We start from the raw sequence: 55,591 nt of genomic DNA, 5'->3' as shown, positions 1-55,591 counted from the left end.
GAGTGGCTTGGCAAAGCGGGAGCGCGGTCGCGCCCCGCCGGGCGTCAGGCCAGGGTGACGCGCGCGAACTTGCGCTTGCCGACCTGCACCACGTAGCTGCCCGCTTCCAGCTTCAGGCCCTTGTCGCTGACCACGCCGCCGTCCACGCGCACGCCGCCGCCGTCGATGAGGCGGTTGGCCTCGCTGGTCGAGGGCGCAAGGTTGGCCTGCTTGAGCAGCGCACCGATGCCCAGGGGCGCGCCCGCCAGGCGGACTTCGGGAATGTCGTCGGGGATGCCGCCCTTGCTGCGGTTGACGAAATCCTGCTCGGCCGCGTCGGCCAGCGCGGCGCTGTGAAAGCGCGCGGTGATCTCCTTGGCCAGCATCACCTTGGCATCCTTGGGATTGCGGCCTGCCGCCACCTCGGCCTTGAGCGCGGCGATTTCGTCCAGGCTCTTGAACGACAGCAGCGTGTACCAGTCCCACATCAGGGTGTCCGAGATGGAGAGCACCTTGGCGAACATGGAGTTGGCGTCCTCCGTGATGCCGATGTAGTTGTTCTTGGACTTGGACATCTTGTCCACGCCATCCAGCCCCACCAGCAGCGGCATGGTGAGCACACACTGCGGCTCCTGCCCCCATTCTTGCTGCAGATGGCGTCCCATGAGCAGGTTGAACTTCTGGTCGGTGCCGCCCAGCTCCAGGTCGCTCCTGAGCGCTACCGAGTCATAGCCCTGTAGCAGTGGGTAGAGGAACTCGTGCAGGCTGATAGAGCTGCCGTCGGTGAAGCGCTGGTGGAAATCGTTGCGCTCCATCATGCGTGCCACGGTGTACTTGGCCGACAGCTGAATCATGCCGCGCGCGCCCAACTGGTCGCACCACTCGCTGTTGTAGCGGATCTCGGTGCGTGCAGGGTCCAGCACCTTGGCCGCTTGGGTGTAGTAGGTTTCGGCGTTGACCTTGATCTGCTCGGCCGTCAGGGGCGGGCGCGTGCTGTTGCGGCCCGATGGGTCGCCGATCAGCGTGGTGAAGTCGCCGATCAGGAAGATGACCTGGTGGCCCAGGTCCTGCAATTGGCGCATCTTGTTGAGCACCACCGTATGGCCCAGGTGGATGTCCGGCGCCGTGGGGTCCAGCCCGAGCTTGATGCGCAGCGGCTGGCCCGTGGCCTCCGAACGCGCCAGTTTCTGGGTCCATTCTTCTTGGGGCAGAAGCTCGTCGACCCCGCGCAGGGAGACTTCAAGCGCCCGTCCTACACCATCGGTCACCGGGAATGTTGTAACAGCAGATTGATTCATAAGGGTTTTTTGGGGTGCCGCCAGGGCCCCAACGACTATACTTCCGGGCACTTTCCAGCCGTGGATTCTAGTGGGCCACCCGTACGCCCGGCGTTCGCTCCCTTCCACAGCACTACGACATTGACAGTGCCTCCCGCCCTTTAAGACCCCTGGCCCGGGGCCTGGAAGCACACAGACGCCTGGGGTAAGACTCTTGAACAACGGCTTGACGACCGCCTGCCTGGTATTGCTCAACCAACTGAAGCAGTCCGTTCAGAAACATCCAAAACGCATCACTGCCGCCGTGGCCACCCTGCTGCTCACCGGCGGCGGCGGTGCCTTCGCAGTGGCTTCGTTCGCTCCCGACCCGGCCGACCTGCCCGTGCGCACCGTCACCCAGGCTGTGCAGTCGCTGGCGGCAGACGAACCGCTATCGTCGCTGGTGGACATCCCGCAGTACGCGCTGTACCGCTCCGACGTCACCCGCAGCGCCGATACCGCCGAGAGCATCCTGCAGCGTCTGGGCGTGGCAGACCCCGCGGCTTCGGCCTTCCTGCGCAGTGACGCCAACGTGCGGCAGAACCTGCTGGGACGCACCGGCCGCTCGATGTCCGCCGAGACCACCGACGACCACCGCCTCACCCGCCTGACGGCGCGCTGGGCCCCCGACGACAGCGGGAGCTTCAAGCGCCTGGTGGTCGAGCGCCAGCAGGACGGCAGCTTCGCCTCGCGCATCGAGACGGCGCCGCTGACGGTGGGCAGCCGCCTGGCGGGCGGCGTCATCCGCAGCTCGCTGTTTGCGGCAACGGATGCCGCCAACATTCCCGACGCCGTCGCCGTGCAGCTGGCAGAGGTGTTCTCCGGTGACATCGACTTCCGCCGCGCCCTGCGCAAGGAAGACCGCTTCTCGGTGGTGTATGAAACCCTGGAGGCAGATGGCGAGCCCCTGCGCAGCGGCCGCGTGCTGAGCGCCGAGTTCCACAATGGCGACAAGACCCACAGCGCCGTCTGGTTCCAGGAGCCGGGAGCCACCAAGGGCTCGTACTACACGCTGGACGGCGAGAGCATGCGCCGCGCCTACCTGTCGTCGCCGGTCGAGTTCTCCCGCGTCTCCAGCGGCTTTGCGATGCGGTTCCACCCCATCCACAAGACCTGGCGCGCGCACCTGGGTACCGATTTCGCGGCACCGACCGGTACTTCCGTACGCACGGTAGGCGACGGCGTGGTGGATTTCGCCGGCGTGCAGAACGGCTACGGCAACGTGGTGTACATCAAGCACCGCAACCAGCACGTCACCGTCTACGCGCACCTGAGCCGCATCGACGTGCGCAAGGGCGAAAGCGTAGAGCAGGGCCAGAAGATTGGCGCCGTGGGCTCCACCGGCTGGGCCACGGGGCCGCACCTGCACTTCGAATTCCGCGTCGCGGGCGAGCACAAGGACCCGATGGTTATTGCGCGCCAGAGCGAGGCAGCCCAGCCGGTCTCGGCCGCCGCACGTCCGGCATTCGACCGCCTGGCCGGCAACATGCGCGTGCAGCTGTCCTCCGCCGCACAGATTCTGCAAGCCAGCGCCGAGTAACGCCCTTCGCCCATGGATACGCCGCCACGGTGGTTCATCGGGCTGATGTCGGGCACGTCGCTGGACGGCGTGGATGGTGTGCTCGCGAATTTTTCAGGCCAAAAATGCGCTGTAGCCCAGCATGCATCAGCGCCACTAGCTCCTGATTTAAGAGCAGAACTCCTCGCTCTCAACACCACCGGCCACGACGAACTGCACCGCGCGGCGCTCGCCGCGAATGCGCTGGCGCGTACCTATGCGAAGGTAGTCCACCGTCTGCTGGACCAAGCGGGCCTCACGGCGGCCGCAGTGCAGGCCCTGGGCGCGCATGGGCAGACGGTGCGCCACCGGCCGCAGGCGTTCGATGGCACGGGCTACACGCTGCAACTCAACCAGCCCGCCTTGCTCGCTGAAATCACCGGCATCACCGTCGTGGCCGACTTCCGCAGCCGGGACGTGGCGGCGGGCGGCCAGGGCGCGCCGCTGGTGCCCGCCTTCCACCGCGGCGTGTTCGGCCAAGCCGGACGCACCGTGGCGGTGCTGAACCTGGGGGGCATTTCCAACCTGAGTATCCTGCGGGCCGACGGGACCACCGTGGGGTTTGACTGCGGCCCGGCCAACGCCCTTATGGATCACTGGTGCGAGCGGCAAACGGGGCAGCCCTACGACCACGAAGGCGCCTGGGCACGCAGCGGCCATGTCCTGCCCGCCCTGCTGGAGGCGATGCTGGACGAGCCATTCCTCGCCCTTGCGCCCCCCAAGAGCACGGGGCGTGACCTGTTCCATCCGCAATGGCTGGCCACACGTCTTGCGGCCAGCGCTGTGGGCGCCGCGCCCCAGGATGTCCAGGCCACCCTTGCCGAATACACGGCCCTTACGTGCGTCCAGGCGCTGTCACGGCACGCACGGGACTGCGGGCTGTTGATCGTCTGCGGCGGCGGGGCACTGAACCGCTATCTGATGGAGCGCCTACAGCAATTGGCGCCGACGGTTCGCGTCGAAAGCTCGGATCACCACGGGCTGCCTCCCCTGCAGGTCGAAGCGGCTGCCTTCGCGTGGCTGGCGCATCAATGCGTCAGCGGCCAGACAGCCAGCTTGCCCGCGGTCACGGGCGCCCGCGGGGAGCGCATCCTCGGCGCCATCTACCCCGCCTGAGCAACCTACCACGCAGCCATAAAAAAGCCGCCCGTAGGCGGCGGATTCTCATGGGCTGTGCGTCAGTGGTCTTCCACGGAGAAGCTGGAGCCGCAGCCGCATGTCGAAGCGGCATTCGGGTTCTTGATGACGAACTGCGCACCCTGCAGGTCTTCCTTGTAGTCGATCTCTGCACCTACCAGGTATTGGTAGCTCATGGCATCGATGAGCAGTGACACACCGTTCTTGGTCATGGTGGTGTCGTCTTCGTTCGTGATTTCATCAAATGTGAAACCATACTGGAAGCCCGAGCATCCCCCGCCCTGCACGAAGACCCGCAGCTTGAGGTCAGGATTGCCTTCTTCGGCAATCAACTCGGCCACCTTGGCGGCGGCGCTGTCGGTGAAAAGGATGGGGGCGGGCATCTCGGTCGTGGTGTTCTCGGCAACGGCGCTCATGAAGGGCTCCTTGGGTCAGTCTTTGTTTCGATGGTAAGGCATAGCCCCCCAGCGCTCCGTTCACTGTGCGTTTGACGCCAGTTTCAGTGTGGGCTTTTCTTCCAGCAGCAGCGGCGCGGCCGGGCAGAGCTGCCCGGCAATCACCGCGCCCTGGTGCATTTCAAGGGCCTTGTAATGCACGTTACCGGTGATCCGCGCCTTGGGTTGTACCTCCAGCAGCTCCGTGGCATGTACGGGCCCCTCCACCGTTCCGTTGACGATGACATGGGCGGCATGCACCGCACCTTCCACCTTTGCCGATTCGGACACCACCACAATGCTGGGTTCAGCCGAAGACCGCAGGTCGCCGATCACTTCGCCATCCACCCGCAATCCGTCAGCGAACAGCACATCGCCCTGCACGCGCGTTCCTTGCGCAATCAGGCTCTTGATCGGGGGTGGCTTCTTGCGCGAAAACATGTGGTATTCCCTCGGGGTGTAGTAGTCATTGCCATGCGGGTCCGCAGCCGGGCCCTATGGCTCTAGTGAAAAAGTCTGGGCCGCGCGCAACGAGGTTCCATCCATCAAGCGCGCGGTCACGGTTTTTACCATGGCGCCCGGCGGCAGGGCCGCCACGCCCTGAACCCGCCGGTACTGCCGGAACTGAAGCGGCTGGATGACCGCTGGAGACGTGGAGGACCACTCCGCCCCGTTCAGCGTGCCCGCCAGCAGCAGTTCCAGCCGGCCCTTGAATTCCGGCGCATTGCGCATGGGCTGCATGGCCAGCACCTGCCAGCGCAACTGCCCACCTCCCTCCAAGGTCTCAGCATGCAGCCCGCGGATGGTCAGGTTGCCAGGCTTGCCGGTGGGGGTCAGCTTCTCGAAGAAGCCCAGGTCCTCCCGCAGGCTACGGTTGTCGGCTTCGAGTTGCCGCAGTTGCTCCAGCAGACGATCCATGGCCGCCTGCTCGGCTATGCGCAGGCTGCCCGCGGCTTCCTGCTTTTCGTGCTGGAGACGGTTGTGCTCGCGCAACTGCGACACCTCTGCACGAAGGCGCTGCAATTCCTCCCGGCTGCCCGCGTCCAGCCCGGCGATCCGTTTGCCCAGGTCGAAGGCCCACAGCGTCATGGCCGCGCACAGGCCCAGGACGATGGCCACGGCCGCCCAGCGCAGCGGCCACGGAAGCGCGCTGCGCACGGTGACGCGCGGAGCGGAGATCGTGAGGCGGCGGCGCAGCAGTCGGTAACGCATGGGCAGTGCACGTTTCTTTCAGTGGGATGGTCGCCGCCGCCCGCGGCAACGCCAAAAAACAAAAAACCGCCCCGAAGGGCGGTTTCTGCAGTCTGCAGCACGCCGAGGGGCGCTGCAGCATAACGCAAGGCAGTGGCCGAGGCTTAGCGCTTCGAGAACTGCTTGGCGCGGCGTGCGGAGTGCAGACCGACCTTCTTACGTTCAACTTCACGGGCATCACGCGTCACGAAGCCGGCTTGGCTCAGTGCGGGCTTCAGCGTCGCGTCGTAGTCGATCAGAGCGCGGGTGATGCCGTGGCGGGCAGCGCCAGCCTGGCCGGATTCACCACCGCCGTGCACGTTGATCTGGATGTCGAAGGTTTCGACATGGTTGGTCAACGCCAGGGGTTGCTTGGCAATCATGATCGAGGTTTCGCGGCCGAAGTACTGCTGAATGTCTTTGCCATTCACAGTGATCTTGCCGGAACCCTTCTTCAGAAACACGCGGGCGACGCTGGACTTGCGACGGCCGGTGCCATTGTTCCATTCACCAATCATTCAAGGCTCCTTAGATTTCCAGCGCTTTAGGCTGCTGAGCGGTGTGCGGATGTTCCGCGCCGCCGTACACCTTGAGCTTCTTGATCATGGCGTAGCCGAGCGGGCCCTTGGGCAGCATGCCCTTGACGGCCTTTTCCAGCGCGCGGCCGGGGTGCTTGGCTTGCAGATCGCGGAAGTTCGTGGCCGTGATACCGCCGGGATAACCCGAGTGGCGGTAGTACACCTTGTCCAGGGACTTGGTGCCGGTGACCTTGAGCTTGGAGGCGTTGATGATGACGATGTAGTCGCCGGTATCAACGTGAGGCGTGTAAATGGCTTTGTGTTTGCCGCGCAGACGGAGGGCAACTTCGCTGGCTACCCGGCCGAGCACCTTGTCGGTGGCGTCAATCACAAACCACTCGTGCACGACCTCAGCGGGCTTTGCGCTGAATGTGGACATGAGTTTCTCTTTTCTAGAGGTGGTTTGGCGGTCCTTTTCCACGGTCGGTGCTTTTCTGATGAAAGCCTCTTAGGTGGGATGTCGCGCTTCGCCGCGGGACCTAAAAATCGCTGCGAAGCCGGCCATTATACAAAATCGACCGCTGCGCAGTGCCCTACTGCGAGTAAAGCTGTCGCCTGCGCTCCTCGGCTTCCTGCCGGCGGCGGTTTTCCACGCAAACGGGATGGTTGGCCAGCCCCGGCTTCTGGCATTGCTCGTGAATGCACAAGGGGCGTGCAAAGAAACTGGATGCCTCGCAGGCCTCGTCAGGCCCGGGCACCCTTGCGGGCACCGCAGGGCGTGACGGCGCAGGGGGAGGCGGCGCTGGCTCGGGAGCCGGAACCACAGGGGCGGGCAATGGGGCAGGCGCGGTCGCCTCGGCAGCCTTGCGCACAAGCCGGGGTTTGGAAACGGCCGCAGGCCGGGCCTCAGCCACCGACGCAGCCTCTTGCTGCACTGCCATTGCCGCCGACGCGGGGTCCGCCGCCTCATGCGACACCATCACCACCTCTGCCGGCTCCGGTGCTGGCGCTGGTGACGCAAGTTCCGTGATGATCTCGTTTTCGGGTGTATACCGCGGCGAGCTCTCCCGGCCTCCCCACCACGGACTGCTGGCGATGACCAGCAGCGCCAGAGAGGCAGCCATACCCCACACCAGCCGCGCCCGTCCGCCATGGCCTGCTGTGGCAACACGGGGGGCTGATGCATGGCGTGCAGCCTTCTGGGGGCGGGGTGTGCGCGCGTGCGTCGGGTGGCGTGAACCGGTCGGCGCGTCATGTTGCGGCATCTCGCGCGTATCTGCGAAGGCCTGCGTGTCGCCCGCATCGGCAACGGTTTCCGCAAACACGGTCGCAGGCTCCACGGGTGACACCATGAGGTCTGCCGGCGCGCTAGCCGGCGCCGCCACAACGGTGGCGGCCTGCGGCCGGGAATCCTGCGGCTGCGACATCGCCGTGAGGTCGATCATCGGGATTGCCACGCCCTGCGCATCCTTGCTCGAGGGCTCTACCCAGATGGAGCCCAGTTCGGCACGGAAGTCGAACCCGTCCAGTCCCGCGGGCGCCGCCGTCATGCCCATCGTCTGCAGGAACGCGTCGATCGATTGCGGACGGTCTTGCGGCTGCAGCGCCAGGCATTGCGACACCGCATCGACGAACGGACGCGAGTATTCCACGCCGAACTGCTTGCGCACCGTGCGTGCTACGCGGGAGAACGACACCATGCGGTCACGTATGGCACGCAGAGTAGCGGGCAGCGGCGTGTCGTTGCACAGGCAGCCATGCACGACGGCGCCCAGCGAATACAGGTCGCTCCACGGCCCTTGGTGCAGGTGCGATGCCGCGTCCGTGTACTGCTCTATGGGCGCGTAGTTGACTTTGAGCACGGCCGTGTGCTTCTGGTCCCGGTCGCTGATCGCATGCCGCGCGGCGCCGAGGTCCAGCAGCACTGGTGGGCCATGGTCCTGCAGGAAGATGTTGTCCGGCGAGATGTCGCGGTGCAGCGTCTGTCCTTCGTGCAGCACCCGCAACGCGCTGGTGACGGACCACAACACCTTGCGCAGCCATTCCTCGGGGGGCGGCGTGCGCATGTGCGCGCGCGCCTGCTTGAGGGTCAAGCCGCTGTACAGGGGCATGACCATGTAGGCCGTGTGATTGGCTTCCCAGAACCGGAAGACCTTCACCAGCGAGGGATGGTCGAACTGCGCCAGCAGGCGCGCCTCGTCCACGAACGAGGCCAGGCCTGCCTGGAAGGACTGCTCGTCCGACGAGGAACGCACCCAGAGCGAATGCCCGTCCGCGCGCCCCGCCAAGGCGGCGGGCATGTATTCCTTGATCGCGACGAAACGCAGCAGGGAATGGTCGAACGCCTGGTACACCATGCCGAAGCCACCCACGCCCAGCAGCGCCACGATCTCGAACTCTCCCAACCGGGTGCCCGCCGGGAGGGCGTCGACGTGGTGCGCGACGCTGGCGGGCGTGAAGCGGGGGGGGAGCGAAGACATGGAGGGCGTTGCGGACAAGGGATGCGGATCAGCGAGGGCAGCGAAGTCTAACGAGGAAGCGGAGGAAGCGCCGCGGCACGCCGCAGCGGACGCCATGATGCGCCAGGCAGCCAGGCCGACGCGCAACAAAGCGCATCCTGTCTGCCAAAAACATCACTTCCCGTACCAGGCGGACCCGCATTGTGCCCGCGATGGCGCTGGTTACCATTGAGTGCATGTTCAGTTACCGCCACGCCTTCCACGCAGGCAACCACGCCGATGTGCTCAAGCACACGGTGCTCATTGCCACCTTGCAACACCTTCTACAGAAAGACGCGGCCCTGACCGTCCTGGACACCCACGCTGGCGCGGGCCTGTACCGGCTGGACGGAGACTATGCCTCCACCAGCGCCGAATCCGCGGGCGGCATCTTGCGCCTTGTGCCGCCAGCGGCTCCTCCCGCCCTGGCACCCGCGCTGCAGGACTACGTGGACATGGTGCGCGCCTTCAACCAGGGCGATGCCACCCGCGTCTACCCCGGCTCGCCCTTCATCACGCAGCGCCTCTTGCGCGCCCAGGACAAGCTCAAACTGTTCGAGCTGCACCCCACCGACGCCCGCTCCCTCGCAGGCAACATAGCCCAGCTTGAAGCAGGCAGGCAGGTGGCCGTGCTGCAGGAGGACGGTTTTGAGGGCGTCAAGAAGTTCATCCCCCCACCGGCCCGCCGCGCGCTTGTACTGTGCGATCCCAGCTATGAAATCAAGAGCGACTACCTGCGCGTGCAGGCGCTGCTGCAAGATGCGCTGAAGCGCTTTGCGACTGGGGTGTATGCCGTCTGGTACCCCATCATTCCGCGGGCGGAGGCGCACGATCTGCCGCGCCGGCTCAAGACGCTGGCCCAGAAGGCGGGCAAGCCCTGGCTGCATGCGACGCTGACCGTGAAATCCAGCAAACTGGCCTCCCCTGCGGCCGGCGAAGGCGCGCGCCGGCCCGGCCTGCCGGCCAGCGGCATGTTCGTGGTCAACCCTCCCTTCACGCTGCAGGGCGTGCTGCGCGAGGCGTTGCCGCAGATGGCGCAATTGCTGGCCCAGGACCGCAACGCGTCCCACACGCTGGAGGTGGGTTAAGCCCCCGGGGGCAGCGGCGCCCGCACGATCTCTGGGATGCCGTGGTTTAGCGCCGCCGGGCCTGGCTCTTGCGGGGAGTAGTGCGCGCAGCGCCCTGATTTGTGCGCGCTTGCGCGGCGCCCGCTGGAGCAGCGGCCGGCGAGGCTGCGGGCGTGGACGACGGGTCCAGCTCCGGTAGATCTTCGGGGCAGCTGTCGTCGTCCGGCCCCATGTGCCAGATCTCCACGGGCTTGATACCCAGGCCCACCATGCCCAGTTCCTGCGCCGCGGCCTGGCTCAGGTCGATGACCCGGCCTGGCGCGAACGGTCCGCGATCATTGACGCGCACCACCACCACCTTGCCGTTGACCAGGCTGCGCACGCATACCCGCGCCCCGAAAGGCAACGTGCGGTGTGCGGCGGTGAGTTCCCCACGGTCAAAACGCTCGCCGCTGGCCGTGCGCCGGCCATGCAGGCTGCCGCCGTACCAGGAGGCCAGCCCGCGCCCGAGCAGCACGCCGCTTTCTTCCTCGTCTTCGCGGCCGCGCTCGATGGCGGTATCGGCTTCACGCGGAGAAGACGGTGCCGAGCGCACCCTGCCCTCCTTGCGAGCCCGCGGCGGGGCCGATACGCCGGAGTCGGGTGGGCTGTCCGCCTGCGCGCCCGCCGGTCCCGGCAACGCCTGCGACGGGCCAGGTGCTACTACAGGGGGCGCATCGGCGGGTGGCGCTGCGCAACCCGCCAGCACGGCCGCCAACAGCACGCCGGCCAACCACCGTCCCATGCGGCCGGGGTGCAAAGGGTCAGAAGTCGCCGCAGCGGGTGATGACGTTGGTCTCAAAACGGCGCAGATCATTGCGTTCACCCGGTGTCAGGTCGGTGCGCGCCCTCTTGACGGCCAGGATGCGCTTGGACTCCGCGCATTGCAGCGCCTTGCGGCTTTCCTGCTCCTCCTGCGCCAGTTGGGCTTGTTCCTCGCGCTCGCGCTCTGTGCGGCGCTGGCTGCGTGCCTCGCGGCGCTCGCGGTAGTAGCGCGAGGCGGCATCGCTCTCCTCGTCGCTGCAGTCGCGCCGGTATTCGCGCTGCATGCCCGCGATGACGTCGTAGCTGGAGCCGTTGGCCGATGCCCCGCGGATGCTGTTTTGCAGCGTGCGGCAGCGCCCGCTCATGTAGCTCTCGTATTCCGGCACCTCGCGCATCACACTGCTGCGCCGGGACGGAGCGGGCGCATAGCTGCGGGGCTCTGCACGCGGCTCCACCGGCCCCGCCGAGACGGCGGTGGTCACCATGCCCTTGGGGCACGGGCGCGCCAGGGTGTAGACGGCGCCCTGCTCGTCGCGGCAGGAATAGCGCGTCTGGGCCGACGCGGGCGATGCCATCGCAAGCGACAGCGTGGTGAACAGCAGGAAGGCAATGACGGGACTCATACCGCAAACGCGCAGGGGATAGGAGGAAGAGGACGGGAAAAAGCTGCCGATATTACCCATCCCCGCCGCTTCAGAGCCCCAGGCGGTCGCAGATTTCCAACGTGGCCGCGCTCTGGTTCATGGTGTAGAAGTGCAGGCCCGGCACGCCCTCGCGGCGCAGTTGCTCGCACAGGTGCGTGACGACATCCAGGCCGAAGGCGCGAATGCTCGCCACATCGTCACCATAGCCCTGCAGGCGCAGGCGGATCCAGCGCGGGATCTCGGCGCCACAGGCGTCCGAAAAGCGCAGCAGCTGCGACGCGCCCATGATCGGCATGATGCCCGGCACCACGGGCACGTCCAGCCCCAGGCGGCGCACGTCCTGCACGAAGCGCAGGTAGGCGTCGGCATTGAAGAAGTACTGTGTGATGGCCGAGTCGGCGCCCGCGCGCACCTTGGTGGCAAAGGCCTGCAGGTCGGCATCAGACGAACGTGCCTGGGGATGGACCTCGGGGTAGGCCGCCACCTCGATGTGGAAGTCGCGCCCCGTCTCCGCGCGGATGAACGCCACCAGATCGCTCGCGTAATGGAACTCGCCCCCGATACCGTAGCCACTGGGCAGGTCGCCGCGCAGCGCAACCAGGCGCTTCACGCCCATGGCTTTCAGCTCGGCGAGCTGCGCGCGCACGCCGTCCTTGGTGGCGCCGATGCACGAGAAGTGCGAGGCCGCACTCACGCCCTCGGCGAGGATCTCGCGCACCGTGCCGAAGGTGCCCGCCTGCGTGGAGCCCCCCGCGCCGTAGGTGACGGAGCAGAACTCGGGCCGGCGCGCATACAGCTGCTGTCGCACGGCGCGCAGTTTGTCGGCGCCCTCGGGCGTCTTGGGCGGGAAGAATTCAAAGCTGACCGGAAAGGCCGTGGAAAGGCTCATGCCTTCCTCCTTGCATGGATGAAGAACTCGCGGTTGCCGTCGCCCCCCTCGATGGGGCTATCGATCCAGGCCACCACGTGCAGCCCCAGCTCCGTGCAGCAGTCACGGATGCGCTGCTCCACCTGCGGATACAGCTGCGCATCGCGCACGATGCCGCCCTTGCCCACTTGGCCGGGTTGCAACTCAAACTGCGGCTTGACCAGCATCAACAGCTGGCCCCGCTCTTTCAACAGCGGCACCAGCGCAGGCAGCACCAGCGTGAGCGAGATGAAGGACAGGTCGCCGGTGACGAGATCGAACGCTGGCGTGATGTCCACGTCCTCGCACCCGGGACGGCGGCGGCGCTGCACGGGCAATGAGCCCTCGGCGCGCGCCTTGGCCTTGGCGGCGCGCTCGGCCTTGAAGCTCTCGATCTCATGCTCCTTGGCGTCGTCGCTGTCGTCGTACTCATCGTCCACCATGCCGCCGTTGCGCATCCAGGCGTAGGGGGCCTGGGGCTGGGTGTCGTTGTCTTCCGCGTCCTCGATGACTTCGGACAGCGCCACGTCGCAGGCGTCCTGCAACGCCTCGGGCGTGAGGGCCCGGGCATTCACGCCTTCCACGCAGACCACCCGCGGGTCGGCGCGCAGCCGCTCGTGCAACTGGCCGTGGCCCACGTCCACGCCAATCACCTGGGCAGCGCCATGTGCCAGCAGGCAGTCGGTGAAACCGCCGGTGCTCTGCCCCACGTCCAGGCAGCGCAGGCCAGCCACTTGCAGGCCCGTGGCCGCCAGTGCACCTTCAAGCTTGAGGCCGCCCCGCGAGAGGTACTTGGCCTCCGCAGCGTCCAGCAGCTGTACCTCGACCCCCGCGGGAATGTCGTCGCCGTTCTTGGCCACCTTCTGCCACGGCAGCGTGGGCGCCAGGCGCCACTGCACGCCGGCGGCAATCAACCGCTGGGCCTGCGACCGGGTGGCCGCGTAGCCGCCCTCCACCAGAAATACGTCCGCGCGCATCGCGCTGTCCTCTCATATCGATAGCTGGCAGCGCTTGCAGCGAGCCATTTTCAGCAGTATTTCATGCTGAAAACGACTACTGGCAAGCGCAAGCAGCTATGCTTTTTGACAATCAATAGCGGTAGGTGTCGGGCTTGTAGGGGCCCTGCTTCGGCACGCCGATGTAGGCGGCCTGCTCGTCGCTCAGCTCGGTCAGCATGGCGCCCACCTTCTTCAGGTGCAGGCGCGCCACCTTCTCGTCGAGGTGCTTGGGCAGCACGTAGACCTTGCCCACGTCGTAGCCCTCGGGGTGGGTGAACAACTCGATCTGCGCGATGGTCTGGTTGGCGAACGAGTTGGACATCACAAAGCTGGGGTGGCCCGTGCCGCAGCCCAGGTTCACCAGGCGGCCCTTGGCCAGCAGGATGATGCGCTTGCCGTCCGGGAAGATCACATGGTCCACCTGGGGCTTGATCTCTTCCCACTGGCAGTGCTCTTCCAGCTTGGCGACCTGGATCTCGTTGTCAAAGTGGCCGATGTTGCACACGATGGCCTGGTCCTTCATGGCCTTCATGTGCTCGAAGGTGATGACGTCGCGGTTGCCGGTGGTGGTCACGAAGATGTCGGCCTTGTCGGCGGCCCACTCCATGGTCACGACCTTGAAGCCTTCCATGGCAGCCTGCAGGGCGTTGATGGGGTCGATCTCGGTCACCCACACCTGGGCGCTGAGGGCGCGCAGCGCCTGGGCCGAGCCCTTGCCCACGTCGCCATAGCCCGCCACCACGGCCACCTTGCCGGCGATCATCACGTCGGTGGCACGCTTGATGCCGTCCACCAGCGACTCGCGGCAGCCGTACAGGTTGTCGAACTTGCTCTTGGTCACCGAATCGTTCACGTTGATCGCACGGAACAGTAGCGTGCCCTTGGCCGACATTTCCTTCAGGCTGTGCACGCCGGTGGTGGTCTCTTCGGTCACGCCGATGATCTGGGCGCTCTTGCGGCTGTACCAGGTGCTGTCCTCGGCCAGCTTGGCCTTGATGGCGGCGAACAGGATGCGCTCTTCCTCGCTGCCGGGGTGGGCCAGCACGGAAGCGTCCTTTTCAGCGCGCTTGCCCAGGTGCATCAGCAGCGTGGCGTCGCCGCCGTCGTCCAGGATCATGTTCGGGCCTTCGCCCTCGCTGCCCTTGGGACCGAAGTCGAAGATGCGGTGGGTGTAGTCCCAGTAGTCCACCAGGGTCTCGCCCTTGATGGCGAACACCGGCGTGCCGGTGGCGGCAATCGCGGCGGCGGCGTGGTCCTGGGTGGAGAAGATGTTGCACGAGGCCCAGCGCACGTCGGCGCCCAGGGCCTTGAGGGTCTCGATCAGCACGGCCGTCTGGATGGTCATGTGCAGCGAGCCTGTGATGCGCGCGCCCTTCAGGGGCTGCTTGGCCGCGAATTCCTCGCGGATGGCCATCAGGCCGGGCATTTCAGTTTCGGCGATGCGGATTTCCTTGCGGCCCCAGTCGGCCAGGGAGATATCGGCAATCGCGGAGTCGGCTGGGGACTTGAGAACAGCGCTCATGGTGGTTTCCTTCATGGAGATCTGAAAAAACCGCGCCTGGGGGATGGGACTCACCGCACCGCAAGGCGTGGGTGAGCGTCGTTGCTGGGTATGACTTCCGAGCCTCGCGCCCCGCCGTGCTGGGGACGCTGCAACGCTCCTCGGAAAGTGCAAGATTATACCGGTGCCCCCGCGCCACGCGCCGCGCCGTAGAATCCCCGCCCAATGCCAGGGCGCTCCCGCAGGGTGCGCCCGCCTCTTCTCGCACCGGCCGTCGCGCACCGCACGGCCCTCACCCAGAATCACTGTGTCGTACGCCCCAGAAACCCGGCGCCGCCGGACTTTTGCCATCATCTCCCACCCCGACGCCGGCAAGACCACGCTGACGGAAAAGCTGTTGCTGTTCTCCGGCGCCATCCAGATCGCCGGCGCCGTGAAGGGCCGCAAGGCCAGCCGCCACGCCACCTCCGACTGGATGGAGATCGAGAAGCAGCGCGGTATTTCGGTGGCATCGAGCGTGATGCAGATGAGCTACCGCAACCATGTGATCAACCTGCTGGACACACCGGGCCACAAGGACTTCTCGGAAGACACCTACCGCGTGCTCACGGCCGTCGATTCGGCGCTGATGGTGATCGACGCGGCCAACGGCGTGGAGGCGCAGACGCGCCGCCTGATCGAGGTCTGCCGCCAGCGCGACACGCCCATCATCACCTTCGTCAACAAGATGGACCGCGAGGTGCGCGACCCGCTCGACATCCTCGACGAGGTCGAGCGCGAGCTGGGCATGCCCTGCTGCCCCATCACCTGGCCCGTGGGCCAGGGCAAGAGCTTCGGCGGCATCATCAACCTGCGCACGCAAAGCATGACGGTCTTCCAGCCCGGCAGCGAAAAGCGCCCGCAGGACTTCGAGGTCATTCCGCTGGCCGATGCCGACAAGCTGCGCGCGCGCTTCGGTCAGGCCTTTGACGACGCACTGGAAAGCATGGAGCTGGCGCAAGGCGCCTCGGCGCCCTGGGACCATGAAGCCTTCCTGGCTGGCAAGCTCACACCGGTGTTCTTCGGCTCGGGCGTGAACAACTTCGGTGTGATGGAAGTGCTGGACGCGGTGGTGGACATGTCGCCCCCGCCCGGCCCGCGCAAGAGCTCGCTCGTCGTCAACAAGCAGACCGTCGAGAAAACCATCCTGCCCGAAGACGAAGGCTTTTCGGGCGTGGTGTTCAAGGTGCAGGCCAACATGGACGCCAACCACCGCGACCGCATCGCCTTCGTGCGCGTGGCCAGCGGCAAGTACACGCCCGGCATGAAGCTCAAGGTGCAGCGCACCGCCAAGGAGCTGCGCCCCACCAGCGTGGTCACCTTCATGAGCCAGCGCCGCGAGGCGGTGGAAGAGGCCTACGCCGGCGACATCATCGGCTTCACCACGCACGGCGGCGTGCAGCTGGGCGACACCATCACCGACGGCGCCAACCTGCAGTTCACCGGCCTGCCCTTCTTTGCCCCCGAAATGTTCATGACCGTGGTGCTGAAGAACCCGCTGCGCACCAAGCAACTGCAGCAGGGCCTGATGCAACTGGGCGAGGAAGGCGCCATCCAGGTCTTTAAGCCCGAAGCCGGCGGCAACATGCTGCTGGGGGCCGTGGGACAACTGCAGTTCGAAGTGGTGCAGCATCGCTTGAATACCGAATACGACTGCGACGTCCGCTTGGAGGCCTGCCAGTACACCGGGGCCCGCTGGATTACTGCCGACACGCCAGCCGAACTGCGCGAGTTCGAGAACGCCTATCCGATGCGCATGGCGCGCGATGCGGCGGACACGCTGGCCTATCTGTGCACGAGCCCATATGACGTACGGCTGGCGCAGGAGCGGTTCCCGAAGATTCATTTCCATCCGCTGCGAGAGCATGCGGGGTTGGCGTTGCAGGCCAGCGCTTGACCATTGCCCATGACCACCACAACAACACCTGCGCAGACCCATCCGGGGAACAACTTCGACGCCATTCGTATCGGTGCAGCCACCATGGTGCTGGTGAGCCACCACTTCGCGCTGACCGGCCATATGGAACCTTCGTTCTTTGGCATCCACAGCTATGGCGGACTAGCCGTCGCGATTTTCTTTGTGATCAGCGGCTACCTGGTCACTATGAGCTGGGAACGAGACCCCAGCGTGTGGCGGTTCGCACTGCGGCGCTTTGTGCGGATCTGGCCCGCACTGACAGCCGCTATTGTCCTAACAGCCTATGTACTGGGAGCCTGGGTCACCAAGCTTCCCATACAGGACTACCTAACCCATCCAGGCACCGCGCAATATCTGCAAGGCCTGTGGCTGCAAATTCACTACGTGCTGCCTGGCGTGTTCGAAACCAACCCCTACCCCCAGGGTGTCAATGGATCGCTGTGGACCATTCCTATCGAAGTACGGTGCTACATCGTGCTCGGTGCGGCCGGTTTGCTGGGTCTGCTTCGTTTCCGCCCGGTGCTGCTGCTTTGTATCGCTTTGTACATGGTCTGGTTCTTTGCCCGCAGCAATGCCGATGTGACCGGCGCCGTGAACTATGGTCGTGAACTGAGCGCCTTTTTCCTGGCCGGGGCGGCCCTGTTCGCGCTGCGATCGCACTGGAGTCGCCGCCCTTTGCTTTGGGCGACGATCACCGGACTGGCCTGCGCGATCGCATGGGCCTTTGATTGGCGGCACACGGCGCTGTTGATAGGCCTGCCTTTCGCAGTCATCTACGTCGGCACCCAGTCCACCCCCTTCATTCATCGTGCAGGACGCTGGGGAGATCCGTCGTACGGCATTTACCTGTATGCCTTTCCCATCCAGCAGACCGTGTTCCATTTTGCCTGGCCCAGCCTGGGTTTTACGGGCACGATGGCCCTGGCACTGGCGCTGACCGTCGCGCTCGCCTATCTCAGCTGGCACATGCTCGAAAAAAAGGCGCTGAAATACAAGCCTCCAACACCATGACAGCCAGCTCCGAACACAAGATCAACCCCCTTCTGCGCTTCAGCGCTCTGTTTTTGTTTTTGCTGGTCGTTTACGCGGCTTGGTTGGTCGCATGCTGGCCGGGCATCCTGGGCCAGGACAGTCTGGCCATCATGTTGGAGGTGGACACCCGCCGGGAGTTTCAGGCCAACAAGCCGGCGTTCTGGTACATGTACGTGAACTGGCTATATGGCACTTCAGGACGCGTTGAAGTCCCGATCGGATTTCAGATGCTGATATCGGCCATTGTCTGCGCACGCATACTCCACTGGCTTAGCGAGCAGCGCATGTGGAAGAGTTTTGCCTATTGCCTGTTCTTTGTAGCCCTGGCACCAAGCGTCATCTACTACAGCAGCAGCCTCTATTCAGACGGCATCTACGCCATCGCATTAAGCGGCATGCTTTTCGAGGTGTGGCGTAGCTGGCGCCTTCGCGCGGTGGACAAGACCGCCGTGCTGATGCTTGCCCTGACGGTGCCCTTTGCCTTGTTCGCTCGCCCCAATGGCGTTCTGAATCTCCTGCCGCTTCTGGCCCTGGCCTGGGTGCTACCCCGCTCCCCGCGCATCCGACTGTTGATGACTGTCCTGCCCTGGTGCCTCATTGGTCTCTATGGGCAAATCACCTACAAGTACAACAACCCCATCGGCTCGATATTTCCCCTGGCACTGTACGAAACGGTTGGCTTCCTGGAGCATCGTCCTATGGGCTTGTGGGAGCGCAATGAACCCCGCGTAACGCCCAAAACTGTCGAAGCACTCACATCTACTGGCAGGACCCTGGAACACATTGCCCAGTTCCACGATCACTATTACTGGGATCCGCTGATTTTTTTTGCCAACGGCCCCACGCTGCTGGCTCTCCCGCCAAAAGCAAAGCGCACCATCCTCCGCGAATTCTTCAAATACAACCTGTGGCACAACCTGCCCGCATTCGCTGCAAGTCGCGTCAACATTTTTCTGTACTCGATGCTGGCCAATGGCGGAATTCCCGGTCCTACTACGGCCCAATATGTACTGCCCAAAACCCAATCCGTTTCCACACTGAATGCGGTTGAATGGGCCACCACACCGTACCTGCGTGATTGGTTTGAGTTTTCAATGCGTTACCGCGCACTTCTGTGGGCGCCGTGGGTTGGTCTTGCCATAATTTTCATTGGCTGCCACCGCGTTCTGGTGGAGCGAACACCAGTGAAGGTCATCATTATTGGCACCTATGTCGTGCAGCTGGCCGCCGTGTTCACATTCTCGATAGCCGGTGAGTATCGCTACTTGCTGGCATTTTTCACTGCGCCCCTCGTTTTGCTTCCCGTGCTCTACCACCCCGCAAACGCTCATGCCTAATCTCACCATCGCCCTGACCCTGCTGTGTGTTCTGTGCATCAGCCTTGGGCAAATTTTGTTCAAGAAAGCAGCCGCGGCACTGACCGAGCCCATGACCTTGCAGGCTGTGGTGTTCAATGGCTGGCTGATCGCATCCTTGGCACTCTATGGGCTGACCACGCTGGGCTGGGTCTGGATTCTTCGCCATGCCCCACTCCATCTGGCCTATCCCTTTATGGGCCTAGCCTTCCTGATCGTTCCCACGCTAGCCTGGTTGTTCCTAGGCGAACCTCTGCGTTGGCGCACGCTTGCAGGGGGCGGGCTGATCATGGCAGGCGTCGCATTGGCCTCGACTAACTGAAGAACATCCCATGCGTATCGCTGTTGCGATCCCTTGCTATAAAGTCACCCAGCACGTCCTGGGTGTGGTTTCTGCCATCGGTCCCGAAGTGGAGGCCATCTATGCCGTGGACGACGCTTGTCCCGATGGCAGCGGCCACTACATCGAGGAGCACAACCGCGACCCGCGCGTGCGCGTGCTCTACAACCCGGAAAACCGAGGCGTAGGCGGTGCCATCGTGACAGCATACGAAGCAGCCATCGCCGATGGCATGGACATTGTGGTCAAGATCGACGGCGACGGGCAGATGGACCCAAAGCTGTTGCCGCTGTTCGTGCGTCCCATCGTGCGTGGACAAGCCGACTACACCAAGGGCAACCGCTTCTACCGCCCCGAATCTCTGAGCGGCATGCCTCCCGTGCGCCTCTTTGGCAACGCAGTGCTGTCGCTGCTGACCAAGTTCAGTTGCGGTTACTGGTCTTCAATGGACCCGACCAACGGCTATACCGCCATCCATACATCGGTGCTACGCAAGCTGCCGCTGCACAAGCTGGAGCGGCGCTATTTCTTCGAGACCGACATGCTGTACCGCCTGAACACCATCCGCGCAGTGGTGCACGACGTGCCCATGGATGCGGTGTATGCGGACGAGGAATCCAACCTCAAGATATCCAAGGTGCTACCCGAATTCCTGGGCAAGCATGTCTCACGCATCTTCAGACGCTATTTCTATCTTTACCTGCTGCGCGACTTCAATGTCGGCAGTTTGTACAGCATCCTGGGAGTATTGCTGTGCATGGTGAGCGTCGTCTTTGGCGGAGTGCACTGGATCCACAGCATGTCCAGTGGCCAGCCCGCATCTAGCGGCACGGTGATGGCCGCAGCACTACCACTGATTATCGGCATTCAGTTCCTTATTGCCTTCTTGCACTACGACGTGAGCAACGTGCCCCGTGAAGCGCTCAGCCCCGAACTGACCGATGAGCACTGACACTCCCGTCAAAACCGACCTGCACTGGATCCAAGCGCTGCGCGGCATCGCCGCGCTGATGGTGCTGTTCTTCCATATGCACCCACACTGGGACCTAGTGCCGCTGCTGTCATATACCGGCGCGCTGACACGCTGGGGCTTTTCCGGCGTGGACATCTTCTTTGCGCTGAGTGGTTTCGTTGTTTACCGTTCGGCCCAGCGCTCGATCCCCGTGCGTGGTATCTGGCCGTTTGTCAAGAAGCGTCTGCTGCGCATCTATTTGGGCTACTGGCCCGTACTGCTGCTGATCGCGTTGACCACAGTGTTCGTTTATCAGGGCAGCCTGCCCCCGCTACGCAAGATGGTGTTCAGCACCTTGCTGCTATACCCCAACATTTGGGACAACTGGCTACCTCCCGCCTGGTCACTGACGATGGAGATCTATTTCTACATGTGGATCGCCCTCATAGCGCTACTGCCCCAACGCCATCAAATCAAAGCCATTGTTGGCCTAATGGTACTGATCGGGGCTTGGGGGGTTGGCTGGCTGATTGCCGATAAGCCGGGCGTATTCAGTGGGCAGCAACCATTGCGCTACTGGCTCACTGGATTAGGGCTGGAATTCCTAGCTGGGGCGCTGATGGCCCATGTGTACGAGCGCAAGGGCGCGATGTTCCAGTCAGTGGGCGTCACCGTGCCGGTGTCCATACTGCTGATGGCGGCCGGTGTAGGCATCGGCATGACATCGCCCTACTTCGACCGTGTCGAGATCATGCGCGCCGCAAGCTTTGGCGTCATGGGCATCTCCGCTTTGGTGGTGGGGCTGACGTTGGAAAGAACGCGGCATAAGCCGCCCGCCTGGCTGGTGGTCGTCGGCAATGCCTCCTACAGCTTGTATCTGCTGCACACGTTCTTGCTCGATGCCAGCGGAAAAATTCGGGGGTACCTCGGGCTGACCTCACATACAGCGTTGTTGTGTTTCATGCTGGCGTTGCCCGTGATGATCGTTCTGCTCAGCCTTCTGTGGTATCGCTGGGTAGAAAAGCCCATCATGAAAGCTGCGTTGTGAATTCCACCATGCAAGCCTCGTGAAGCCAGCGCACAGCCATCACAGCGCCACACAGACTCCATGCCCTACTCACCCTTAACCAGAGCTGTAGTCCGCTTTCTTGCCTTGTTTTTGCTGCTGGCAAGTACCTACGGTCTCTGGCTGGCGACGTTCTGGCCGGGTGTGCTTGGTGAGGACAGCGTAGCCATCCTGCTAGAGGCACACAACCCTGACGCCTTCCGTTCCGGGAAGACCGTCGTGTGGTATGGCTTTGTCAAGCTGCTCTACGGCACCACAGCACGGGTTGAGGCACCCATCGCGGCAGCCATGCTGATTTGCGCACTCATGCTGACGCGCATGCTAGCGTGGTATTGGGAGCAATCACTACGCAAAACTCTGCTTTTTGCTTTAGCTGCCATCGCGCTCGCGCCGCACATGATTTACTTCATGGGAACGTTGTACCCCGACGGCCTTTTTGCTATCGCGTCGGTAACACTGCTGTTCGAAATCTGGCTATGCACGAAACGTCGCCAAGCGTCAGCTGCTTCCTTAATCATGCTGGCGTTGGCTTTGCCGTTTGCTGCGTTCGTCCGCCCGAACGGACTGATATTTCTCTTACCCGCTGCACTCGCGGCGTTTTGGATAGAGGCGCGTAGCCGCACGTGGTGGCTACTGATCACGGGCATGTGGTGCGTCGTAGGTTTTATAAGCACTCAATTTCACCGCTCGACCACCCAGGAAACGCAGTTCCCCTTGGCAGCATTTGAAACGGCGGGTTTTCTACAGAAGCGGGCCATGAATGAACTGTGGAAGCAGTATCCACACATGAACGATCCATGGGTGCTGCAAGACCCAAAAGTCTCGCCCGCCACCATCGACGCACTGAGCCGCCAGTCCTCTCCCGAAAGAATCCAACAATACAGAGACCCGGCCTACTGGGATATGTTGGTATTTCATCCTGATGGCCCTCAAATAGGCCACCTATCTCCTGAAGACAAACACACCATCGTCCACGAATTCTGGACATACAACCTGTGGCAAAACCTCCCGGATTTCGCCGCCAGCCGCGTCAATGTGTTTCTCTCTGCGGCATTGGCCCAGGGCGGTTTCCCTGCTTTGTCTTACGCCTCGAACGTATTGCCACGCGTGCCCTCCGAATCCTCCTACCGAAGATTCCATTGGGACCGCGCAGAATCTTGGGCGCAAAAGGTACATGCCAAAAGCTACGCATGGAGATGGGCCCTTTGGACCCCCTGGCTGGGTTTGGCCCTTCTGCTATGGGCTACGTGCTGGGGAGTGAGGCATAAAGACAAAAGCATCTTGCTCATCACCATTCCCATGGTTGTGCAATTAGGAGGAGTTTTCATGTTCTCCATCGCCGGCGAGTACAGATATCTTCTGCCTTTTTTTGTTCTTCCAATGGTCTTGCTGCCAGCCATGGCTACGCGCAACAGGGATATCCCAGCCAAACACCTAGCCTGAGCCGGACACACACAGCCTTGCAGTCAATAGTTTTCATGCAAACCATTCCAAGCAGCCCCGCAGAAAATCCGGACAGAGCGACCCAACCGCAGCACACCGACAGGGTATCGATGGCGCCATTGGGCCAATGGTCTAGCCCCTTCCCTCTTGTAGGAGTATTGACCGATATCGACGACACCCTGACCACCGACGGTGCCATCACACAGGATGCGCTCGATGCCATGCTTGCCTTGAAGCAGGCAGGGTTGTCGGTTGTTCCCATTACCGGCCGCCCCGTGGGCTGGAGCGAACCCTTCGCGTTGGCCTGGCCTGTGGATGCCATCGTGGCAGAGAACGGCGCCGTCGCGCTGCGACGCAATGCCAAAGGGGGGCTCGATAGGCTCTACCAGCAGGACGCTCCCGCTCGCAGCGCCAACTTCGCGCGCATGCAACAGGTGTTGGCCGAGATTGAAGCCGCCGTGCCCGGCGCCCGGCGCGCCACCGACTCGCCGGGGCGCGAGACGGACATCGCCATCGACCACAGTGAATTCACGCACCTGCCCCAGGCGGCCATCGATCAGGCGGTTGCATTGATGCATGCCGCGGGCATGAACGCCACCGTGAGCAGCATCCACATCAACGGCTGGTTCGGCGCGCACAACAAGCTGGAGGGTGCGCGCTGGATCGTGCGCGAGCTGTTCGGGCGCGATCTGGACGCCGAGCTGGAGCACTGGGTCTACATCGGAGACTCCACCAATGACCAACTCATGTTTGCGCACTTCCCACACAGCGTGGGTGTGGCCAATATTGCGCGTTTCGTGCCCCAACTGCAGCATCTGCCGCGCTATGTGACGCAGGGCGAGCGCGGGGCAGGGTTTGCAGAACTTGCGCAATCCTTGCTCGCCATCAACGATCGCTGACATCGACCGTCCAGGTGCGCGTTGCACTAACAAAACGCCACCGGAACTTCACAACTCGCCTTCTAAAATGACCCTTTTCACAAAAAGGGTTACACCATGGCAAGGCGCATTCCCGCAATGCTGGCGCTGGCGTTGTTCGCCGGGCTGGCGTGGCAACCCGCGGCGATGGCCCAGGCCGGCCGCAGCAAGGTGGATATCGACACACGCTTGCAGCAAGCCATGGCGGACCCCAAGCTGGCCGACGAGCTCTACAAGGTCGGCCGCAAGGTCTCGGCGGTGTGCGCCAACTGCCATGGCGACGGAGGCAACAGCACCAAACCCTCGGTACCCAACCTCGCGGGCCAGAATCCGGCCTATCTGCTCGAGCAGGTGCGGCAGTTCGCAGACGGGCGCCGCCGCTACGAGTTCATGGAAGGCATGATCCGCGCGATGAACAGCGACGAGAAGATCGGCATGGTGCTCTTCTACGCCGCGCAGCCCGTCACTCCCAAACCCGTGGCGGACGCAGCGCTGCTGGCCAAGGGGCAGGAGATCTTCGGCAAGAACTGTTTTCGCTGCCATGGCGACATGGGCCGGGGCAACGACCAGATCGCACGCATTGCCGGCCAGCAGACCGACTACCTGCGCAGCACTCTCAAGCGTTACCGCGACGGCCCAAATACGCGCGCCAATTCGATCATGACGCCCAACACCAAGCTCCTCACGGACGCCGACATTGAGTCGCTGGTGGCGTACGTCTCGTCGATGCAGTGAAGCACTGCCCGCTCGGGCGGGACGATCACAGCTTGTACGTGGACAGCAGGATGCTGGTTTCGGTGCGCGCGATGCCCGGCGTGAGCCGAATGCGCGTGAGCGCCAGGTCGAATTCCTCCAGGCTCTGCGCATGCAGCTCGGCCACGATGTCCCAGCGGCCGTTGGTACTGTGCAGCGCGCCGACCAGCGGCTCTCCACGCAGGGCGCGAATCACGTCAGGCGCCGCGTTCCCTTCCACTGCAATGCTCATCCAGGCGCGGATCCGGTGGGGCTCCGACTCGGGGCGCAGCCGCACGGTGTAGCCGACGATGACGCCCTCTTCCTCCAGCCGGCGCAGGCGGTTCTGAACGGTGCCCCGGGCCACGCGCAGACGTGCGGCGAGCGCCGCCACCGGCATGCGGGCATCCGCACGCAGCAGGGCAATGATCTCGCGGTCGACGTCGTCCATGTTGCGCATACTGCCACGGGTTGCTGGCGAAACGCCAGTTTTCCGCGCTTATTGAGCAGTTTGCAGGCTGGTCCCCGGCGCAAGGCCTGTCCACAATGGGGAAACACTTGGACCGACACCATGACACGCCTCATTGACTTGCCGACCCTTGCTGCCTTCGTGCATGAACGGGGTGCCGCACGCTGCATGACCGAGCTGGCGGCCGAGCTTCGCGCCGACTTCCTGCGTTGGGAGTCTTTTGACAAGTCCGCCCGCACGGCCAGCCACAGCCCGCGCGGCGTGATTGAGCTGATGCCCGTGGCTGACGATGCGCTCTACAGCTTCAAGTATGTGAACGGCCATCCCGGCAACCCTGCCAGCGGACTGCCCACAGTGATGGCCTTCGGCGTGCTGGCGGAGGTCCGTACAGGCTATCCGCTGCTGCTGTCGGAGCTGACGCTGACCACGGCGCTGCGCACCGCTGCCACGTCGGCGCTGACGGCGCAGGCGCTTGCACGACCCGGCAGCCGCCGCATGGCGCTGATCGGCAACGGCGCGCAGGCGGAGTTCCAGGCCCTGGCCTTCCACGCGTTGCTGGGCATCCGCGAACTGCGGGTGTACGACACCGACCCCGCCGCCACCGACAAGCTGGTGCGCAACCTGGCGCACGTCGATGGCCTCACCGTGGAGCGCGCCGCCAGCACGGCCGAGGCCGTGCGCGGCGTGGACATCGTGACCACGGTCACCGCCAACAAGAGCCGCGCCACCATCCTCACTCCCGCGATGGTGGAGCCCGGCATGCACCTGAATGCCGTGGGTGGCGACTGCCCCGGCAAAACCGAACTGCACCCCGATGTGCTCCGCGGGGCGCGCGTGGTCGTGGAATACGAGCCGCAAAGCCGCGTGGAGGGCGAGATCCAGCAATTGCCCGCGGACCATCCCGTTACCGAGCTTTGGCGGGTACTGCGCGGCGACGCGCCGGGGCGCACGCGGGCCGACGAAGTCACGGTGTTTGATTCCGTGGGCTTTGCGCTGGAGGACTACTCCGCACTGCGCTACCTGTACCAGCAGGCCCAGGCGCGCGGCCTGGGCGTGGATGTGGAGCTGGTGCCCACAGACGACCCCAAGGACCTGTTCGGCCGCACGCGCGGTGCGAGCGTCCAAGGCCGCACGCGGCTGCGGCGCGTGGCTTGACCGCCTCAAGCCAAATCAGGCTCTAACGCCCATCCATCAAACGCTAGCAGCTATCAAAATAAAAGCAAAAGGCGCCAATGGCGCCTTTTGCCCTTCTGCCCTTTTGCTTTTGTACGCCACCCGGGCAAGCCTGGGCCACGGCCCATCCCACTGGCGCGCCCCGGACCATGGCAGCCCTAGGCCTGGCTCTGCCCTGCCGCCGGCTGCGCGCCCCTCCTGCAGCGCAGCGCTGCGAGTGGGGGGGAAGGCGAAGCGCCTCAGGGGGTGTGCAGAATCAATGCTGCAGGATCTTGTTGAGGAAGTCCTTGGTGCGCGGCTGGCGCGCCTCGGGGTTGCCGAAGAATTCCTCCTTCGAGCAGTCCTCCAGGATCTTGCCGCCCACGTCCATGAAGATCACGCGGTTGCTCACCTTGCGCGCGAAGCCCATCTCGTGGGTTACGCACATCATGGTCATGCCCTCGTGGGCCAGGCCCACCATCACGTCCAGCACCTCGCCCACCATTTCGGGGTCCAGGGCCGAGGTCGGCTCGTCGAACAGCATCACGATGGGGTCCATCGACAGTGCGCGCGCAATCGCCACGCGCTGCTGCTGACCGCCCGACAGCTGGCCGGGGAACTTGTCCTTGTGCGCCGTCAGGCCCACGCGCTCCAGCATCTTCAGGCCGCGGGCCTTGGCGTCGGTGGGGTTGCGGCCCAGCACCTTGATCTGCGCGATGGTCAGATTCTCGGTCACCGACAGGTGGGGAAACAGCTCGAAGTGCTGGAACACCATACCCACGCGGCTGCGCAGCTTGGGCAGGTCCGTCTTGGGATCGTGCACGGCCACGCCGTCCACGAAGATCTCGCCCTTCTGGAAGGGCTCCAGCGCGTTGATGGTCTTGATGAGGGTGGACTTGCCGGAGCCGGAGGGCCCGCAGACCACCACCACCTCACCCTTCTGGATGTTCGTGGAGCAGTCCGTGAGCACCTGGAAGCTGCCGTACCACTTGGAAACGTTCTTCAGTTCAATCATTGCAATTCCTTGGAACGCCGCTTCAGCGAATGATGGCGATCTTCTTGTGCAGGCGCTTGACCAGCCAGGACAGCGCGTAGCAGAGGATGAAATAGACCACGGCCGCGGCCAGGTAGGCCTCGATCGGGCGGCCATAGTTCTTGCCCGCGATCTCGAAGCCCTTGAGCATGTCGTAGGCACCGATGGCGTACACCAGCGACGTGTCCTGGAACAGGATGATGGTCTGCGTGAGCAGCACCGGCAGCATGTTGCGGAAGGCCTGCGGCAGCACCACCAGGCGCATGTTCTGCCCGTAGGTCATGCCCAGCGCCTGCCCCGCGAACACCTGGCCGCGCGGGATGGACTGGATGCCTGCGCGCATGATCTCGCTGAAGTAGGCGGCTTCGAAGGCGATGAAGGTCACCACGGCCGACACCTCGGCGCCGATGGGGCGACCGATGATCATGGGCACCAGCAGGAAGAACCACAGGATCACCATCACCAGCGGAATCGAGCGCATGCCGTTGACATAGATGGTGGCCGGCACGTCCAGCCACTTCTTGCCCGACAGGCGCATGAGCGCCAGCACCGTGCCCAGCAGGATGCCGCCCACGGTGGCGATCACCGTCAGCACCAGGCTGAAGTACAGCCCCTTGATCACGAAGTTGCTGAACAGCTCCCAGGTGAAGAAGGACCAATCGATATTCAGGTTCATATCAGTGTCCTCCCCCGCCTGCGGCAATCAGGCCCGGCACCCGCGTGCGCTTTTCGATGAACGCCATGATGCGGTTGATGGCAAAGGCCGAGATGATGTACAGCGCCGTGACGGCCAGGTACACCTCGATGCCACGTGAAGTCTCTTCCTGCGCCTGCATGGCGAACATGGTCAGCTCGGCCACGGAAACGGCAAACGCCACCGACGAGTTCTTGAACACGTTCATGGTCTCGCTGGTGAGCGGCGGGATGATGATGCGAAACGCCATCGGCAGCAGCACGTAGCGGTAGTACTGGAACGTGGTGAAGCCCAGCGCCATGCCCGCATAGCGCTGGCCGCGCGGCAACGCCTGGATGCCCGAACGCACCTGCTCGGCGATACGCGCCGAGGTGAAAAAGCCCAGCGCAAACACCACCAGCACGAAGCCCGGCAGCGACTTCATGGCCGGGAAGATCGACGGCACCACGTGGTACCACACAAAGATGTGCACCAGCAGCGGAATGTTGCGAAACAGCTCGACCCAGGCATTGCCCAGCCGCACCGTCCATGGACGGCCTTCCAGCGTGCGCAGCGTGCCAACCAGTGAACCGACCACCAGCGCAACGGCCAGCGACAGCAAGGAAACGGATACCGTCCAGCCCCAGGCCGACAGCATCCAGTCGAGGTAGGTGATGTCGCCGTTCTTGCCGAAGCAGCTTTGACCGACCTCTTGGGTAATGGTGTCCTGGCAGAACACCTGCCAATCCCAATTCATAGGAGCACCCCTTCTATTCTTCGATCCGTGTTGCCGCGGCAGCGCATGGCGGCGCTGGCGCAACAACAAAAAACGCCCCTCCGGGCCCGGAGGCCGAAGGGGCGATGCAATGCAAGCCGATTACTTGACTTCGTACGACTCCATGGGCTTGTCGTTGGGGTGGGCCCATGCGTTCTTCGTAGCTTCGGACAGCGGCAGGCCGATCTTCACGTTGGCCGGCGGGATGGGTTGCATGAACCACTTGTCGTACAGCTTGGCCAGGCTGCCATCTGCGATCTGGCGCTTGATGGAATCGTCCACGGCCTTCTTGAAGGCGGGGTCGTCCTTGCGCAGCATGCAGGCAATGGGCTCCACCGACAGCACTTCACCCACGATCTTGAAATCGGCAGGGTTCTTGGACTTGGAGATGTTGGCCGCCAGGATGGAGCCGTCCATGATGAAGGCGTCGGCACGGCCCGTCTCCAGCATCAGGAAGCTGTCGGCGTGGTCCTTGCCCATGACTTCCTTGAAGGTCAGGCCATCGGCGCGCTTGTTCTTGCGCAGCGTCTGCACCGACGTCGTGCCGGTGGTAGTGACGATGGTCTTGCCGTTCAGGTCCTTGATGCCGGTAATGCCCGACTTGGCGTTCACGGCGATGCGCACTTCTTCCACGTAGGTGGTCACGGCGAAGGCCACGTCCTTCTGGCGTGCGGTGTTGTTGGTGGTGGAGCCGCACTCGATGTCCACCGTGCCGTTGGTCACCAGCGGAATACGGTTCTGCGAAGTCACCGGCTGGTACTTGATCTCCATGTTGGCCAGGCCCAGCTGCTTCTGGATGTCGGCCAGGACGCGCTCACCCATCTCGGTGTGGAAGCCTACGTACTTGCCGTTGCCCAGGGTGTAGCCCAGGCCCGAGGACTCGCGCACGCCCAGCGTCACGGCACCCGTAGATTTGATCTTGGCCAGGGTGTCGTTGGTCTGTGCGAACGCGCTACCAGCGGCCAGGACGGTAATGGCTGCGGCCAGCAAATGCTTCTTCATGAATATCTCCTTGTGGGTGAAGCGAAAAGCGAAGTGTATTGAAATCGAACGACCGTTCTGGGGAACCGATGGCGGTCAAGCCACGCCCTGCGGCACGTTCAAGACAGGGGCGTATTGTGGGTTCAGAAGGGAACCTGATCGGTAGGGTATTTCCAGAAGTCCCGCAGCAGGTAGCTCACGGGCAGGTTCAGCGCACGGTGGGTAGGCGCAATGGGCTGCATGAACCACTTGTCGTAGATGGCGTTGATCTCATTGCTCACGATCAGGCGGCGCATCTCCTCGTCCACCAACTTCTTGAACTCGGGATCGTTCTTGGGAAGCATGATCGCCAGCGGCTCGGTGGTGACGAAGCGGCCCACCACCTTCAGCGCCTTGGGGTCGGGGCGGTTGGCCGCCAAGCCATACAACAGCACATCGTCCATCACGAAGGCGTCGGCCTGGCCCTTCTCCACCATGACCACCGCGGCCTCATGGTCGGGCGCCTCCACCATCTGGATGCGCATCAGCCGTTCGCGGTTGGCCTGCTCGGCCGCTTTGTAGGGCGTCGTGCCTTTGGTGGACACGAGCTTCTTGCCTTCCAGATCCTCCATGCGCGTCACCGTGCTGGCCGCGGGCACCAGCAGGCGCGCACCCGTGATGAAGTGCGGAATGGTGAAGGCCACATCCTTGCGGCGCTCGGCGTTGTTGGTGGTGGAGCCGCATTCCATATCGGCCTTGCCGGTCTTCACCATCTCAATGCGATTGGCGGGTGTCACCTGCACCAACTGCACCGGCATGTTCTTCATGCCGGTCTTCTTGCGCACCACTTCGGCGATATGCAGGCACAGGTCCAGGGCGTAGCCCATGGGCTTGCCCTCGTGCACGTACGAAAACGGCACCGACGATTCACGGTGCGCCAGCACCAGCGGTCCGCCGCCGCGCACACGCTCCAGCACCCCTTGGGCTTGCGCGCCCACGGCGCAGCACAGCGCCACCGCGGCGCCCAGCGCCTTCCATCCTTGCTTGCAATTCATTCAGAGGATCTCCCTTGTGCATGGCTTAGCAATCTCCGCACCAGGTGCGCGCCATGTTTCGGTGCGACCGTGCGTTGCCACATTTAGTTTCAAAGACTGTAATGTCGCGTGACCACGCAATCCAATGCCAGGGATGTGGGTTTGCATGCAAGACTTGCATGCCAAGTGTGGTGCGCCCGCGTCAGATGGGGTTCTGTCCGGCGCGCGTCTGCAGGTACGTCCACAGGGACTGGGCCAGGCCCTTGGCCGGCTCCTTGCGCGAGGGCTTTTCGCGGTAGGCGCGTACTTCCATCACCATCTGCAGGTCCTGCGCGTCGGGCGGCGCCGCGCTCAGGAGCTTGCGCGAACGCAGTTCCTTCTTCACCGCGCTGTAGGGCAGGAAGGCGACGCCGTGCCCTTCCAGCGCCATGGCCTTCAGGCCTTCGGCCATATCCGTTTCGTACACGCGGTCCAAGTGGATGGCCGTCCCCGCCTGCTTGAGGATCAGCTCCGTCACGCGCCCCAAGTAGGCCCCCGGCGCATACCCCAGGTAGGGCAGCGGCTCGCCAGGCCGGCCCGGCAGGCAAAACAGCGGCTGACCATCCGCGCCCGCCTTGGCGTAGGGGGCCAGGACCTCCTGCCCCAGCGTCACCATCTCGTAGCGGTCCGGGTCCAACTGCAGAGGCTGCGATGGATGGTGGTAGGAGATGAGCAGATCGCAGCCGCCCTCCACGAGGCGCATCACCGCGTCGTGCACATTCAGGGCGATCAGCCGGCTTTTGAGCGGGCCGAAGTCCGCCCGCAGCGCCGACACCCAGGCCGGGAAAAAAGTGAACGCCAGCGTATGCGGCACGGCGAACTCGATCATGTCGGTGCCCGCGCTGGTGTGCGCGCGCAGCATGGCGCGCGTGTTCTGCAGCGCCTGCAGCACCTCCAGCGCCTGGTCGTACAGCGTGTTGCCCGCGGCCGTCAGCCGCGTGGGGTAGGAACTGCGGTCCACCAGATCGGTGCCGGCCCAGGCCTCCAGCGCCTGGATGCGCCGCGAAAAAGCGGGCTGTGTCACATGGCGCAATTGCGCCGAGCGGCTGAAGCTGCGCGTTTCTGCCAGGCTGACGAAGTCTTCGAGCCATTTGGTTTCCATGGCCCGCATTATCGATGCGCCCAGGCAGGCCTTCTCCCCCTGTTGAGCGCGACTGGGCCGCCCCAGCGCCCTCCTGGGGAACACCCTGCGGCGGAGCACCGTACGTTTGATTGCAAAATAGGCCCTCTCGCGCCCACAGCGCAATCCTTCGACCAGGCCCCTGGTGCACAACACCGGAGGGCAGAGCGGCCAGCCTTTCATGTTCGACTTTTCTGTTCTCTGCCCCCATGTCCTCCCTACCTACCCCCGGGCCGGCCGACGATGCCGCCCCGGATGGCGCGCGCGTCTCTAGCGCCCCCGCCTCCAGCGAACCCCGTTCCCTGCGCATCGAGGACTGGCTCACCGTCATCGTCATGGCGCTGCTGGCGCTGATCACGTTTGCCAACGTGCTCGTGCGCTATTTCACCAATTCGTCCTTTGCCTGGACCGAGGAGCTCTCGGTCTTCCTGATGATCGTGCTGGCCCTGGTGGCTGGCTCTGCCGCCGTGGCGCGCGACCGCCACATCCGCATCGAATTCTTCTGCGACAGCGGCTCCGCAGCCCGCCGCCGCCGGTTGGCGCAACTTGGCGCACTGCTGGTGGCCGTGCTGTTCGCGGTGATCGCCGTGCTCAGCGTGCGCGTGGTCTGGGACGACTACCGCTTCGAAGAAACCTCGCCCGGCATCGGCGTGCCGCAGTGGTGGTACTCGGTCTGGCTGCCCATCCTCTCGCTGCTCATCACCTGGCGCGCCATTGGCCTGCTGATCCGCCGCACGCGCCAGCCGGACGTGGAGTTTCTCGGCAATGACGCAGACGACGACGGAGAGCGCCAGCCATGATCGCCACGCTGCTCTTCGTCGCCTTCCTGGTGCTGATGTTTGTGGGCGTTCCCATCGGTGCCGCCCTGGGGTTGGCCGGCGCCGCCGCCATTGCGCTGGCCAATGCCGAGACGCAATGGTTTGGCCTGCTCGCCGTGCCGCAGAACTTCTACGCCGGGCTGGGCAAGTACCCGCTGCTGGCGATTCCCATGTTCGTGCTGGTGGGCTCGATCTTCGACCGCTCGGGCGTAGCGCTGCGCCTGGTGAACTTTGCCGTGGCGATCGTCGGGCGCGGACCGGGCATGCTGCCGCTGGTGGCGATTGCCGTGGCCATGTTCCTGGGCGGCATCTCCGGCTCGGGACCGGCCAACGCGGCCGCCGTGGGCGGGGTGATGATCGCGGCCATGAGCCGCGCGGGCTACCCCGGCAGCTTCTCAGCGAGTGTGGTGGGGGCGGCCGCAGCCACGGACATCCTCATCCCGCCTTCGGTGGCGTTCATCATCTATTCGGTGTTGGTGCCCGGGGCCTCGGTGCCGGCCTTGTTCGCGGCGGGCATGGTGCCGGGCGTGCTGGCGGGCATTGCGCTGATCGTGCCGGCCGTGTGGATGGCGCGCCGCCACCGCATGGGCCACCTGGAAGCCGACATGCCCCGCCCGCCGTTCTGGCGCAGCCTGCGCGAAGCCTCCTGGGGCCTGGCCGCGCCGGTGCTGATCCTGGGCGGCATGCGCGCGGGGTGGTTCACACCCACCGAGGCCGCTGTGGTGGCCGTGTTCTACGGCCTGTTCGTGGGCATGGTGATCCACCGCACCATTCGGGTGCGCGACCTGTTCACCATCCTGCGCGAAGCGGGCGAGCTGTCGGCCGTGATCCTGATCGTGGTGTCGCTGGCGGGCATCTTCGCATTCTCGCTGTCCACACTGGGCGTGATCGACCCGGTGGCCAACGCCATCGTGAACTCCGGCCTGGGCGAATACGGCGTGCTGGCGCTTTTGATCCTGCTGCTCATCACCGTGGGCATGTTCCTGGACGGCATCTCGATCTTCCTGATCTTCGTGCCGCTCTTGCTGCCCATCATGCAGCACTACCAGTGGGACCCGGTGTGGTTCGGCGTGATCCTCACCCTGAAGGTCGCACTGGGCCAGTTCACGCCGCCGCTGGCCGTGAACCTGATGGTCAGCTGCCGCATCGCAGGCGTGCGCATGGAGTCCACCGTGCGCTGGGTTGGCCCCATGCTGCTGGCCATGTTCCTGGTGATGGTGGCCGTGATCGCCTTCCCGCAGCTGGCCCTGTGGCTGCCTGCCCAGCTGGGCTATTGATTCGTTCGCATTTTTTCCAAGGAGACCTGTCCCATGAAACTTCGCACTTTCCTCACTTCCGCCGTCGCCGCTGCTGCGGCCCTTGCCTTCGGCACACCCGCGCTGGCGCAGAACTACAAGAGCGAATATCGCATGTCGCTGGTACTGGGCACCGCCTTCCCGTGGGGCAAGGGCGGCGAGATCTGGGCACAGAAGGTCAAGGAGAAAACCCAGGGCCGCATCAACATCAAGCTCTACCCGGGCGTGTCGCTGATCCAGGGCGACCAGACACGTGAGTTTTCCGCGCTGCGCCAGGGCGTGATCGACATGGCCGTGGGGTCCACCATCAACTGGTCGCCCCAGGTGAAGGCGCTGAACCTGTTCTCGCTGCCCTTCCTGTTCCCCGACTACGCGGCTGTCGATGCGGTCACACAGGGCGAAGTCGGCAAGAGCATCTTCCAGACACTGGAAAAGGCCGGCGTGGTGCCACTGGCCTGGGGTGAGAACGGCTACCGCGAGATCAGCAACTCCAAGCACGCCATCAAGAGCCCCGCCGACCTCAAGGGTCTGAAGATCCGCGTGGTGGGCTCGCCCCTGTTCCTCGACACCTTCACCGCGCTGGGCGCCAACCCCACGCAGATGAGCTGGGCCGACGCACAGCCCGCCATGGCCAGCGGCGCCGTGGATGGCCAGGAGAATCCCATCGCCGTGTACCAGGCCGCCAAGCTGCACACCGTGGCACAGAAGCACGTGACCATGTGGGGCTACATGAACGACCCGCTGATCTTCGTGGTGAACAAGGACGTGTGGAACAGCTGGACGCCCGCCGACCGCGAAGCCGTCAAGCAGGCCGCCATCGAAGCCGGCAAGGAAGAAATTGCCATCGCGCGCAAAGGCATGATCGAGGCCGACAAGCCCCTGCTCAAGGACATCGCTGCGAATGGCGTGACCGTGACGCAGCTGAGCCCCGCCGAGCGCGACGCCTTCGTGAAGGCCACGCGCCCCGTGTTCGAGAAGTGGAAGGGCCAGATCGGCGCCGACTTGGTAAGCGCAGCCGAGAAGGCGATTGCGGCGCGCAAACAATAATGGGGCAGTAATGGGGCGCCTTGCCCCATAGCGCAGGCTCTGCCAGCGCTATCAAATCAAAAGCGGCTAACGCCCTAACCACGGGCGCTAGCCGCTTTTTTACGCCTCACGCATCAGGGAACGGGATGCTTGACGGCGTTCTTGGCCAGCTTGCGCCGCACGGCAACTTCCAGGTCCACGCCCGCGTAGTCCGCCAGCTGCAGCAGGTACAGCAGCACATCGGCCATCTCGTCGCCCACCCGCTCGTGGGCGGTGGCGTCCTGGGTGAAGGTGCGCGACTGCTCCGGCGTGAGCCACTGGAACAGCTCCTGCAGCTCGGCCGCCTCCACCATCAGCGCCATGGCCAGGTTCTTGGGCGTGTGAAAGGGCTGCCAGTCACGCGCGGCGGCGAAGGCGCGCAGTTCACGCTGCAGGGCGACGATATCCATGCTCAACGCTCCGTGCTTTCATTTTGATAGCTGCTTGCGCTTGCCACATAAGCGCTACAGCCCGTTTTGACCATCATTCTTCTGCAACGCCCACATGCGCGCGTAGTGCCCGCCGTGGGCCAGCAGCTGCGCGTGCGTGCCACGCTCGACGATACGGCCGGCCTCCATGACCAGGATTTCGTGCGCGTCCACCACGGTGGACAGGCGGTGGGCGATCACCAGGGTCGTCTTGTTCTGCGCGGCGCTGGCCAGCTCGGCCTGGATGGCACGCTCGTTGGCGGAGTCCAGGGCGCTGGTGGCCTCGTCGAAGATCAGGATGGGTGGGTTCTTGAGCAGCGTGCGCGCAATGGCCACGCGCTGCTTCTCGCCACCGCTGAGCTTCAGCCCGCGCTCGCCCACCATGGTGTCGTAGCCCTTGGGCTGGGCTGCGATGAAGGCATGGATGTGCGCAGCGCGCGCTGCCTGCTCAACCTCAGCCTGGCTGGCGCCGGTGCGGCCGTAGGCGATGTTGTAGGCCACGGTGTCGTTGAACAGCACCGTGTCCTGCGGCACGATGCCGATGGCGCGGCGCAGGCTGTCCTGCGTGACCGTCCGGATGTCCTGCTCCGCGATGGTGATGCGCCCGCCCTGCAGGTCATAGAAACGGTACAGCAGGCGGCTCAGGGTGCTCTTGCCTGCGCCCGAGGGGCCGACCACGGCAACCGTCTTGCCAGCGGGAATCGTGAAGCTCACTCCCTGCAATACGGGCCGTGCGGGGTCGTAGGCGAAGTGCACATCCTCGAAACGCACGGTGGGCGTGTGCAGGTCCGTCAGCGGCTGGGCGCAGGGCGCATCGGCCACCTCCTGCTCCCTGTCCATCAGCGTGAACATCTTGTCCAGGTCGGTCAGGTTCTGCCGGATTTCGCGGTAGATCACGCCCAGGAAGTTCAGCGGGATGTAGATCTGGATCATGAAGGCGTTGACCATGACCAGGTCGCCCAGCGTCATGCGCCCCGCGGCCACGCCCTCGGTGGCGCGCCACAGCATGGCCACCAGCCCCACGGCGATGATGAGCTGCTGCCCGCTGTTGAGCAGCCCCAGGGTGCTGCGGCTCTTGAGCTGGGCCTGCCGCAATTGCTCCAGGCTTTCGTCGTAGCGGCGCGCCTCGAACTGCTCGTTGTTGAAGTACTTGACGGTCTCGTAGTTCAGCAGCGAATCGATGGCCTTGCTGTGCGCGGCCGAGTCGAACTGGTTCGCCTGGCGCCGGAACTGGATGCGCCACTGCGTCACGCCCACGGTGAAGGCGACGTACAGCACCAGCGCGGTGAGCGTGATGACGGCAAACCACACGTCGAACTGGCGCGCCAGGATGAACAGCACCAGCAGTACCTCGACCAGCGTGGCGGCCAGGTTGAACAGCGCGAACGACACCAGCGACTCGATGCCGCGCACGCCGCGCTCGATGTCGCGCGTCATGCCGCCGGTCTGGCGCTCCAGGTGAAAGCGCAGGGACAGCGCATGCAGGTGCTCGAAGGTCTTGAGCGCGATGGCGCGCGCCGCGCCATGCGTGGCCTTGGCGAACACCAGCTCGCGCAACTCGTTGAACACCGAGTTGGCCAGGCGCAGCGCCCCGTAGGCCAGCAGCAGCCCCACGGGCACCACCAGCAGCGCCGTGGTGCTGCCGGCGGGCAGCGTCATGGCATCGACGAGCCTCTTGAGCAGCAGCGGCACCCCCACGTTGGCCAGCTTGGCGCCGACCATGAAGGCCATGGCCGCGACCACGCGCCATTTGTACTGCCACAGATAGGGCAGCAGGCGCTGCAGGGTGGCCCGGTCGGAACGAACGCGTGGGCTGTCGGAGGCGATGGCTTCGCCGTAGCGGCGCATGATGGACAATCCGTGGAGTCAAGCAAAACCAAAGATTGTGCCCATGTCCCAGGATCGCCCCGCCTCCCACAGCCAGTTGCCCGCCGATAAGGAACTGGTACTCAAGGTGATACCCATGCCCGCCGACACCAACGGCAATGGCGACATCTTCGGCGGCTGGGTCATGGCGCAGGTGGATCTGGCTGGCTCCGTGCTGCCCGCGCGGTACATCCGCGGCCGCATGGCCACGGTAGCGGTGAACGAATTCATCTTCAAGCAGCCCGTGCGCGTGGGCGACCTGCTGTCGTTCTTTGCCGAAGTCACGCGCATCGGCAACACCTCCATGACCGTGCAGGTGGAGGTCTATGCCGAGCACATCCGCACCCAGGGCAGCTACGTGAAGGTGACCGAGGCGTCGCTGACCTATGTGGCCATCGACGAGAACGGCCGCCCGCGCCCCATTCAGAAGCCGGGCGAAGAAAGCGTCGCGCCGTAAAAAAACGGGAGCGCCTCACGGCCTCCCGCTGGCGGCGATGGGTGTGCCGGCGTCAGGCCGCGGCCAGCGCGGCCGAGGATGCGGCAGACGACGAACCCGAGGCCGCGCTCATGCGCGCGCCACCACCCAGGCCCACCTCAATCTCGCCGGAGAGCTGGCCACCCTCTTCGATCACCACCTTGCCGTAGCGGATCTTGCCGCTCACCTTGCCGGTGCTGAAGATCACCAGCTTCTGGCGCACGGTGAGCGTGCCGTCGAACTCGCCGTGGATCTCGGCAATGTCGATCTCTGCTGAGCCGCGGAACGCGCCCTGCTCGGTGATCTGGATCACGCGCGAATCCATGGTGGCCTCCACGGTGCCTTCCACGACGAGGGTGTCGCAATCGGTGATCTCCACACCCTTGAGCTTGATGTTGGGGCCCACGGTCAGCTTGCTGCCGCTGCCCTCGGCCGTGGCGCTGGAGGCCGTGGACACAGCGGTTCTGGTTGCGGGAGCGGCGGTTGGGGTGCTTGCGGTGGTGGTGGTGCCGCCCAGCGCTGACGAAGGCTGGCGGGATTGGAAAGTGTCGGGTTCGCGTTTGCCAAAGAAGGGGTTTTGCACGGCCATCGGATCGGATCTCCTAGAAAAGACCCGCAGATGCTAGGAGTTGCCACAGATCAAAACCGCCCCTGTTACGCAAGAACGGTAACCAAACCGTTCGATGGTTGCATGCACTTGCAGGGCTTGCAGCAGCACACAGCGCGTATCCCCAAAACGGCGCGTGCCCGGCGCGGCCGTCTTCGCACGGTCGCGCTAAGAGACGATGTACGCCGCGGCTCCCGCGGACATCAGCTCGCCCTGCGGGCCGAGGAACTCCATGCGCGTGGTGGCCACGCGCGAGCCCAGGCGCAGCACCTCGGCCCGCAGCTCGAAGTGGCTGCCGATGCCGGGGCGCAGATAGTCGATGCGCAGGTCGATGGTGCCCAGCTTGGCGAAGCGGTGCAGGCGGTCCATGGGCGCCTCGTCCATGTGCTTGGCGCCGATGGCCGCCATCACGGCCAGACCGCCCATGGCATCCAGCCCCGCGCTGATGACGCCGCCGTGCAGCCGGTTGTAGGCAAAGTGCCCCACCAGATCGGGACGCATGTCGATGCGCGCCGCGACGGCCGCGGGCTCCAGGCGCGTGATCTTCAGGCCCAACAGGTGGTTGAAGGGAATCTTCTCCTCAAAGATCTGGCGCAGGCCGGCGATGAACTCGGGCTCGAAAGCCGCTGGCAGGCTGGCAGTTTTGTTCATGGAATTTTGCTCTCTTATCAGGAGCTGCTAGCGCTTGCTGGATAAGCGCTAGAGCCACTTTTATTTCAAATGCACAGCCATCCTATCCAACAGCCGCGGTGATCGCCCAGCGCCTTGCGCGAACGTGCCGTGGATGCCGGCGCCACCCTGCTCTGTCCGGTGGCGGGGAGGATGTCAGCAGGCGCTGAAATCCGGGCGGCGTTTGTCCATGAACGCGGTGAAGGCCTCGCGGGCGGCGGGTTCGCGCAGCATGCGGCCAAAACTCTGGCCCTCCTCAGCCATGCGCTCCAGCACGGCGGCGGTCTGGCTCTTCTTGAGCAGGCGCTTGGTTTCGATCAGGGCCGACAGCGGCTTGGCCGCGAGCTTGCGCGCCTGGGCCTGGGCCACCATGTTGCATTCGGTCGGCGGCACCACGCGGTTGACGAAGCCGACTTCCAACGCCGCCTCGGCCATGAAGGGCTCGCCCAGCAGCAGCGCCTCGGCCGCGCGGTGGTAGCCCAGCATCTGCGGCGCGAACAGGCTGGAGGCGGCCTCGGGGCACAGGCCCAGGTTCACGAAGGGCATCGAGAATGCCGCGTTGTCCCCCGCGTACACCAGGTCGCAGTGGAACAGCAGGGTGGTGCCGATGCCCACCGCCGGGCCGCACACCGCCGCCAGCACGGGCTTGGGAAAGGTGGCGATGGCGCGCAGGAAGCGGAACACGGGCGCGTCCTGCGTGGCGGGCGGTTGCTGCAAAAAGTCGCCGATGTCGTTGCCCGCACTGAAGATGGCCACGTCGCCCTGCAGCACGACCACGCGCACCGAAGTGTCCTGCGCCGCGGCCTCGAACGCATCGGCCAGCTGCGCGTACATGGCCGTGGTGATGGAATTCTTCTTCTCCACGCGGTTGAAGGTGATGGTGGTCACGCCCTCTTCGGCGTGGACCAGGATGTCTGCTTTCGTGGTACTCATGGGTGTTGCTCCGGGGGTCATTCTTTGTAATAAACGATCTGGTGGCTGGTGGCCAGCATGGCGCCGGCCTCATTCCACAGCTGCACGGTCTGGTCGAAAAAGCCGTTGCGAAACTCCTGCGCGCGCGCCTGGCCCAGCAGGTAGCCCGTGCCGGTCTGCGCCAGCAGGTCCGCGCCCGCATGAAAGTACACGGTGATGGACACGGTGCCCGCGGGCACCTGGCGCGCGCGGCGCAGCCACACGCGAGGGAAGAACACATCGGCCAGCGCCGCCAGCGCGCAAAAGTCCAGCGCCCGCGCGGGCGCGTCGCGCATCCACAGCTGCGACAGGCTGGTGTCGCCGCTGTCGTCCCACTGTTCGGGCAGCGCGCCGGTCACCGGGCGCATCTCGTAGCGCTGCAGCCATTCCGAGCGGAACGCCGGTTGCACGGGTTTGCACTGCGCCGGCGCGGGGACCTGCGGCATGGGCGTGTCGGCGGCACCCCAGGTCTCGCGCCGGGCGGCCGTGACCACGGTGGCCGTGGTGGTGACCACGGGCGCTCCGTCCGCCCCCGCCTGCAGGATGGACAGCGTCCAGTGCTGGGTGGAGCGGTTGGTGCGCACCGGCGTGGCCTGCAGCGTGAACGGCCCCTCTGCCAGCGCGCCCGCGTAGTTCACCGTGAGCGACAGGGGCTCGCCCAGGCGGTCGGGGTGTTGCATCACGGCCTGCAGCAGCGTGGCCGCGGTGATGCCGCCAAACGGCCCGACCATGTTCCAGTAAGCCGGCGAGGTGTGGCCGGTGTACTGCCCGGCCCCTTCGGAATGGCTGGACGAGAGCGCCAGCGCCGCGTCCAGGGGATGAATGCTGTGGTGCGTAGTCATGGGTGCGAGTGTGCCGTGATTCGGCTCAGCCTGCGGTGGCGGTGGCACCTGCGGTGCCCTGCGGCTGCGCCTGGGCCAACGCCTCCAGCTGCTGCAAGGCGCGGGGCCACAGCGTGTCGCGGAACTGTTCGCGGAAAAATCCAAAGTGCCCGATGCGCCGCGCCTGCGCCTCGTGCGGCGCGATGCGCTCCACGCTGCACGGCGCGTTCGCATACAGCGCCAACAGGCTTTGCGTGCCGCGCCAGGTCATGAGCTCATCGTCCTGCATGGACCAGGCGTGTACCGGAAAGCGCACCGCCGCGTAGCTGCGCTGGGCGGATTCTCCCTCCGCCCCCACGCTGTAGCGCGGGTGCAGGCACCAGCGGCGCCACTGCAGCATCACCCCCGCGGGCAGGTCGCCCACGGCGCGCAGGCGCCGCCCAGGGAAGTAGCCGCACAGCCGCACCGACAACGGCACCAGCACATGCCAGAACGCAGGCATGGCGCGGCGGATGCGGGGTGCGTTGTCGCGCCAGTAGCCGCTGCCCGCGGCGACGCTCAGCAGGCCGCTCACGCGCGCATGCTCGCGCAGCAGCCCGGGCAGCTGCGCGCCCAGGCTGTGCCCCAGCAGCAGCAGCGGCTGGCCAGGCAGCGCCTGGGCTGCATGGGCGATCACCGCGTCGTAGTCGCGCGCCCAGTCGAACAGGTTGGCCCGCACCTCGCGCATGCCACCGTTCAGCGACTCGCCCTGCCCCCGGTAGTCGAAGGTGGTGACCCGCAGGCCCTGCTGCGCCAGCCAGGCGGCGAACGGCCCATAGAAGGCCTGGCGCACGCCCATGGCGCCGCCAATGACGACGCTGGCGCGCGCGGGGCCAGTCCGTGGCGCGTACACGCGCAGCGCCAGCGGCACTGCGCCATCGACCATCAGGGTTTCACTCTGCATGGCTTGTCTCCATGAAGGCGGCCGGTCTGCGCCGGCTCGGCTGCAATCCCCGCGCGCTGCCGCGCGGCAGTGGCGCTTACTTACACGCGCTCGAAGATACCCGCCGCGCCCTGGCCCATGCCCACGCACATGGTGACCATGCCGTACTTGAGCTGCTTGCGGCGCAGCGCATGCACCACGGTGGCCGAGCGGATGGCGCCCGTCGCGCCCAGCGGGTGGCCCAGCGCGATGGCGCCGCCCATGGGGTTGACCTTGGCCGTGTCCAGCCCCAGCGTGTTGATGACGGCCAGCGACTGGGCGGCGAAGGCTTCGTTGAGCTCGTACCAGCCGATGTCGTCCTGCTTCAGACCGGCATAGCGCAGCGCGGCGGGAATGGCCTCGATCGGGCCGATGCCCATGATGGACGGCGGCACGCCCTTGCTGGCGAAGCTGACGAAGCGCGCCAGCGGCGTGAGGCCGAAGCGCTTGACGGCGGATTCGCTGGCCAGGATCAGCGCGCCGGCGCCGTCGCTGGTCTGCGAGCTGTTGCCGGCCGTGACCGTGCCGCGCGCGGCAAACACGGTACGCAGCTTGGCCAGGCCTTCCAGGCTGGTGTCGGGGCGGGCGCCCTCGTCCAGGCTCACGGTGCGGGTGCTGGCAATGACTTCGCCCGTCTCCAGGTTGGCCGCGCGGTCGGTCACCTCGATGGGCGTGATCTCGTCGGCAAACTCGCCGGCCTGCTGCGCGGCGATGGCGCGGCGGTGCGACTCCAGCGCGAAGGCGTCCTGCGCCTCGCGGCTCACCTTCCACTGCTGGGCCACCTTCTCGGCGGTGAGGCCCATGCCGTAGGCGATGCCCACGTCGCCGTCACGCTCAAAGATGCTGGGCGACAGGCTGGGCGCGTTGCCCATCATGGGCACCATGCTCATGCTCTCCACGCCAGCGGCGATCATCACCTCGGCCTCGCCCACGCGGATGCGGTCGGCCGCCATGGCCACGGCCGACAGGCCCGAGGCGCAGAAGCGGTTCACCGTGATGCCGCCCACGCTGGTGGGCAGGCCCGCCAGCACGGCGCCGATGCGCGCCACGTTCAGGCCCTGCTGCGCCTCAGGGATGGCGCAGCCGCAGATGATGTCCTCGATCGAGGCGGGGTCCAGCCCCGGCACCTGGGCCAGCGCGCTCTTGAGCGTGGTGGCCAGCAGGTCGTCCGGGCGGTAGTTGCGGAAAAAGCCCTTGTGCGAACGGCCGATGGGCGTGCGCGTGGCGGCAACGATGTAGGCGTCTTGGATCTGTTTCATGGTTTCTCTCCTCGGGCGGCCTCAGTTACGCACCGGCTTGCCAGTGTTGAGCATGCCCAGGATGCGCTCCTGGGTCTTGGGGTGCTCGATCAGGGCGCAGAACGCCTTGCGCTCCAGCGCCATCAGGTATTCCTCGCTCACCAGCGTGCCGGCGTCCACGTCGCCGCCGCACACCACTTCGGCGATCAGCGTGGCGATGTGCTGGTCATGCTCGCTGATGAAGCCACCGTCGCGCATGTTGACCAGCGAGCCGCGGATGGTGGCAATGCCGCTGCGCCCCGCCACGGGGAACAGGCGCTTGTGCGGCGCGCGCCAGCCGCCGGCGGCCATGGCCTTGGCTTCGTTGATGGCGACGAACAGCACCTCGTCCTTGTGCGGCACGATGAGGTCGCTGTCGAGCAGGTAGCCGAGCTTCTTCGACTCAAGGGCGCTGGTGCCTACCTTGGCCATGGCCGCGGCGGTGAAGCCTTCGGTCAGGAAGGGCAGGAGGTCCTTGCCGGTGCTGGCGGCGGCGTTCTCGGCCGCGCGGCGGGCGATGTAGGTCAGGCCGCCGGCGCCGGGCACCAGGCCCACGCCCACTTCCACCAGGCCGATGTAGCTTTCCATGTGGGCCACGCGGCGTGCGCTGTGCACGGCCAGCTCGCAGCCGCCGCCCAGCGCCATGCCATGGATGGCCGAGACCACCGGCACCTGGGCGTAGCGCAGGCGCAGCATCAGGTTCTGCAGCTCATGCTCCACGCCCTCGATGGCGGCAATGCCGGCCACCACGTAGGCAGGCATGGTGGCCTGCAGGTCGGCGCCCACGCTGAACGGCGCGTCGCCCGACCAGATGACCATGCCGTCGTACTCGCGCTCGGCCAGGTCCACGGCCTCCATCAGGCCTTCCATCACGTCGGGGCTGATCGCGTGCATCTTGCTCTGGATGGAGGCGATCAATACCTTGCCATCGAGCGTCCAGGTGCGCAGCGCATCGGTCTCGCTGATGGTGGTGCCGGCCTTGCGCCAGTCGGGCAGGTTGTCCTCGCCCAGCAGTTTCTCGGGGAAGTACTGGCGCTCGTACACCGGCAACTGGCGGCGCGGCACGAACTTGCCTTGGCGCGCGCTCCACGAACCCTGCGCCGTGTGCACGCCGCCGGCATCCGCCACCGGGCCCTTGAACACCCATTCGGGCAGCGGCGCCTTGGACAGTGCCTTGCCCGCGTCAATGTCCTCCTGGACCATCCTGGCCACCTCCAGCCAGCCCGCCTCCTGCCACAGCTCGAACGGCCCCTGGCTCATGCCGAAGCCCCAGCGCATGGCCTGGTCCACATCGCGCGCGGTGTCGGCAATCGTGGCCAGATGCACCGCAGCGTAGTGGAAGCTGTTGCGCAGGATGGCCCACAGGAACCGGCCCTGCGCGCCCTCGGCGTTGCGCAGCAGCTTCAGGCGCTCGGCGGCGGGCTTCTTGAGCATGCGGCCGTACACCTCGTCGGCCTTGGCGCCGGCGGGCACATATTCCTCGCTCTCCAGCTCGAAACGCAGGATGTCGCGACCCACCTTCTTGTAGAAGCCCGCCTTGGCCTTCTGGCCCAGGTTGCCCAGCTCGATCAGCTTTTGCAGCACGGCGGGCGTGCCGAAGCTGCCGTAGAACGGGTCGGTCTGCTCGTTCAGGTTGTCCTGCAGCGTCTTGATGACGTGGGCCATGGTGTCCAGGCCCACCACGTCGGCGGTGCGGAAGGTGCCGCTGGAGGCACGGCCCAGCTTCTTGCCGGTGAGGTCGTCCACCACGTCGAAGGTCAGGCCGAAGTTCTCCACCTCCTTCATCGTGGAAAGCATGCCGGCGATGCCCACGCGGTTGGCGATGAAGTTGGGGGTGTCGTGCGCGCGCACCACGCCCTTGCCCAGGCCGCTGGTCACGAAGGCTTCGAGCTGGTCGAGCACCTCGGGGCGGGTGGTGGGGGTGTTGATCAGCTCCACCAGCACCATGTAGCGCGGCGGGTTGAAGAAGTGGATGCCGCAAAAGCGCGGCTTGATGGCGTCGGGCAGCGCCTCGGACAGCTGGGTGATCGACAGGCCCGAGGTGTTGGACGCCACGATGGCGTGCGGTGCGACGTGCGGCGCGATCTTCTTGTACAGATCGAGCTTCCAGTCCATGCGCTCGGCGATGGCCTCGATGACGAGATCGCACTCGCCCAGCAGCGCCATGTTCTCCTCGTAGTTCGCCTGCTGGATCAGCGCGGCGTCGTCCGCCACACCCAGGGGCGAGGGCTTGAGCTTCTTGAGGTTCTCCACGGCCTTGGTGACGATGCCGTTCTTCGGACCTTCCTTGGCGGGGAGATCGAACAGCACCACCGGCACCTTCACATTGACGAGGTGGGCCGCGATCTGCGCGCCCATCACGCCCGCGCCGAGCACGGCGACTTTCTTCACTTGGAATCGGGACATTTGCTTGTTCCTTGGATGGTGGGATACGCACGGGGCCGCGCGCCAGGCCCCCGCCACGCGGGCGGGCCGGCTGCGGCGCCGTGGCGCTCACTGCTTTGCTTACTGCACGCGCTGCCAGGTCTGGGTACGCCAGAACGGGCCCAGGAAGCCGCGCACCTCCAGCCGCTTGCCGCCCTCGATGGGGGTCAGGCTGGCGCGGTATTCCTTGCCGTTTTCGGGGTCGAGGATCTTGCCGCCCTCCCAGACCTCGCGGTCATCGGCCTTCTTGACGCCGCGGATGATCTCCAGCCCCGCGATCGCCTTGCCCTTGCGGTCGTCCTTGCACTCGGTGCAGGTGGCGGCAGGGTCGGCGTCCTTTTTGAGGGACTTCTCGATACGGCCGTTCAGCACGCCGCTGGTTTCGGCAATACGGATCTCGGCCTTGGCCTCGCCCGTCTTGTCGTCCACGCTGCGCCACAGGCCCACGGGGGACATCTGGGCCCATGCAGGGGCTGCGATTGCTGCAAAAATAATAGCTGCTAGCGCTTGTCTCATAAGGCCTCCAGTGCAAAAACGTTCAAAAGTAGCAATGCGTGCAGTCGCTGCCTCAGGCCAGGGCGGCGTCGGTGTCCATGAGCACCTTGCTGCCGGCGCGGGCGGTGCGCATCAGCGTGTGGACTTCAGGGAACAGCTTGGCGAAGTAAAAACGCGCCGTCTGCAGCTTGGCCTGGTAGAACGGGTCGGTGTTGCCAGCGGCAATCTCGCGCAGCGCCACCTGGGCCATGCGGGCGAACATGTAGCCGAACACCAGGTGGCCGGCCACCCGCAGGTAGTCCACGGCGGCGGCGCCCACCTCATCGGGGTTCTGGAAGCCGCGGAAGCCGATCTCGGTGGTGAACTTGGTCATCTGGTCGCCCAGGTAGGCGATGGGGTTGATGAACTCGGCCATCTTCTCGTTCACGCCTTCTTCGGCCACCAGCTGCCCGACCAACTTGCCGAACTTCTTCAGCGTGGCGCCGTTGTTGCCCAGCACCTTGCGGCCCAGCAGATCCAGCGACTGCACGGTGTTCGTGCCTTCGTAGATCATGTTGATGCGGTTGTCGCGCACGAACTGCTCCATGCCCCATTCCTTGATGAAGCCGTGGCCGCCAAAGACCTGCATGCAGGCGTTGGTGGCAATGTGCCCGTTGTCGGTGATGAAGGCCTTGACGATGGGAGTCAGCAGCGCCACCAGCTCGTCGCTGTCCTTGCGCACCTTCTCGTCGGGGTGGCTGTGGGCCTTGTCCAGCAGCAGCGTGCAAAAAATCTGCAGCGCGCGCGCGCCCTCGGCGTAGGCTTTGGCGGTGAGCAGCATCTTGCGCACGTCGGGGTGCACGATGATGGGATCGGCCTCCTTGTCCTTCGCCTTGGTGCCCGACAGGCTGCGCATCTGGATGCGGTCCTTGGCGTAGGCCAGCGCGTTCTGGAAGGCCACTTCGGTCAGGCCCAGCGACTGGTTGCCCACGCCCAGGCGGGCGGCGTTCATCATCACGAACATCGCGGCCAGGCCCTTGTTGGGCTCGCCCACCAGGGTGCCGATGGCGCCGTCGATGGCAATCTGCGCCGTGGCGTTGCCGTGGATGCCCATCTTGTGCTCCAGGCCCGTGCAGTAGATGGGGTTGCGCTCGCCCAGCGAACCGTCGGCGTTCACCTTGAACTTGGGCACCACGAACAGGCTGATGCCCTTGCTGCCCTTGGGCGCGTCGGGCAGGCGGGCCAGCACCAGGTGCACGATGTTGGAAGTGAAGTTGTGCTCGCCGGCGCTGATGAAGATCTTGTTGCCGGTGATCTTGTAGGTGCCATCGGCCTGGGGCTCGGCCTTGGTGCGCAGCAGGCCCAGGTCGGTGCCGCAGTGCGGTTCGGTCAAGCACATGGTGCCGGTCCATTCGCCGCTCGTGAGCTTGGGCAGGTACAGCTTCTTCTGCTCGTCGGTGCCGTGGGCGTGCAACGCCTCATAGGCGCCGTGCGACAGGCCGGGGTACATGGTCCAGGCCTGGTTGGCGCTGTTGAGCATCTCGTACAGGCACTGGTTCATCACGAAGGGCAGGCCCTGGCCGCCATAGGCGGTGTCGCACGACAGCGCCGCCCAGCCACCTTCCACGTACTGCGCATAGGCCTCCTTGAAGCCCTTGGGCGTGGTCACCTCATGCGTCTGCTGATTCAGCGTGCAGCCCTCGGTGTCGCCGCTGATGTTCAGCGGGAACGCCACGCCGGCGGCGAACTTGCCGGCTTCTTCCAGCACGGCGTTGATCGTGTCGGCATCCACCTCCGCATGCGGGGGCATGGCCTTGAATTCGTCGGTGACCTTAAAGACTTCATGCAGGACGAATTGCATGTCGCGCAGCGGAGGCGTGTAAGTAGGCATGTGGAGACTCCTGGGAAGAAGGAAGGGTGGAAGAGAAGAAAAACCGAAATACGGACGGTGGCAGGACTCAACCGCGGTGGCCAGGCAGCGCGCTGTAGCGCGCCAGGATGTTGTCAAAGCCCGTGTTGGCCCGGTCGATGGAGCCAGGGGTGTGCAGGAAGCGCGCCTCGTAGTGCAGCGCCAGGATCAGGCCGTGGATCTCGAACAGCATCTGGTCCTCGCTGACGTCGTCGCGGATCTCGCCGCACTCCTTGCACTGCTGGATGGCGCGCTTCATCGCGGCCTGCCAGGTCATCACCGAGTTGGCCAGCGCATCGCGCACCGGGCCGGTGCGATCGTCGAACTCCACCGCGCCGCTGATGTAGATGCAGCCGGAGTCGATCTCGATGGAGGTGCGCTTCATCCAATTGGCAAACAGGGCGCGCAGGCGCGGCACGCCGCGAGGGGCCTGCATCGCGGGGTAGAACACTTCCTGCTCGAATCGCGTGTGGTACTCGCGGATCACCGAGATCTGCAGCTCCTCACGCGAGCCGAAGTGCGCGAACACGCCTGACTTGCTCATGCCCGTCACGTCGGCCAGCGCACCGATGGACAACCCCTCCAGGCCGATGTGCGTGGCCAGGCCCAGGGCGGCATCGATGATGACGGCCTTGGTGTGTTGCCCCTTGTGCAGCGCCCGGCCCTCGCGGCGTGGCGCGCGAACCGTCTTGATGGGGGAAGGAGAAAGAGACATGAGGCAAAATAAAACGAACGATCGTTCTATTTTGCATAAAACAGGCAGGTAACGCCAGTATTTCCAGGCGCGCAGAACGCGCTTCGGGGTAAACCCCTAAGTGGATGATTTATCGAGCCCCACCATCGCGGGGGACCGTGCCAAGGGCGAAATGGTTACCGCGCCTTTCGCGGGTGGTCATGCCATCACGTTTGCCTGCGCCGGCGTTACAGCCACAGTGCCAGAGTGGCGTCCAGGTGTTCCGTCGGCATGCGGCGAAAGCCCGTGCGTGCGTAGCGCTGCAGGCGTCCGCGGATCAGGTCGGACAGTGCGGCCGCCCGCACCTGTGTCTGCACCGTGGGTGTCGCCGAGCCGTCCGCGTCGGCCACGGGCCGTAGGCACTGGCGCAGCGTGGCCTCCACCTTGTCGAAGAACAGGTTCATGCGCTGCTGCAGGCGCTCGTTTTCGAAAACCAGCGCATCCCCCACCATCACGCGCACCATGCCGGGGTTGCGCTCACCAAATTGCAGCACCATGGCCGTGATGCGCGCCGCGCGCTGCGCGCCCTCAGACTCGCCACCGCGCTCCATGATCTGCTGCACAAGGGTAAAGACGCTCTGCTCGATGAAATCGATGAGCCCCTCGAACATCTGTGCCTTGCTGGCAAAGTGGCGGTACAGCGCCGCCTCGCTCACCTGCAGGCGCGCCGCAAGCGCTGCCGTGGTGATGCGCTCGGCCCCGGGCTGCTCCAGCATGGCCGCCAGGGTCTGCAAGATCTGCTCACGCCGCTCGCCCGGCCGCGGCCGGCGGCGCGCGGCGGGCGCGTCGTCGGTGGAGGCTGGCGCGTCAGTAGCAGGCGTGAATTCAGTCATGGGGCATGGATCGGGGGGAGCAACAAGTGTGTGCAATTGATTCTCGCACACCACGACTCCAGCGTCGTGACGGCTGCTCGCTGTTGCCACGACCCCGGAATTTGCTTCCAAAAAGATAGCTGCTAACGCTTGCAGGACAAGCGCTGCAGCCATTTTTACCCCAATACACCCGGGCCATGCCCGAAAAGAGCCTAGTGACTCCGGATCATGGTGCCGTAGGCCTGGTCGGTCAGAATTTCCAACAACATCGAATGCGGTACGCGGCCATCAATGATGTGCACGGCATTCACGCCAGCCTTTGCCGCATCCAACGCCCCGCTGATCTTGGGCAGCATGCCGCCGGAGATGGTGCCATCAGCGAACAATGCATCAATTTCGCGCGCCGTCAGGTCGGTGAGCAGCTTGCCTTCCTTGTCCAGCACACCAGGGGTGTTGGTGAGCAGCACCAGTTTCTCTGCCTGCAGCACCGTAGCTAATTTACTCGCCACCACGTCGGCGTTGATGTTGTAGCTTTCGTTTTCCTCGCCAAACCCGATCGGGCTGATGACGGGAATGAAGGCATCGTCCTGCAGCGCCTTGACCACGCTCGGGTCGATCGCCACGATGTCACCGACCTGCCCCACGTCATGTTCGACGCTCGGGTCCTTGTTGTCCACCATCTTGAGCTTCTTGGCACGGATCATGCCGCCATCGCGCCCCGTGAGGCCCACAGCCTTGCCACCCGCCTGGTGAATCAGGCCCACGATGTCCTGCTGCACCTCGCCGGCCAGCACCCATTCCACGACTTCCATGGTTTCGGCATCGGTCACGCGCATGCCCTGGATGAACTCGCCCTTCTTGCCCAGACGGTTCAGGGCTTGCTCGATCTGCGGGCCTCCGCCGTGCACTACCACCGGGTTCATGCCCACCAGCTTGAGCAGCACCACGTCTTCCGCAAAGTCGGCCTGCAGGGCCGGGTCGGTCATGGCGTTTCCGCCATATTTGATGACCATGGTCTTGCCATGGAACTTGCGGATGTACGGCAGCGCCTGGGCCAGGATCTCAGCCTTGTCGCGCGGCGCAATCGAAAGAAGGTCGGTCATGTGTACGGGAAGATTGACAAGCGTGGATTACAAACAGCGCAAATTGTGCCGCATCCGGCGCACGCGCGCCGCCTTCAGAAGCGCATCCAGTCGGGCACCTTGAAGCGTACGATTCCGATATAGGCCGCCACGTAAGTGGCACCAAACAAGCCACAGAACGCTATGAGCACGGGCGTGTTATTCCAGAACAACACGGCGGGCACCACCGTGAGCATGGTGAACGCCCAGAGGTAGGGCGATGTACGGTTGTTGCGCTTGAGCATGCGACGCGCCTCGTCCTCATGGAACACCCGCCGCACGATACGGCGGTAGATCAACTGGTGGAAATGCAATGCATCCGCCATCCCCGGAGATACGCCACGCACCAGCTTGCGATAAATGGAGAAGAGCGTTTCCCAGACCGGATAGATCAGCAGCAGCATGGGGAACCAGGGCGAAACCTCCACATTGCGCTGCACCAACGATAAGCTTGCCAACGCAATCACCACGCCCCAGATATAAGCCCCCCCATCGCCGGCAAACAGCATGCCGCGGGGGTAGTTCCACACCAGAAAACCTACGGTTGCCGCCGCCATGCAGACCAGCAAGGAGGCCAAGGCCCGGTCGCCCACCTGCAGGCACACATGGGCCAACGCCAGGGTCACGATCAACGCGACCATACCCGCGAGACCGTTGTAGCCATCAATGATGTTGAAAGCATGGGGCAAGCCGGCAATCGCCAACAGCACGATACCCATCCCAAGCCAAGGCTCCCGCCGCAGCATCGCGTCCAGCCAAGGCAGTCCCAGGCGCGGGACGTTCAACTCCAGCAACCACACTGCCAACCCCCCGGAGACCAGTGTGAGGAGCAGTCGATAGCGCACCGACAGTCTTTGGGTGATGTCCTCCGTGATGCCGCCCAACGCCGCAGGCAGCAGCGCCACCATCCACAAGAACACCCAGTAGCCTAGGCGCAACGAACCCGGGTCCCCCGCCCGGGTCTGCCATACACCCAGCATCCAACTGCTGCACAAGCCGACCAACACCGCCACGCCGCCGAGGCGCGGTATCTCGCCCACGTGGAACCGCTGGGGCATGGAATCACTGTACGCGGCCGTGCGGCCACCCGCCCAACGGATGATGTAGGCAGCCGACAGCCCAGCACACAGAAAACCCACCAGAGACAACCAAATCATGGGGGGCCGATCCTACGGGAGCTGTGGATATCCAGAGGCAACAAATCTTTAGCTTGGCGGTAAACAGGCGAAAGCCATAGCCGCAGCAAACTGCGCACATGCCACAGGAGGTAGCGCAGGCGGCGGTGGCTGGCGCGCTCCCCGCCGTGGACTATTACCACCGGGACGCGACGTATGGCCCACCCCGCCAAACGGATACGCAAACTCAAATCCACGTCCTCACAGTACATAAAATAGCGCTCATCAAATCCCCCCACTTGTTGCCAGACAGTACGTGGCAACACCAGGCATGCGGCGTTAACCCAATCCACCCGGGCTTCACCGTGTCTCAAGATGCGGCGGCGCCACAGTGCAGCAGGGGTGGGCAATGCCCGTTCACTGTCCTGCTCTTTTCCCACGCCATCCACCTGAACGGGGTACGCGCACCCCACGCCTGGCTGCAGTACTGCAGCCACCAAAGCGCCAAAGGGATCCGAAGTTAAGCGCACATCGGGGTTCAGCACACAAACGCAATGCTCCTTTGCATCGCACAGGGCCCGATTGTGATTGGCCCCAAAACCCAGCGGCTGCTGATTGCGTCGCACCTGAAGCTCAAACGGCCACAACTGGTGAGGTGGCAACGGCTCATCCGCCTGGTTGAGCGTCAGCACTACCCGGGTGACACTGGCTTTGCAATATCGCGCCAAGTCTTGAAGCAAAGCGCCCACGAGCGGTCCATGCCCATGGCTGACCACGGACACCACCAGGCCGCCGGAACATGAGGAAGCTGCTTGCATCGGGTCGGTATTGTCGCTGTAACCAAGGTCACTGACAGGGCCGCCAGACCAGAGGGCCCCACCTACCCCCTTGGTCATAATCTGGGGATGACACAGAACATCGAGGATTTGCACGTCTATCTGCGCAGCATCCGCCCGGACGAGCGCACCTCTCTTTCCGTATTGGCCGGTCTGGTGCATGAGGGCGCCACCGTATTGGATTTGGGCTGCGGCAGCGGTGCGCTGGGCCAATACCTGTATGAAACCCATCAATGCATCTGCGATGGCCTGACCTGGAGCGAGGCCGAGGCGGCCCACGCCCGCCCTCACTACCGCCAAGTGGTGGTAGACGACTTGGAAACCTGCAACCTTCTTACAACTTTTACGACAAAGCACTACGACTACATCGTGTGCGCCGACGTGCTGGAACACCTGCGAGCGCCCGAGCGTGTGCTGGCCGCCTGTCGCGAGCTGCTCAAACCCAGTGGCGGGTTGCTAATCTCGGTACCCAACGCGGGCTATGCGGGCCTGGTGGCCGAGTTGCTGCAGGGCGAGTTTCGCTACCGTGAAGAGGGGTTGCTGGACCGCACTCACTTGCGTTTCTTCACACGCCGCTCACTCGCGCGCTTCCTGGGCGATCAGGCGTGGGCCCTGGACAGCCTGGATACGATCCGCCGCGAAATGCCCGAGTCCGAATTCCAGGCTGCATTCGATCAACTCCCGCCAGCCGTCGCGCGTTATCTGCTGGGCGCGCCCGATGCACTCGCTTACCAGTTCATTGGCGTGGCGCACCCCGCAGCGCAACCGGTCACCGCAGACCAATCTGGGCCGCCCGACGCCGATCCCGCCTACGCGCTGTTCACTGCGCAGCTCTACTTCGGTCATGCCGGCCAGTACGCCGAGGACCGCAAGCTCACAGCCACCGGCATCATCGGCCGCGAACGCCAAGCCCTGCAGTTCGTGCTGCCCGCGACCGGCGTGCCCATATCCCACCTGCGGCTGGACCCCGCTGACCGGCCAGGCTTCCTACATCTGTATGGCCTGGCCCTGCAAGGGCCCCAGGGCGAAACGATCTGGTCCTGGGATGCAGCCAGCGCCATCGAACCCCTGCTCGACAGCACGGCACATAGCCAGATCGTCTGGCAGGCCCCGCTGGCCGCGGCTGCGCCAGCCACACTGCTCCTGCTGACGGGCGAGGACCCCTGGCTCCAACTGCCCATTTCGCAAGACGTGCTGGCGACCAGCGCACAAGCCGGCGCCATGTTGACAGTGGAATGCGGCTGGCCGATGTCGGCCGATTACCTGGCACTGTCCAGCACGGTCCAACCCCTCCAGGCCAAAATCGCCCGCATCGAAGCCCAGGCACATGCCATGCAAGGGCAACTGGAAGGCCAGTTGGGCGAAGCCCGCCACTCCCTAGAGGTAGCACAGGCCGCCAATCAGGAACTTGCCAGCACCAACACCGTATTGATGCAACAGCGCTCCGATCTGAAGGATGAGTCGGCGCAGTTCCAGCGTAACGCCACCCGTCTGCAGTACGAGCTCACTCAGTTGCAGCGAGATTTTGGAGAGCTGGCCAACCACCTGAAAACCATCGAAAGCTCCACCGTGTTCCGTGCGACCCGTCCCATCGTTCACGCCAAGATGCGCCTGGACCGCCTGCTGGGCCGCGCGCCCCGCCATACGGCTGCCTCCACAGAACGGGTGCCCCAGCCACTGCCGCCCACCGCGCATCCAGTGGACATCATCGTGCCGGTCTACCGGGGCCTGGCCGACACACGGCTGTGCATCAATTCCGTGCTGGCCAGCCCCGTACGCACGCCGTATCGGCTGATCGTCATCAACGACTGCAGCCCCGAGCCCGAAGTCACCGCCTGGCTGCGCGAACGTGCCATTCAGGACGAACGCATCACCCTGCTCGAGAACGTGGAGAACCTCGGCTTCGTAGGCACCGTCAACCGGGGCATGGCCCTGAATGAAGACAACGATGTGCTGCTGCTCAACAGCGACACCGAGGTCGCCAATGACTGGCTCGATCGCATTCGCGCCGCTGCCTATGGCGACAGCAAGGTAGCGTCCGTCACCCCGTTCTCCACCAATGCCACCATCTGCAGCTACCCGCAATTCTGCAAGGACAACGCCCTCCCTCCGGGCTACGACACGGCCCGCATGGATGCGCTGTGTGCGCGCACGAACCCCGGCGCGGTCGTGGATGTGCCCACGGGAGTGGGCTTTTGCATGTACATCCGCCGTGACAGCCTGCGCGATGTGGGCCTGTTCGATACCGAAAACTTCGGCAAGGGCTATGGCGAGGAGAACGACTTCTGCCAGCGCGCCATCCGCAAGGGTTGGCGCAACCTGCATCTGCTCGACACCTTCGTGCTGCACACGGGCGGTGTGAGCTTTGGCGACAGCAAGAGCCCGCGCGAGCGCGCGGCCATGGAAACGCTGGCACGCCTGCACCCCGGCTATGCGCGGGATGTCCACGCCTTTGTCCAGACAGACCCGGCCCGCCCCTACCGCCTGGCGCTGGACGTGGCCCGCATTCGGGACGCAGGCCTGCCCGTGGTGCTGGCCGTGCTGCACGACCGCGCGGGAGGTACCGTGCGCCATGTGCGCGAGCTGGCCGCTCACCTCGCGGACCAATCGCAGTTCCTCACACTCACCCCGGCGCCTGGCCACAGCGTCCTGCTGCGCATGGCCGGAGAGAACGAGGGCTTCGAACTCGCCTTCCGGCTGCCCGAGCAGTACGACGACCTGATCGACGTGCTACGCCGGCTCGGTGTGCGGCATGTGCACTTCCATCACCTGCTCGGACACGGACAGGCGATCCGCGATCTGCCTCATCTGCTGGATGTGCCCTACGATTTCACCGCGCACGACTATTACAGCTACTGCACCCACATCTCGATGACTGGCAGCGACAACCGCTATGTGGGCGAACTGGCACCCGGGCAGTGCAAATGCTGCCCACCAGACATGGCGGCGCCGCTCGACGGCACCGTCGCGCAATGGCGCGGTGCCAATGCGCGGCTGCTCACCGGTGCGCGCCACGTATTGGCACCCAGCCACGACACGGCCCGCCGCATTGCCGGCTTCGCTCCGGCGGCACGCGTGCACGCCGTGCCGCACACCGACGTGCCCACGAACGCCGCGCTACCCGCGCCAGCGCCGGCACCTCTGCAGCCGGGCGCACCGCTGAGGATCGCGGTGATCGGTGCCCTGAGCGCCATCAAGGGCGCCGATGTGCTGGAAGCCGCCGCCCTGGAGGCGGCGCGGCGCAATGCCCCCATAGAGTTCCACCTGCTCGGTTTTGCCTACCGCCATCTGCAA

Annotated in this window: 53 protein-coding genes and 1 riboswitch (1 of these 54 running past the window's edge); of the genes, 18 read left to right on the top strand and 35 right to left on the bottom strand. The window is 64.8% G+C overall.

The window, feature by feature from the left end; genetic code table 11:
• Nucleotides 1-44: 44 nt before the first annotated feature.
• Nucleotides 45-1,277 carry a tyrosine--tRNA ligase gene (gene tyrS, locus QY917_RS16900; RefSeq protein WP_123674971.1) on the bottom strand — a complete coding sequence of 411 codons (1,233 nt, stop codon included), beginning with the start codon at nt 1,275-1,277 and terminating at the stop codon, nt 45-47.
• Between the two features lie 193 nt (nt 1,278-1,470).
• Here tyrS and QY917_RS16895 point away from each other — a divergent pair, with 193 nt between their 5' ends.
• Nucleotides 1,471-2,835, top strand: coding sequence for a M23 family metallopeptidase (locus tag QY917_RS16895; protein WP_123674970.1), 1,365 nt, complete (start codon nt 1,471-1,473; stop codon nt 2,833-2,835).
• Between the two features lie 12 nt (nt 2,836-2,847).
• On the top strand, nt 2,848-3,969 hold the full coding sequence (locus QY917_RS16890) for an anhydro-N-acetylmuramic acid kinase (protein WP_123674969.1): 1,122 nt from the start codon (nt 2,848-2,850) through the stop codon (nt 3,967-3,969).
• A 62-nt stretch (nt 3,970-4,031) separates the two neighbouring features.
• Here QY917_RS16890 and erpA read toward each other — a convergent pair whose 3' ends face one another.
• The 6 genes from erpA to QY917_RS16860 form a co-directional block, all read right to left on the bottom strand.
• Entirely contained in the window at nt 4,032-4,406 is a 375-nt protein-coding gene (gene erpA, locus QY917_RS16885) for an iron-sulfur cluster insertion protein ErpA (RefSeq protein ID WP_011804082.1), read from the bottom strand.
• Between the two features lie 60 nt (nt 4,407-4,466).
• A complete protein-coding gene (locus QY917_RS16880; protein WP_011804081.1) occupies nt 4,467-4,865 on the bottom strand; it encodes a polymer-forming cytoskeletal protein in 399 nt (132 codons plus the stop codon).
• A 54-nt stretch (nt 4,866-4,919) separates the two neighbouring features.
• Entirely contained in the window at nt 4,920-5,636 is a 717-nt protein-coding gene (locus QY917_RS16875) for a DUF6776 family protein (protein WP_012655620.1), read from the bottom strand.
• A 143-nt stretch (nt 5,637-5,779) separates the two neighbouring features.
• Entirely contained in the window at nt 5,780-6,172 is a 393-nt protein-coding gene (rpsI, locus tag QY917_RS16870) for a 30S ribosomal protein S9 (protein ID WP_011804080.1), read from the bottom strand.
• A 10-nt stretch (nt 6,173-6,182) separates the two neighbouring features.
• On the bottom strand, nt 6,183-6,611 hold the full coding sequence (gene rplM, locus QY917_RS16865; RefSeq protein WP_011804079.1) for a 50S ribosomal protein L13: 429 nt from the start codon (nt 6,609-6,611) through the stop codon (nt 6,183-6,185).
• Between the two features lie 154 nt (nt 6,612-6,765).
• Nucleotides 6,766-8,652, bottom strand: a complete 1,887-nt coding sequence (locus QY917_RS16860; protein WP_123674968.1) for a serine/threonine-protein kinase — start codon at nt 8,650-8,652, stop codon at nt 6,766-6,768.
• 215 nt (nt 8,653-8,867) lie between these two features.
• On the opposite strand from QY917_RS16860, the gene QY917_RS16855 reads away from it, so the two are divergent.
• A complete protein-coding gene (locus tag QY917_RS16855; RefSeq protein ID WP_123675245.1) occupies nt 8,868-9,758 on the top strand; it encodes a 23S rRNA (adenine(2030)-N(6))-methyltransferase RlmJ in 891 nt (296 codons plus the stop codon).
• Between the two features lie 46 nt (nt 9,759-9,804).
• Here the strand turns inward: QY917_RS16855 and QY917_RS16850 are convergent, their stop codons facing one another.
• The 5 genes from QY917_RS16850 to ahcY form a co-directional block, all read right to left on the bottom strand.
• A complete protein-coding gene (locus QY917_RS16850; protein ID WP_302078045.1) occupies nt 9,805-10,521 on the bottom strand; it encodes a septal ring lytic transglycosylase RlpA family protein in 717 nt (238 codons plus the stop codon).
• Nucleotides 10,522-10,540: 19 nt separating this feature from the next.
• Nucleotides 10,541-11,164, bottom strand: a complete 624-nt coding sequence (locus tag QY917_RS16845) for a DUF4124 domain-containing protein (RefSeq protein WP_302078043.1) — start codon at nt 11,162-11,164, stop codon at nt 10,541-10,543.
• A gap of 70 nt (nt 11,165-11,234) precedes the next feature.
• Entirely contained in the window at nt 11,235-12,074 is an 840-nt protein-coding gene (gene metF / locus QY917_RS16840; RefSeq protein ID WP_012655616.1) for a methylenetetrahydrofolate reductase [NAD(P)H], read from the bottom strand.
• Entirely contained in the window at nt 12,071-13,069 is a 999-nt protein-coding gene (locus QY917_RS16835) for a TlyA family RNA methyltransferase (RefSeq protein ID WP_123674966.1), read from the bottom strand. Before QY917_RS16835 ends, metF begins: the two co-directional genes overlap by 4 nt.
• 112 nt (nt 13,070-13,181) lie before the next feature.
• Entirely contained in the window at nt 13,182-14,612 is a 1,431-nt protein-coding gene (gene ahcY, locus QY917_RS16830; protein ID WP_302078039.1) for an adenosylhomocysteinase, read from the bottom strand.
• Between the two features lie 66 nt (nt 14,613-14,678).
• A riboswitch (S-adenosyl-L-homocysteine riboswitch) is annotated at nt 14,679-14,760 on the bottom strand.
• Nucleotides 14,761-14,898: 138 nt separating this feature from the next.
• On the opposite strand from ahcY, the gene QY917_RS16825 reads away from it, so the two are divergent.
• The 9 genes from QY917_RS16825 (at nt 14,899) to QY917_RS16785 (ending at nt 24,388) form a co-directional block, all read left to right on the top strand.
• Nucleotides 14,899-16,527 (top strand): peptide chain release factor 3, encoded by a 1,629-nt coding sequence (locus tag QY917_RS16825; protein ID WP_123674965.1) that lies wholly within the window; start codon nt 14,899-14,901, stop codon nt 16,525-16,527.
• A 9-nt stretch (nt 16,528-16,536) separates the two neighbouring features.
• Nucleotides 16,537-17,559: an acyltransferase gene (locus QY917_RS16820; protein WP_123674964.1), complete on the top strand. Its 1,023-nt coding sequence runs from the start codon at nt 16,537-16,539 to the stop codon at nt 17,557-17,559.
• A complete protein-coding gene (locus QY917_RS16815) occupies nt 17,556-18,917 on the top strand; it encodes a hypothetical protein (protein WP_123674963.1) in 1,362 nt (453 codons plus the stop codon). Before QY917_RS16820 ends, QY917_RS16815 begins: the two co-directional genes overlap by 4 nt.
• Nucleotides 18,910-19,257, top strand: coding sequence for an EamA family transporter (locus QY917_RS16810; protein ID WP_123674962.1), 348 nt, complete (start codon nt 18,910-18,912; stop codon nt 19,255-19,257). The genes QY917_RS16815 and QY917_RS16810 overlap by 8 nt, the downstream gene beginning before the upstream one ends.
• Before the next feature lie 10 nt (nt 19,258-19,267).
• The gene (locus QY917_RS16805; protein WP_123674961.1) at nt 19,268-20,227 is read left to right on the top strand and encodes a glycosyltransferase family 2 protein; all 960 of its coding nucleotides are present in this window, start codon (nt 19,268-19,270) and stop codon (nt 20,225-20,227) included.
• Complete coding sequence (locus QY917_RS16800) at nt 20,217-21,275, top strand: acyltransferase (protein ID WP_123674960.1); 1,059 nt, start codon at nt 20,217-20,219, stop codon at nt 21,273-21,275. Before QY917_RS16805 ends, QY917_RS16800 begins: the two co-directional genes overlap by 11 nt.
• A gap of 60 nt (nt 21,276-21,335) precedes the next feature.
• On the top strand, nt 21,336-22,736 hold the full coding sequence (locus QY917_RS16795) for a hypothetical protein (RefSeq protein WP_148060993.1): 1,401 nt from the start codon (nt 21,336-21,338) through the stop codon (nt 22,734-22,736).
• Between the two features lie 110 nt (nt 22,737-22,846).
• Complete coding sequence (locus QY917_RS16790) at nt 22,847-23,635, top strand: HAD-IIB family hydrolase (protein ID WP_123674958.1); 789 nt, start codon at nt 22,847-22,849, stop codon at nt 23,633-23,635.
• A 96-nt stretch (nt 23,636-23,731) separates the two neighbouring features.
• Nucleotides 23,732-24,388: a c-type cytochrome gene (locus QY917_RS16785; RefSeq protein ID WP_011804069.1), complete on the top strand. Its 657-nt coding sequence runs from the start codon at nt 23,732-23,734 to the stop codon at nt 24,386-24,388.
• A gap of 25 nt (nt 24,389-24,413) precedes the next feature.
• On the opposite strand, the gene QY917_RS16780 is transcribed toward QY917_RS16785, so the two are convergent.
• A complete protein-coding gene (locus QY917_RS16780) occupies nt 24,414-24,845 on the bottom strand; it encodes an Lrp/AsnC family transcriptional regulator (RefSeq protein WP_088887658.1) in 432 nt (143 codons plus the stop codon).
• 111 nt (nt 24,846-24,956) lie between these two features.
• On the opposite strand from QY917_RS16780, the gene QY917_RS16775 reads away from it, so the two are divergent.
• Entirely contained in the window at nt 24,957-26,009 is a 1,053-nt protein-coding gene (locus tag QY917_RS16775) for an ornithine cyclodeaminase (protein ID WP_123674957.1), read from the top strand.
• Nucleotides 26,010-26,283: 274 nt separating this feature from the next.
• Here the strand turns inward: QY917_RS16775 and QY917_RS16770 are convergent, their stop codons facing one another.
• From QY917_RS16770 to QY917_RS16745, 6 genes are all read right to left on the bottom strand, one after another.
• Nucleotides 26,284-27,021: an amino acid ABC transporter ATP-binding protein gene (locus QY917_RS16770; protein WP_088887660.1), complete on the bottom strand. Its 738-nt coding sequence runs from the start codon at nt 27,019-27,021 to the stop codon at nt 26,284-26,286.
• Nucleotides 27,022-27,043: 22 nt separating this feature from the next.
• Nucleotides 27,044-27,715, bottom strand: coding sequence for an amino acid ABC transporter permease (locus QY917_RS16765; protein ID WP_011804065.1), 672 nt, complete (start codon nt 27,713-27,715; stop codon nt 27,044-27,046).
• 1 nt (nt 27,716) lies between these two features.
• On the bottom strand, nt 27,717-28,469 hold the full coding sequence (locus QY917_RS16760) for an amino acid ABC transporter permease (protein ID WP_011804064.1): 753 nt from the start codon (nt 28,467-28,469) through the stop codon (nt 27,717-27,719).
• A gap of 120 nt (nt 28,470-28,589) precedes the next feature.
• Nucleotides 28,590-29,489 (bottom strand): transporter substrate-binding domain-containing protein, encoded by a 900-nt coding sequence (locus QY917_RS16755; RefSeq protein WP_123674956.1) that lies wholly within the window; start codon nt 29,487-29,489, stop codon nt 28,590-28,592.
• 122 nt (nt 29,490-29,611) lie between these two features.
• On the bottom strand, nt 29,612-30,502 hold the full coding sequence (locus tag QY917_RS16750; protein ID WP_123674955.1) for an amino acid ABC transporter substrate-binding protein: 891 nt from the start codon (nt 30,500-30,502) through the stop codon (nt 29,612-29,614).
• Between the two features lie 181 nt (nt 30,503-30,683).
• Complete coding sequence (locus tag QY917_RS16745) at nt 30,684-31,622, bottom strand: LysR family transcriptional regulator (protein WP_011804061.1); 939 nt, start codon at nt 31,620-31,622, stop codon at nt 30,684-30,686.
• A 227-nt stretch (nt 31,623-31,849) separates the two neighbouring features.
• Here QY917_RS16745 and QY917_RS16740 point away from each other — a divergent pair, with 227 nt between their 5' ends.
• Genes QY917_RS16740 through QY917_RS16730 form a run of 3 tightly spaced genes read left to right on the top strand, consistent with a single transcriptional unit; the run spans nt 31,850 to nt 34,800 of the window.
• A complete protein-coding gene (locus tag QY917_RS16740; protein WP_123674954.1) occupies nt 31,850-32,440 on the top strand; it encodes a TRAP transporter small permease in 591 nt (196 codons plus the stop codon).
• Complete coding sequence (locus QY917_RS16735) at nt 32,437-33,735, top strand: TRAP transporter large permease (RefSeq protein ID WP_011804059.1); 1,299 nt, start codon at nt 32,437-32,439, stop codon at nt 33,733-33,735. Before QY917_RS16740 ends, QY917_RS16735 begins: the two co-directional genes overlap by 4 nt.
• 33 nt (nt 33,736-33,768) lie before the next feature.
• A complete protein-coding gene (locus QY917_RS16730; protein ID WP_012655603.1) occupies nt 33,769-34,800 on the top strand; it encodes a DctP family TRAP transporter solute-binding subunit in 1,032 nt (343 codons plus the stop codon).
• A 113-nt stretch (nt 34,801-34,913) separates the two neighbouring features.
• Here the strand turns inward: QY917_RS16730 and QY917_RS16725 are convergent, their stop codons facing one another.
• Together QY917_RS16725 and QY917_RS16720 are read right to left on the bottom strand one after the other, a co-directional pair.
• A complete protein-coding gene (locus QY917_RS16725) occupies nt 34,914-35,228 on the bottom strand; it encodes a nucleotide pyrophosphohydrolase (RefSeq protein WP_047349317.1) in 315 nt (104 codons plus the stop codon).
• A gap of 54 nt (nt 35,229-35,282) precedes the next feature.
• Nucleotides 35,283-37,094, bottom strand: a complete 1,812-nt coding sequence (locus QY917_RS16720; RefSeq protein WP_123675243.1) for an ABC transporter ATP-binding protein/permease — start codon at nt 37,092-37,094, stop codon at nt 35,283-35,285.
• A 43-nt stretch (nt 37,095-37,137) separates the two neighbouring features.
• On the opposite strand from QY917_RS16720, the gene QY917_RS16715 reads away from it, so the two are divergent.
• Nucleotides 37,138-37,569 carry an acyl-CoA thioesterase gene (locus QY917_RS16715; RefSeq protein WP_123674953.1) on the top strand — a complete coding sequence of 144 codons (432 nt, stop codon included), beginning with the start codon at nt 37,138-37,140 and terminating at the stop codon, nt 37,567-37,569.
• 52 nt (nt 37,570-37,621) lie between these two features.
• Here the strand turns inward: QY917_RS16715 and QY917_RS16710 are convergent, their stop codons facing one another.
• The 14 genes from QY917_RS16710 to QY917_RS16645 form a co-directional block, all read right to left on the bottom strand.
• Complete coding sequence (locus tag QY917_RS16710; protein WP_047349319.1) at nt 37,622-38,176, bottom strand: polymer-forming cytoskeletal protein; 555 nt, start codon at nt 38,174-38,176, stop codon at nt 37,622-37,624.
• Between the two features lie 186 nt (nt 38,177-38,362).
• A complete protein-coding gene (locus tag QY917_RS16705; protein WP_123674952.1) occupies nt 38,363-38,845 on the bottom strand; it encodes a thioesterase family protein in 483 nt (160 codons plus the stop codon).
• Nucleotides 38,846-39,019: 174 nt separating this feature from the next.
• On the bottom strand, nt 39,020-39,796 hold the full coding sequence (locus tag QY917_RS16700; RefSeq protein WP_123674951.1) for an enoyl-CoA hydratase: 777 nt from the start codon (nt 39,794-39,796) through the stop codon (nt 39,020-39,022).
• A 17-nt stretch (nt 39,797-39,813) separates the two neighbouring features.
• Nucleotides 39,814-40,656: an acyl-CoA thioesterase II gene (locus QY917_RS16695; protein ID WP_011804051.1), complete on the bottom strand. Its 843-nt coding sequence runs from the start codon at nt 40,654-40,656 to the stop codon at nt 39,814-39,816.
• A gap of 25 nt (nt 40,657-40,681) precedes the next feature.
• Nucleotides 40,682-41,578, bottom strand: a complete 897-nt coding sequence (locus QY917_RS16690) for an alpha/beta fold hydrolase (protein WP_123674950.1) — start codon at nt 41,576-41,578, stop codon at nt 40,682-40,684.
• A gap of 80 nt (nt 41,579-41,658) precedes the next feature.
• Nucleotides 41,659-42,855, bottom strand: a complete 1,197-nt coding sequence (locus QY917_RS16685; RefSeq protein ID WP_123674949.1) for an acetyl-CoA C-acyltransferase — start codon at nt 42,853-42,855, stop codon at nt 41,659-41,661.
• Nucleotides 42,856-42,876: 21 nt separating this feature from the next.
• Nucleotides 42,877-45,279 (bottom strand): 3-hydroxyacyl-CoA dehydrogenase/enoyl-CoA hydratase family protein, encoded by a 2,403-nt coding sequence (locus QY917_RS16680; protein ID WP_123674948.1) that lies wholly within the window; start codon nt 45,277-45,279, stop codon nt 42,877-42,879.
• 99 nt (nt 45,280-45,378) lie between these two features.
• A complete protein-coding gene (locus QY917_RS16675) occupies nt 45,379-45,813 on the bottom strand; it encodes a DUF2147 domain-containing protein (protein WP_011804047.1) in 435 nt (144 codons plus the stop codon).
• Nucleotides 45,814-45,865: 52 nt separating this feature from the next.
• Nucleotides 45,866-47,662 carry an acyl-CoA dehydrogenase C-terminal domain-containing protein gene (locus QY917_RS16670; protein ID WP_123674947.1) on the bottom strand — a complete coding sequence of 599 codons (1,797 nt, stop codon included), beginning with the start codon at nt 47,660-47,662 and terminating at the stop codon, nt 45,866-45,868.
• Nucleotides 47,663-47,729: 67 nt separating this feature from the next.
• Nucleotides 47,730-48,395, bottom strand: coding sequence for a TetR/AcrR family transcriptional regulator (locus tag QY917_RS16665; protein WP_123674946.1), 666 nt, complete (start codon nt 48,393-48,395; stop codon nt 47,730-47,732).
• A 206-nt stretch (nt 48,396-48,601) separates the two neighbouring features.
• Nucleotides 48,602-49,246 (bottom strand): nucleoid occlusion factor SlmA, encoded by a 645-nt coding sequence (gene slmA, locus QY917_RS16660; RefSeq protein ID WP_123674945.1) that lies wholly within the window; start codon nt 49,244-49,246, stop codon nt 48,602-48,604.
• A gap of 191 nt (nt 49,247-49,437) precedes the next feature.
• Entirely contained in the window at nt 49,438-50,328 is an 891-nt protein-coding gene (gene argB, locus QY917_RS16655; RefSeq protein ID WP_011804042.1) for an acetylglutamate kinase, read from the bottom strand.
• A 74-nt stretch (nt 50,329-50,402) separates the two neighbouring features.
• Entirely contained in the window at nt 50,403-51,503 is a 1,101-nt protein-coding gene (locus QY917_RS16650; protein WP_123674944.1) for a glycosyltransferase, read from the bottom strand.
• Nucleotides 51,500-52,393: a glycosyltransferase gene (locus QY917_RS16645; protein ID WP_369684866.1), complete on the bottom strand. Its 894-nt coding sequence runs from the start codon at nt 52,391-52,393 to the stop codon at nt 51,500-51,502. Before QY917_RS16645 ends, QY917_RS16650 begins: the two co-directional genes overlap by 4 nt.
• Here QY917_RS16645 and QY917_RS16640 point away from each other — a divergent pair.
• Nucleotides 52,367-55,591, top strand: partial view of a methyltransferase domain-containing protein gene (locus QY917_RS16640; protein WP_123674943.1) — the 5' portion only. The gene runs 594 nt beyond the window's last position; the window shows 3,225 of its 3,819 coding nt (coding positions 1-3,225); the start codon lies at nt 52,367-52,369; the stop codon falls past the right edge of the window. The two genes, QY917_RS16645 and QY917_RS16640, sit on opposite strands and share 27 nt — an antisense overlap.

It is taken from the genome of Diaphorobacter sp. C33 (genome assembly GCF_030503915.1).
Classification (GTDB): Bacteria; Pseudomonadota; Gammaproteobacteria; order Burkholderiales; family Burkholderiaceae_C; genus Diaphorobacter; species Diaphorobacter nitroreducens.
The sequence above is the reverse complement of the archived record's forward strand: the minus strand, read 5'-3'. Positions and strand labels throughout refer to the sequence as shown.

Excerpts from the sequence above, each read along its gene's own strand:
- tyrS (WP_123674971.1), bottom strand. The coding sequence starts at position 1,277 with ATGAATCAATCTGCTGTTACAACATTCCCGGTGACCGATGGTGTAGGA.
- QY917_RS16890 (WP_123674969.1), top strand. The coding sequence starts at position 2,848 with ATGGATACGCCGCCACGGTGGTTCATCGGGCTGATGTCGGGCACGTCG.
- erpA (WP_011804082.1), bottom strand. The coding sequence starts at position 4,406 with ATGAGCGCCGTTGCCGAGAACACCACGACCGAGATGCCCGCCCCCATC.
- QY917_RS16880 (WP_011804081.1), bottom strand. The coding sequence starts at position 4,865 with ATGTTTTCGCGCAAGAAGCCACCCCCGATCAAGAGCCTGATTGCGCAA.
- QY917_RS16875 (WP_012655620.1), bottom strand. The coding sequence starts at position 5,636 with ATGCGTTACCGACTGCTGCGCCGCCGCCTCACGATCTCCGCTCCGCGC.
- rpsI (WP_011804080.1), bottom strand. The coding sequence starts at position 6,172 with ATGATTGGTGAATGGAACAATGGCACCGGCCGTCGCAAGTCCAGCGTC.
- rplM (WP_011804079.1), bottom strand. The coding sequence starts at position 6,611 with ATGTCCACATTCAGCGCAAAGCCCGCTGAGGTCGTGCACGAGTGGTTT.
- QY917_RS16860 (WP_123674968.1), bottom strand. The coding sequence starts at position 8,652 with ATGTCTTCGCTCCCCCCCCGCTTCACGCCCGCCAGCGTCGCGCACCAC.
- QY917_RS16855 (WP_123675245.1), top strand. The coding sequence starts at position 8,868 with ATGTTCAGTTACCGCCACGCCTTCCACGCAGGCAACCACGCCGATGTG.
- QY917_RS16850 (WP_302078045.1), bottom strand. The coding sequence starts at position 10,521 with ATGGGACGGTGGTTGGCCGGCGTGCTGTTGGCGGCCGTGCTGGCGGGT.
- QY917_RS16845 (WP_302078043.1), bottom strand. The coding sequence starts at position 11,164 with ATGAGTCCCGTCATTGCCTTCCTGCTGTTCACCACGCTGTCGCTTGCG.
- metF (WP_012655616.1), bottom strand. The coding sequence starts at position 12,074 with ATGAGCCTTTCCACGGCCTTTCCGGTCAGCTTTGAATTCTTCCCGCCC.
- QY917_RS16835 (WP_123674966.1), bottom strand. The coding sequence starts at position 13,069 with ATGCGCGCGGACGTATTTCTGGTGGAGGGCGGCTACGCGGCCACCCGG.
- ahcY (WP_302078039.1), bottom strand. The coding sequence starts at position 14,612 with ATGAGCGCTGTTCTCAAGTCCCCAGCCGACTCCGCGATTGCCGATATC.
- QY917_RS16820 (WP_123674964.1), top strand. The coding sequence starts at position 16,537 with ATGACCACCACAACAACACCTGCGCAGACCCATCCGGGGAACAACTTC.
- QY917_RS16815 (WP_123674963.1), top strand. The coding sequence starts at position 17,556 with ATGACAGCCAGCTCCGAACACAAGATCAACCCCCTTCTGCGCTTCAGC.
- QY917_RS16810 (WP_123674962.1), top strand. The coding sequence starts at position 18,910 with ATGCCTAATCTCACCATCGCCCTGACCCTGCTGTGTGTTCTGTGCATC.
- QY917_RS16805 (WP_123674961.1), top strand. The coding sequence starts at position 19,268 with ATGCGTATCGCTGTTGCGATCCCTTGCTATAAAGTCACCCAGCACGTC.
- QY917_RS16800 (WP_123674960.1), top strand. The coding sequence starts at position 20,217 with ATGAGCACTGACACTCCCGTCAAAACCGACCTGCACTGGATCCAAGCG.
- QY917_RS16795 (WP_148060993.1), top strand. The coding sequence starts at position 21,336 with ATGCCCTACTCACCCTTAACCAGAGCTGTAGTCCGCTTTCTTGCCTTG.
- QY917_RS16790 (WP_123674958.1), top strand. The coding sequence starts at position 22,847 with ATGGCGCCATTGGGCCAATGGTCTAGCCCCTTCCCTCTTGTAGGAGTA.
- QY917_RS16785 (WP_011804069.1), top strand. The coding sequence starts at position 23,732 with ATGGCAAGGCGCATTCCCGCAATGCTGGCGCTGGCGTTGTTCGCCGGG.
- QY917_RS16780 (WP_088887658.1), bottom strand. The coding sequence starts at position 24,845 with ATGCGCAACATGGACGACGTCGACCGCGAGATCATTGCCCTGCTGCGT.
- QY917_RS16775 (WP_123674957.1), top strand. The coding sequence starts at position 24,957 with ATGACACGCCTCATTGACTTGCCGACCCTTGCTGCCTTCGTGCATGAA.
- QY917_RS16770 (WP_088887660.1), bottom strand. The coding sequence starts at position 27,021 with ATGATTGAACTGAAGAACGTTTCCAAGTGGTACGGCAGCTTCCAGGTG.
- QY917_RS16765 (WP_011804065.1), bottom strand. The coding sequence starts at position 27,715 with ATGAACCTGAATATCGATTGGTCCTTCTTCACCTGGGAGCTGTTCAGC.
- QY917_RS16760 (WP_011804064.1), bottom strand. The coding sequence starts at position 28,469 with ATGAATTGGGATTGGCAGGTGTTCTGCCAGGACACCATTACCCAAGAG.
- QY917_RS16755 (WP_123674956.1), bottom strand. The coding sequence starts at position 29,489 with ATGAAGAAGCATTTGCTGGCCGCAGCCATTACCGTCCTGGCCGCTGGT.
- QY917_RS16750 (WP_123674955.1), bottom strand. The coding sequence starts at position 30,502 with ATGAATTGCAAGCAAGGATGGAAGGCGCTGGGCGCCGCGGTGGCGCTG.
- QY917_RS16745 (WP_011804061.1), bottom strand. The coding sequence starts at position 31,622 with ATGGAAACCAAATGGCTCGAAGACTTCGTCAGCCTGGCAGAAACGCGC.
- QY917_RS16740 (WP_123674954.1), top strand. The coding sequence starts at position 31,850 with ATGTCCTCCCTACCTACCCCCGGGCCGGCCGACGATGCCGCCCCGGAT.
- QY917_RS16735 (WP_011804059.1), top strand. The coding sequence starts at position 32,437 with ATGATCGCCACGCTGCTCTTCGTCGCCTTCCTGGTGCTGATGTTTGTG.
- QY917_RS16730 (WP_012655603.1), top strand. The coding sequence starts at position 33,769 with ATGAAACTTCGCACTTTCCTCACTTCCGCCGTCGCCGCTGCTGCGGCC.
- QY917_RS16725 (WP_047349317.1), bottom strand. The coding sequence starts at position 35,228 with ATGGATATCGTCGCCCTGCAGCGTGAACTGCGCGCCTTCGCCGCCGCG.
- QY917_RS16720 (WP_123675243.1), bottom strand. The coding sequence starts at position 37,094 with ATGCGCCGCTACGGCGAAGCCATCGCCTCCGACAGCCCACGCGTTCGT.
- QY917_RS16715 (WP_123674953.1), top strand. The coding sequence starts at position 37,138 with ATGTCCCAGGATCGCCCCGCCTCCCACAGCCAGTTGCCCGCCGATAAG.
- QY917_RS16710 (WP_047349319.1), bottom strand. The coding sequence starts at position 38,176 with ATGGCCGTGCAAAACCCCTTCTTTGGCAAACGCGAACCCGACACTTTC.
- QY917_RS16705 (WP_123674952.1), bottom strand. The coding sequence starts at position 38,845 with ATGAACAAAACTGCCAGCCTGCCAGCGGCTTTCGAGCCCGAGTTCATC.
- QY917_RS16700 (WP_123674951.1), bottom strand. The coding sequence starts at position 39,796 with ATGAGTACCACGAAAGCAGACATCCTGGTCCACGCCGAAGAGGGCGTG.
- QY917_RS16695 (WP_011804051.1), bottom strand. The coding sequence starts at position 40,656 with ATGACTACGCACCACAGCATTCATCCCCTGGACGCGGCGCTGGCGCTC.
- QY917_RS16690 (WP_123674950.1), bottom strand. The coding sequence starts at position 41,578 with ATGCAGAGTGAAACCCTGATGGTCGATGGCGCAGTGCCGCTGGCGCTG.
- QY917_RS16685 (WP_123674949.1), bottom strand. The coding sequence starts at position 42,855 with ATGAAACAGATCCAAGACGCCTACATCGTTGCCGCCACGCGCACGCCC.
- QY917_RS16680 (WP_123674948.1), bottom strand. The coding sequence starts at position 45,279 with ATGTCCCGATTCCAAGTGAAGAAAGTCGCCGTGCTCGGCGCGGGCGTG.
- QY917_RS16675 (WP_011804047.1), bottom strand. The coding sequence starts at position 45,813 with ATGAGACAAGCGCTAGCAGCTATTATTTTTGCAGCAATCGCAGCCCCT.
- QY917_RS16670 (WP_123674947.1), bottom strand. The coding sequence starts at position 47,662 with ATGCCTACTTACACGCCTCCGCTGCGCGACATGCAATTCGTCCTGCAT.
- QY917_RS16665 (WP_123674946.1), bottom strand. The coding sequence starts at position 48,395 with ATGTCTCTTTCTCCTTCCCCCATCAAGACGGTTCGCGCGCCACGCCGC.
- slmA (WP_123674945.1), bottom strand. The coding sequence starts at position 49,246 with ATGACTGAATTCACGCCTGCTACTGACGCGCCAGCCTCCACCGACGAC.
- argB (WP_011804042.1), bottom strand. The coding sequence starts at position 50,328 with ATGACCGACCTTCTTTCGATTGCGCCGCGCGACAAGGCTGAGATCCTG.
- QY917_RS16650 (WP_123674944.1), bottom strand. The coding sequence starts at position 51,503 with ATGATTTGGTTGTCTCTGGTGGGTTTTCTGTGTGCTGGGCTGTCGGCT.